At 62.5% G+C, this 56488-nt stretch carries 56 protein-coding genes and 2 tRNA genes (2 of these 58 running past the window's edge); 26 read left to right on the top strand and 32 right to left on the bottom strand.

Annotation, left to right across the window (positions count from 1 at the left end):
- Positions 1-1021 carry the 5' portion of a deoxyguanosinetriphosphate triphosphohydrolase gene (locus X735_RS146555; RefSeq protein ID WP_023812194.1) on the bottom strand. 194 nt of this gene lie to the left of the window's left edge, so the window shows 1021 of its 1215 coding nt (coding positions 1-1021); its start codon is at positions 1019-1021; its stop codon lies off the left edge, out of view.
- A gap of 90 nt (positions 1022-1111) precedes the next feature.
- Here X735_RS146555 and erpA point away from each other — a divergent pair, with 90 nt between their 5' ends.
- From erpA to X735_RS146535, 4 genes are all read left to right on the top strand, one after another.
- Positions 1112-1459 (top strand): iron-sulfur cluster insertion protein ErpA, encoded by a 348-nt coding sequence (gene erpA, locus X735_RS146550; protein ID WP_013531288.1) that lies wholly within the window; start codon positions 1112-1114, stop codon positions 1457-1459.
- A 1-nt stretch (position 1460) separates the two neighbouring features.
- The gene (locus X735_RS146545; RefSeq protein ID WP_023812196.1) at positions 1461-1856 is read left to right on the top strand and encodes a VOC family protein; all 396 of its coding nucleotides are present in this window, start codon (positions 1461-1463) and stop codon (positions 1854-1856) included.
- Between the two features lie 17 nt (positions 1857-1873).
- A complete protein-coding gene (gene xth, locus X735_RS146540; RefSeq protein ID WP_023812197.1) occupies positions 1874-2668 on the top strand; it encodes an exodeoxyribonuclease III in 795 nt (264 codons plus the stop codon).
- Positions 2669-2757: 89 nt separating this feature from the next.
- Positions 2758-3057 carry a hypothetical protein gene (locus tag X735_RS146535; protein ID WP_023812198.1) on the top strand — a complete coding sequence of 100 codons (300 nt, stop codon included), beginning with the start codon at positions 2758-2760 and terminating at the stop codon, positions 3055-3057.
- A gap of 49 nt (positions 3058-3106) precedes the next feature.
- On the opposite strand, the gene X735_RS146530 is transcribed toward X735_RS146535, so the two are convergent.
- The 8 genes from X735_RS146530 to X735_RS146495 form a co-directional block, all read right to left on the bottom strand.
- Complete coding sequence (locus X735_RS146530) at positions 3107-3967, bottom strand: tetratricopeptide repeat protein (RefSeq protein ID WP_031213511.1); 861 nt, start codon at positions 3965-3967, stop codon at positions 3107-3109.
- The gene (ilvD, locus tag X735_RS146525; protein WP_023812200.1) at positions 3954-5678 is read right to left on the bottom strand and encodes a dihydroxy-acid dehydratase; all 1725 of its coding nucleotides are present in this window, start codon (positions 5676-5678) and stop codon (positions 3954-3956) included. Before ilvD ends, X735_RS146530 begins: the two co-directional genes overlap by 14 nt.
- 306 nt (positions 5679-5984) lie before the next feature.
- Positions 5985-7247 (bottom strand): OmpP1/FadL family transporter, encoded by a 1263-nt coding sequence (locus tag X735_RS146520; protein WP_023812201.1) that lies wholly within the window; start codon positions 7245-7247, stop codon positions 5985-5987.
- A gap of 358 nt (positions 7248-7605) precedes the next feature.
- Positions 7606-10389, bottom strand: a complete 2784-nt coding sequence (locus X735_RS146515) for a valine--tRNA ligase (RefSeq protein WP_023812202.1) — start codon at positions 10387-10389, stop codon at positions 7606-7608.
- A 220-nt stretch (positions 10390-10609) separates the two neighbouring features.
- Positions 10610-11428 carry a PopZ family protein gene (locus X735_RS146510; protein WP_023812203.1) on the bottom strand — a complete coding sequence of 273 codons (819 nt, stop codon included), beginning with the start codon at positions 11426-11428 and terminating at the stop codon, positions 10610-10612.
- A 214-nt stretch (positions 11429-11642) separates the two neighbouring features.
- Positions 11643-13034 carry a TolC family outer membrane protein gene (locus tag X735_RS146505; RefSeq protein WP_023812204.1) on the bottom strand — a complete coding sequence of 464 codons (1392 nt, stop codon included), beginning with the start codon at positions 13032-13034 and terminating at the stop codon, positions 11643-11645.
- 181 nt (positions 13035-13215) lie between these two features.
- On the bottom strand, positions 13216-13884 hold the full coding sequence (locus X735_RS146500) for a protein-L-isoaspartate O-methyltransferase (protein WP_023812205.1): 669 nt from the start codon (positions 13882-13884) through the stop codon (positions 13216-13218).
- 90 nt (positions 13885-13974) lie between these two features.
- A tRNA-Cys gene (locus tag X735_RS146495) sits at positions 13975-14048 on the bottom strand.
- A 289-nt stretch (positions 14049-14337) separates the two neighbouring features.
- On the opposite strand from X735_RS146495, the gene X735_RS1000000170275 reads away from it, so the two are divergent.
- On the top strand, positions 14338-14472 hold the full coding sequence (locus X735_RS1000000170275) for a hypothetical protein (RefSeq protein WP_023812206.1): 135 nt from the start codon (positions 14338-14340) through the stop codon (positions 14470-14472).
- Between the two features lie 24 nt (positions 14473-14496).
- Here X735_RS1000000170275 and X735_RS146490 read toward each other — a convergent pair whose 3' ends face one another.
- Complete coding sequence (locus X735_RS146490) at positions 14497-14754, bottom strand: hypothetical protein (RefSeq protein WP_023812207.1); 258 nt, start codon at positions 14752-14754, stop codon at positions 14497-14499.
- A gap of 223 nt (positions 14755-14977) precedes the next feature.
- On the opposite strand from X735_RS146490, the gene X735_RS146485 reads away from it, so the two are divergent.
- Positions 14978-15052 (top strand) — tRNA-Asn (locus X735_RS146485).
- A gap of 443 nt (positions 15053-15495) precedes the next feature.
- The gene (locus X735_RS0134490; RefSeq protein ID WP_023812208.1) at positions 15496-15744 is read left to right on the top strand and encodes a hypothetical protein; all 249 of its coding nucleotides are present in this window, start codon (positions 15496-15498) and stop codon (positions 15742-15744) included.
- A 381-nt stretch (positions 15745-16125) separates the two neighbouring features.
- On the opposite strand, the gene X735_RS146480 is transcribed toward X735_RS0134490, so the two are convergent.
- From X735_RS146480 to X735_RS146465, 4 genes are all read right to left on the bottom strand, one after another.
- Positions 16126-16371, bottom strand: a complete 246-nt coding sequence (locus X735_RS146480; protein ID WP_023812209.1) for a hypothetical protein — start codon at positions 16369-16371, stop codon at positions 16126-16128.
- Between the two features lie 212 nt (positions 16372-16583).
- Positions 16584-16880, bottom strand: coding sequence for a DUF982 domain-containing protein (locus X735_RS146475; protein ID WP_023812210.1), 297 nt, complete (start codon positions 16878-16880; stop codon positions 16584-16586).
- A gap of 44 nt (positions 16881-16924) precedes the next feature.
- Positions 16925-17380, bottom strand: a complete 456-nt coding sequence (locus X735_RS146470; RefSeq protein WP_023812211.1) for a hypothetical protein — start codon at positions 17378-17380, stop codon at positions 16925-16927.
- A 69-nt stretch (positions 17381-17449) separates the two neighbouring features.
- Positions 17450-17938, bottom strand: a complete 489-nt coding sequence (locus tag X735_RS146465; protein ID WP_023812212.1) for an Hsp20 family protein — start codon at positions 17936-17938, stop codon at positions 17450-17452.
- A gap of 284 nt (positions 17939-18222) precedes the next feature.
- Here X735_RS146465 and X735_RS146460 point away from each other — a divergent pair, with 284 nt between their 5' ends.
- The 3 genes from X735_RS146460 to X735_RS146450 all read left to right on the top strand — a co-directional run bounded on the left by X735_RS146460 (position 18223) and on the right by X735_RS146450 (position 20005).
- The gene (locus tag X735_RS146460; protein WP_023812214.1) at positions 18223-18654 is read left to right on the top strand and encodes a cupin domain-containing protein; all 432 of its coding nucleotides are present in this window, start codon (positions 18223-18225) and stop codon (positions 18652-18654) included.
- A 98-nt stretch (positions 18655-18752) separates the two neighbouring features.
- Complete coding sequence (locus X735_RS146455; protein WP_023812215.1) at positions 18753-19511, top strand: copper homeostasis protein CutC; 759 nt, start codon at positions 18753-18755, stop codon at positions 19509-19511.
- Positions 19508-20005 (top strand): GNAT family N-acetyltransferase, encoded by a 498-nt coding sequence (locus X735_RS146450; protein WP_023812216.1) that lies wholly within the window; start codon positions 19508-19510, stop codon positions 20003-20005. Before X735_RS146455 ends, X735_RS146450 begins: the two co-directional genes overlap by 4 nt.
- Before the next feature lie 254 nt (positions 20006-20259).
- Here X735_RS146450 and X735_RS146445 read toward each other — a convergent pair whose 3' ends face one another.
- The 5 genes from X735_RS146445 to X735_RS146425 all read right to left on the bottom strand — a co-directional run bounded on the left by X735_RS146445 (position 20260) and on the right by X735_RS146425 (position 27042).
- Positions 20260-21639, bottom strand: a complete 1380-nt coding sequence (locus tag X735_RS146445; protein WP_023812218.1) for an OFA family MFS transporter — start codon at positions 21637-21639, stop codon at positions 20260-20262.
- Between the two features lie 247 nt (positions 21640-21886).
- Entirely contained in the window at positions 21887-22909 is a 1023-nt protein-coding gene (locus tag X735_RS146440; RefSeq protein ID WP_023812219.1) for an acyltransferase, read from the bottom strand.
- A 273-nt stretch (positions 22910-23182) separates the two neighbouring features.
- Positions 23183-23980 carry a xanthine dehydrogenase family protein subunit M gene (locus X735_RS146435; RefSeq protein ID WP_023812220.1) on the bottom strand — a complete coding sequence of 266 codons (798 nt, stop codon included), beginning with the start codon at positions 23978-23980 and terminating at the stop codon, positions 23183-23185.
- Between the two features lie 90 nt (positions 23981-24070).
- A complete protein-coding gene (locus tag X735_RS146430; protein WP_023812221.1) occupies positions 24071-26419 on the bottom strand; it encodes a xanthine dehydrogenase family protein molybdopterin-binding subunit in 2349 nt (782 codons plus the stop codon).
- 125 nt (positions 26420-26544) lie between these two features.
- Positions 26545-27042, bottom strand: a complete 498-nt coding sequence (locus X735_RS146425) for a (2Fe-2S)-binding protein (RefSeq protein WP_023812222.1) — start codon at positions 27040-27042, stop codon at positions 26545-26547.
- A gap of 264 nt (positions 27043-27306) precedes the next feature.
- On the opposite strand from X735_RS146425, the gene X735_RS146420 reads away from it, so the two are divergent.
- The 3 genes from X735_RS146420 to X735_RS146410 all read left to right on the top strand — a co-directional run bounded on the left by X735_RS146420 (position 27307) and on the right by X735_RS146410 (position 30834).
- Positions 27307-28491 (top strand): FIST signal transduction protein, encoded by a 1185-nt coding sequence (locus tag X735_RS146420; RefSeq protein WP_050592709.1) that lies wholly within the window; start codon positions 27307-27309, stop codon positions 28489-28491.
- A 14-nt stretch (positions 28492-28505) separates the two neighbouring features.
- A complete protein-coding gene (locus X735_RS146415; protein ID WP_023812224.1) occupies positions 28506-29846 on the top strand; it encodes a hybrid sensor histidine kinase/response regulator in 1341 nt (446 codons plus the stop codon).
- A gap of 433 nt (positions 29847-30279) precedes the next feature.
- Positions 30280-30834 (top strand): hypothetical protein, encoded by a 555-nt coding sequence (locus tag X735_RS146410; protein WP_031213515.1) that lies wholly within the window; start codon positions 30280-30282, stop codon positions 30832-30834.
- A 120-nt stretch (positions 30835-30954) separates the two neighbouring features.
- On the opposite strand, the gene X735_RS146405 is transcribed toward X735_RS146410, so the two are convergent.
- Positions 30955-31638, bottom strand: a complete 684-nt coding sequence (locus tag X735_RS146405; RefSeq protein ID WP_023812226.1) for a response regulator transcription factor — start codon at positions 31636-31638, stop codon at positions 30955-30957.
- 174 nt (positions 31639-31812) lie between these two features.
- Here X735_RS146405 and X735_RS146400 point away from each other — a divergent pair, with 174 nt between their 5' ends.
- The 3 genes from X735_RS146400 to X735_RS146390 are packed head-to-tail and all read left to right on the top strand — an operon-like array spanning position 31813 to position 33626.
- Positions 31813-32508 carry a fumarylacetoacetate hydrolase family protein gene (locus tag X735_RS146400; protein ID WP_023812228.1) on the top strand — a complete coding sequence of 232 codons (696 nt, stop codon included), beginning with the start codon at positions 31813-31815 and terminating at the stop codon, positions 32506-32508.
- 4 nt (positions 32509-32512) lie between these two features.
- On the top strand, positions 32513-33163 hold the full coding sequence (gene maiA / locus X735_RS146395; RefSeq protein ID WP_023812229.1) for a maleylacetoacetate isomerase: 651 nt from the start codon (positions 32513-32515) through the stop codon (positions 33161-33163).
- Positions 33153-33626 (top strand): DUF4262 domain-containing protein, encoded by a 474-nt coding sequence (locus X735_RS146390; protein ID WP_023812230.1) that lies wholly within the window; start codon positions 33153-33155, stop codon positions 33624-33626. Before maiA ends, X735_RS146390 begins: the two co-directional genes overlap by 11 nt.
- A 2-nt stretch (positions 33627-33628) precedes the next feature.
- Here X735_RS146390 and X735_RS146385 read toward each other — a convergent pair whose 3' ends face one another.
- Entirely contained in the window at positions 33629-34870 is a 1242-nt protein-coding gene (locus tag X735_RS146385; protein ID WP_023812231.1) for an MFS transporter, read from the bottom strand.
- A gap of 99 nt (positions 34871-34969) precedes the next feature.
- Between X735_RS146385 and X735_RS146380 the strand changes: the two genes are divergently transcribed.
- Together X735_RS146380 and X735_RS146375 are read left to right on the top strand one after the other, a co-directional pair.
- Positions 34970-35431 (top strand): helix-turn-helix domain-containing protein, encoded by a 462-nt coding sequence (locus tag X735_RS146380; RefSeq protein WP_023812232.1) that lies wholly within the window; start codon positions 34970-34972, stop codon positions 35429-35431.
- Between the two features lie 98 nt (positions 35432-35529).
- The gene (locus X735_RS146375; RefSeq protein WP_023812233.1) at positions 35530-36570 is read left to right on the top strand and encodes a zinc-dependent alcohol dehydrogenase family protein; all 1041 of its coding nucleotides are present in this window, start codon (positions 35530-35532) and stop codon (positions 36568-36570) included.
- An 18-nt stretch (positions 36571-36588) separates the two neighbouring features.
- On the opposite strand, the gene X735_RS146370 is transcribed toward X735_RS146375, so the two are convergent.
- Positions 36589-37479 carry a DMT family transporter gene (locus tag X735_RS146370; RefSeq protein WP_023812234.1) on the bottom strand — a complete coding sequence of 297 codons (891 nt, stop codon included), beginning with the start codon at positions 37477-37479 and terminating at the stop codon, positions 36589-36591.
- A 104-nt stretch (positions 37480-37583) separates the two neighbouring features.
- Here X735_RS146370 and X735_RS146365 point away from each other — a divergent pair, with 104 nt between their 5' ends.
- Together X735_RS146365 and cml are read left to right on the top strand one after the other, a co-directional pair.
- Positions 37584-38987, top strand: a complete 1404-nt coding sequence (locus X735_RS146365; protein ID WP_023812235.1) for a PLP-dependent aminotransferase family protein — start codon at positions 37584-37586, stop codon at positions 38985-38987.
- A 232-nt stretch (positions 38988-39219) separates the two neighbouring features.
- Complete coding sequence (gene cml / locus X735_RS146360) at positions 39220-40416, top strand: CmlA/FloR family chloramphenicol efflux MFS transporter (RefSeq protein ID WP_023812236.1); 1197 nt, start codon at positions 39220-39222, stop codon at positions 40414-40416.
- 49 nt (positions 40417-40465) lie between these two features.
- On the opposite strand, the gene X735_RS146355 is transcribed toward cml, so the two are convergent.
- On the bottom strand, positions 40466-41359 hold the full coding sequence (locus X735_RS146355; protein ID WP_023812237.1) for a LysR family transcriptional regulator: 894 nt from the start codon (positions 41357-41359) through the stop codon (positions 40466-40468).
- 178 nt (positions 41360-41537) lie between these two features.
- Here X735_RS146355 and X735_RS146350 point away from each other — a divergent pair, with 178 nt between their 5' ends.
- Positions 41538-42959, top strand: a complete 1422-nt coding sequence (locus X735_RS146350; protein ID WP_245273252.1) for an MFS transporter — start codon at positions 41538-41540, stop codon at positions 42957-42959.
- Between the two features lie 25 nt (positions 42960-42984).
- Here the strand turns inward: X735_RS146350 and X735_RS146345 are convergent, their stop codons facing one another.
- From X735_RS146345 to X735_RS146335, 3 genes are all read right to left on the bottom strand, one after another.
- Positions 42985-43482, bottom strand: coding sequence for a MaoC family dehydratase (locus X735_RS146345; protein WP_023812239.1), 498 nt, complete (start codon positions 43480-43482; stop codon positions 42985-42987).
- 192 nt (positions 43483-43674) lie between these two features.
- Entirely contained in the window at positions 43675-44103 is a 429-nt protein-coding gene (locus X735_RS146340; RefSeq protein ID WP_023812240.1) for a phasin family protein, read from the bottom strand.
- A 110-nt stretch (positions 44104-44213) separates the two neighbouring features.
- Positions 44214-45509, bottom strand: a complete 1296-nt coding sequence (locus X735_RS146335) for a DUF445 domain-containing protein (protein WP_023812241.1) — start codon at positions 45507-45509, stop codon at positions 44214-44216.
- Positions 45510-45785: 276 nt separating this feature from the next.
- Here X735_RS146335 and rirA point away from each other — a divergent pair, with 276 nt between their 5' ends.
- Entirely contained in the window at positions 45786-46247 is a 462-nt protein-coding gene (gene rirA, locus X735_RS146330) for an iron-responsive transcriptional regulator RirA (protein ID WP_023812242.1), read from the top strand.
- A gap of 34 nt (positions 46248-46281) precedes the next feature.
- On the opposite strand, the gene X735_RS146325 is transcribed toward rirA, so the two are convergent.
- The 5 genes from X735_RS146325 to hemP are packed head-to-tail and all read right to left on the bottom strand — an operon-like array spanning position 46282 to position 50396.
- Positions 46282-47070: a heme ABC transporter ATP-binding protein gene (locus X735_RS146325; protein WP_023812243.1), complete on the bottom strand. Its 789-nt coding sequence runs from the start codon at positions 47068-47070 to the stop codon at positions 46282-46284.
- Between the two features lie 6 nt (positions 47071-47076).
- Positions 47077-48174 carry an iron ABC transporter permease gene (locus tag X735_RS146320; RefSeq protein ID WP_023812244.1) on the bottom strand — a complete coding sequence of 366 codons (1098 nt, stop codon included), beginning with the start codon at positions 48172-48174 and terminating at the stop codon, positions 47077-47079.
- 11 nt (positions 48175-48185) lie between these two features.
- Positions 48186-49094 (bottom strand): hemin ABC transporter substrate-binding protein, encoded by a 909-nt coding sequence (locus X735_RS146315; protein WP_023812245.1) that lies wholly within the window; start codon positions 49092-49094, stop codon positions 48186-48188.
- Positions 49095-49104: 10 nt separating this feature from the next.
- On the bottom strand, positions 49105-50166 hold the full coding sequence (locus X735_RS146310; protein ID WP_023812246.1) for a hemin-degrading factor: 1062 nt from the start codon (positions 50164-50166) through the stop codon (positions 49105-49107).
- 23 nt (positions 50167-50189) lie between these two features.
- Positions 50190-50396: a hemin uptake protein HemP gene (hemP, locus tag X735_RS146305; protein ID WP_023757683.1), complete on the bottom strand. Its 207-nt coding sequence runs from the start codon at positions 50394-50396 to the stop codon at positions 50190-50192.
- 198 nt (positions 50397-50594) lie between these two features.
- Between hemP and X735_RS146300 the strand changes: the two genes are divergently transcribed.
- The 4 genes from X735_RS146300 to X735_RS146285 all read left to right on the top strand — a co-directional run bounded on the left by X735_RS146300 (position 50595) and on the right by X735_RS146285 (position 54737).
- Positions 50595-52808 carry a TonB-dependent hemoglobin/transferrin/lactoferrin family receptor gene (locus X735_RS146300; RefSeq protein ID WP_023812247.1) on the top strand — a complete coding sequence of 738 codons (2214 nt, stop codon included), beginning with the start codon at positions 50595-50597 and terminating at the stop codon, positions 52806-52808.
- A 5-nt stretch (positions 52809-52813) separates the two neighbouring features.
- Positions 52814-53257: a hypothetical protein gene (locus tag X735_RS146295; protein ID WP_023812248.1), complete on the top strand. Its 444-nt coding sequence runs from the start codon at positions 52814-52816 to the stop codon at positions 53255-53257.
- Positions 53258-53348: 91 nt separating this feature from the next.
- Complete coding sequence (locus tag X735_RS146290; RefSeq protein WP_348625595.1) at positions 53349-54362, top strand: TonB family protein; 1014 nt, start codon at positions 53349-53351, stop codon at positions 54360-54362.
- A gap of 60 nt (positions 54363-54422) precedes the next feature.
- The gene (locus X735_RS146285; protein WP_023812250.1) at positions 54423-54737 is read left to right on the top strand and encodes an antibiotic biosynthesis monooxygenase; all 315 of its coding nucleotides are present in this window, start codon (positions 54423-54425) and stop codon (positions 54735-54737) included.
- Between the two features lie 13 nt (positions 54738-54750).
- Here X735_RS146285 and putA read toward each other — a convergent pair whose 3' ends face one another.
- Positions 54751-56488: the 3' end of a bifunctional proline dehydrogenase/L-glutamate gamma-semialdehyde dehydrogenase PutA gene (gene putA, locus X735_RS146280; protein ID WP_023812251.1), read on the bottom strand. 1874 nt of this gene lie beyond the right edge of the window; the window shows 1738 of its 3612 coding nt (coding positions 1875-3612); the start codon falls outside the window, past its right edge; it ends in the stop codon at positions 54751-54753.

Below are 56488 nucleotides of genomic sequence, written 5' to 3' on the forward strand. Positions count from 1 at the left end.
GCTCGGCGTCCGCGCGCACCCGCATAACCTCCGCGTGCCGGTAGAGGTGCTTGTACAGGAAGGCCTTCAGTTCTTTCTCCAAGGCAGCCATTTCGGCCGAGAAAACTACCATCGTCTCGCCAGCTGCCCTCACTGCATCGGCGCTCCGCGGCTTGATGCGATCGAGATTGGCGGTCGTCGACTTGATCACGTCCTCGACCATGGCGGTTATCTGCCGCCGCATCAGCTCGTGGCCGGTGCGCACATCATCGAGGGAGGGATAGCGTGAGCGAACGCCTTTCAGGATCGTTCCCGGCAGCGAAACCGTCTCCAGCATGTCCAGCGTCAGTAGCCCTGCCCTCAAGCCGTCATCGATGTCATGCGTGTTGTAGGCTATATCGTCGGCGATCGCCGCGCATTGCGCCTCGATGCCGGCGAACCGGTCGAGTTCGAGATCGTGCAGTTCAGAGTAATCACGGATCGCCTGCGGCACCGGCCCTTTCAGACCCTTGCCGTTGGCGTCCGTCAGCGGTCCATTGTGCTTGACCAGGCCTTCCAGCGTTTCCCAGGTCAGGTTGAGCCCATCGAACTCGGCGTAGCGCGCCTCCAGCCTCGTCACGATGCGCAGCGATTGCGCGTTGTGGTCAAAGCCGCCCCAGGTGGCCATCTTTTCGTTCAGCGCGTCCTCGCCGGTGTGGCCGAAGGGCGTGTGGCCGAAATCATGCACCAGCGCCACCGCCTCAGCGAGATCCTCGTCGCCGCGCAGCGCCCGTGCCAGGGCGCGCGCGATCTGCGCCACTTCGATCGAATGGGTCAGCCGGGTGCGATAGTGGTCGCCTTCATGCGCGATGAAGACCTGCGTCTTGTGCTTCAGGCGCCGGAAGGCCGTCGAATGGATGATGCGGTCACGGTCACGCTGGAATGGCGTGCGGGTCGGGCTTTCCACCTCGTCGAACAGCCGTCCGCGCGACTTTGCCGGGTCGCAGGCATAGGCGGCGCGCGGCCGATAGCCGAATCCGATGTCGCCCAACTCATTGGTCATGGCTGATGCTGCCGCGTTTGACTTAGCCAGGTTGACTTGGCCCCTCGCGCTTCATACCTATCATGTGAAACCGAAAGCAAGGTGACGCCCATGGGCGCTGATGCCAAGACTGCCATGAAAGTCGATATGACCGAGGCCGCCGCCAAGCGGATCGCCAGGATTGTCTCGAACGAGGCCGGCAAGACGGCGCTGCGCGTGTCGGTCGAAGGCGGCGGCTGCTCGGGCTTCTCCTACAAGTTCGATCTGGTCGATACGCGCAATGACGACGACGTCGCCATCGAGAAGGACGGTGCCACCGTGCTGATCGACGATCTGTCGCTGGTCTATATGGGCGGCTCTGTGATCGATTTCGTCGACGATCTGATGGGCCAGTCGTTCCAGATCCGCAATCCGAATGCCGTCGCCTCCTGCGGCTGCGGCACGAGTTTCTCCATATAGAATGCCTGCTATCGGTGCGGTCCGTCAGATCGCGCTGTCGGCTGGCCGTGATCTCGACGCCACGCTGGCTTTCTGGCGCGACGTGCTCGGCATGGGGGTTCATGCGCGCTTCGACCCGCCGGGCATCGCCTTCATCATGGCCGGCGATATCAGGCTGCTGTTCACCGACGGCATACCGGCCGGAACCGTCTATCTCGACATATCGGGCCTCGATGACTTCCATGCCTCTGCGGTCGCGGCAGGCGTACCCTTCACCGCGCCGCCAACACTTGTCCATCGCGACACAGAGGGCCAGTTCGGTCCAGCGGGGGAAAGCGAATGGATGGCCTTCCTAAAGGACCCGGCTGGCAATACGATTGGCCTCGTCGAACGCCATCCGCCGCAAGAATCCAACTGAACAGCATCGAGACCGCCATGAAAATCGTCACCTGGAACATCAACGGTGTCCGCGCCCGCATTGGCAACCTCACCCATTGGCTGACCGAGAGCGCACCCGACATCGTCTGCCTGCAGGAGATCAAGTCGGTCGACGAGCAATTCCCGCGCGCCGAGATCGAGGCGCTTGGCTACAATGTCGAAACCCACGGCCAAAAGGGTTTCAACGGCGTCGCCCTGCTGTCGAAGCTGCGCTTCGACGAGGTGATCCGAGGCCTGCCCGGCGACGATGCCGATGAACAGGCTCGTTTCATCGAAGGGGTTTTCTCGACTGACAAGGGCGCGCTGCGCGTCGCCTCGCTCTATCTGCCGAACGGCAATCCGATCGATGACGAGAAGAAGTTTCCTTACAAGCTGTCCTGGATGGCGCGGCTGGAGCGCTGGGCCGAAGAACGGCTGAGACTGGAGGAGGCTCTGGTGCTCGCCGGCGACTACAACGTGATTCCCGAGCGGATCGACGCGCGGTTTCCGGAGAACTGGCTGGGCGACGCGCTGTTCCAGCCGCAGACGCGACAATCCTTCCGGCGGCTGCTCAACCTTGGTTTCACCGAGGCGGTGCGCGCGGTCACCGACGCACCCGACACCTACACATTCTGGGACTATCAAGCCGGCGCGTGGCAGAAGAACAACGGCATCCGCATCGACCACCTGCTCTTGTCGCCGGAAGCCGCCAACCGGTTTTCTTCCGCGTCGATCGAAAAGCACGTGCGCGCCTGGGAAAAACCGTCCGATCACGTGCCGGTGGCGATCGATCTCGCACTTCAGCCGGCCTGAGAGAACCCTCGCCGGGCACGTCTGCGCTGGACCTCATATCGCCACATTTCGCGCCGCTCATTGCGGGCCAGCATGGCGGCTGGGGTTCCATGAGCACACGATTTCATCTTTGTCCGATCGGCCTGGCATTTGCCATGGCCGCTCCCGGTGCGGCATTTGCCGACCAGGAATGCCTGGCCAATGGAAAATCCTACCAGCTTGGCCAGGTCGCCTGCCTGACGCTTGCCGACCGGAGCCATCTGGCTCGCTGCGACATGGTGCTCAACAACACATCGTGGACGAAGATCGGGGATAGCTGCCCGGAAAACACGCTGGCGCCACAACCCCATGTCACGCCGATCTCGACGCCGGCGCCCAGCATGGTGCCGACGGAGCCGATCGAGAACTGATCACGATCGAAAATCGAGTGCTGCTGGTGAAGCTGACGCGGCCGCGAGATTACTGATCCGCGTTGTTGCCCTTGGTGAGGATATCATCGGCCAGCGAGATGGCGGTGCGGCGGTCGGCCTCGCCGGCGGTGGCAAATGCCTCTTCCTGCATGCCGCGGATCCAGGGCTGGTCAGCCGGCGAAGCGCGTTCGAGCGCTGCCGTCATCATCGCCAGGCCACGAACGATCTTGCCGCTCTGGAACAACAAATGGCCCAGTGTCGCCTGTGCGCCGGCATGGCCTTTCTCGGCGGCGAGTTGGAACCAGCGCCCGGCCTGCTTGACGCTGGCCTTCACGCCGCCCTCGCCCTTCAGGAACATCTGCCCCATTTCGAACTGCGCGTTCGGATTGCGGTAGTTGGCGGCGGCGCGCATGTAATATTCCTGGGCCGCCACCTCGTTCTCGGCGACCGGGCTGCCGGGAATGCCCGTGCGCAAATAGTCGCCAAGCGCCACCAGCGCGTCGGAGACATAGCTTTCCTCAGGCGAGCCGGGCTCGACGTCCTGATCGACGATCTCGGAGAAGAACTTGAACGCCTCGTAGTCGTCACGCGCCACGCCGTCGCCCTCGGCATACATGCGGGCAAGCTTCCAGGTGGCGCCGATCTGGCCGTTTTCGGCGGCGTATTTGTAGGCCTCGGCAGCCTGTTCCTTGTGGCCGTTCTTGTAGGCGGAGAAGCCGAACTGGAAGACCGCCCATGGGCTGGATTGCGGCTTCACCCCGGTCTTGTCGTCGAACACCTTGTCGTCGAAGGCCATGGCCTGGCCCACGGCGCCAAAGGTCGCGCCAAAAGTGGCGATCACGACCAGTGCCGAAAAGACAGACGACCTCAACAACTCTGGTGTTGACTTCAACAACTCAGATGTCCGCATAACAGTGTGTTTCTTTCGCACCGCCTGGATGGGTCACCGCGCCATCGCGCGCCGGCCCTACCGTCTGTGCATATTTCCATATCGCGCCCGACTGATAATCGGTCGCGCGCGCCTTCCATGTCTTTGCCCTCGCCGCCAGTTCGCTATCGGACAACGCCACGTCGATCGTGCCGTTCACCGCGTCGATCGAGATCACGTCACCATCCCTGAGCAGTCCGATCGGGCCGCCTACGGCTGCTTCGGGGCCGACATGGCCGATGCAGAAACCGCGCGTCGCGCCCGAGAAGCGCCCGTCGGTGATCAGCGCCACCTTGCCGCCCATGCCCTGGCCGTAAAGTGCTGCCGTCGTCGACAGCATCTCGCGCATGCCGGGGCCGCCGCGCGGCCCCTCGTAGCGGATGACGAGAACTTCGCCTTCCCTGTAGTTGCGCTGCGTCACCGCCTCGAAACATTCCTCTTCCGAATCGAAGCAGCGTGCCGGGCCGGAGAACTTCAACTCCGCCATGCCCGCGACCTTCACGATCGCGCCTTCGGGGGCAAGGTTTCCCTTCAAGCCCACGACACCGCCGGTTTGGGTAATGGGTGTGTTGGCCGGGCGGACCACGTCCTGATGCTCATTCCAGACAACGTGCTGCATGTTTTCGGCCAAAGTGCGGCCAGTCACGGTCATGCAGTCGCCATGCAGATAGCCGTGGTCGAGCAGCGTCTTCATCAGCAGCGGAATGCCGCCGGCCTCGAACATGTCCTTGGCGACATATTTGCCGCCCGGCTTGAGGTCGGCGATGTAAGGCGTCTTCTCGAAGATCTTGGCCACGTCGAACAGGTCGAACTTGATGCCGGCCTCGTGGGCGATCGCCGGCAGATGCAGTGCCGCGTTGGTCGAACCGCCGGTGGCCGAGACCACGGTCGCCGCATTCTCCAGCGCCTTCAGCGTGACGATGTCGCGCGGCCGGATATTTCTGGCGATCAGCTCCATGATCTTTTCGCCGGAGGCGAAATTGAACCGGTCGCGCATTTCGTAAGGGGCAGGCGCGCCGCAGGAGTAGGGCAGCGCTAGGCCGATCGCCTCGGCGACGGTGGCCATGGTGTTGGCGGTGAACTGGGCGCCGCAGGAACCGGCCGAGGGACACGCGACCTGCTCGATCTCAAGCAGTTCGTCGTCGCTGATCGTGCCGACCGAGTGCTGGCCGACCGCCTCGAAAACATCCTGCACGGTGATCTGGCGGCCGCGATAGCTGCCGGGCAGGATCGAACCGCCATAGATGAAGATCGACGGCACGTTGAGCCGCACCATGGCCATCATCATGCCGGGCAGCGACTTGTCGCAGCCGGCCAGCCCGACCAGCGCGTCGTAGCAATGGCCGCGCATGGTGAGTTCGACCGAATCGGCGATGACCTCGCGCGACACCAGCGACGACTTCATGCCCTGGTGACCCATGGCGATGCCGTCGGTGACGGTGATGGTGCAGAATTCGCGCGGCGTGCCGCTGGCGGCAGCGACCCCCTTCTTGACCACCTGCGCCTGGCGCATCAGCGAGATGTTGCAGGGCGCCGCCTCGTTCCAGCAGGAGGCGACCCCGACCAGCGGCTGCGCGATCTCGGCCGCCGACAAACCCATCGCATAGAGATAGGAACGATGCGGCGCACGCGCCGGACCGACTGTCACATGGCGGCTGGGGAGCTTAGCCTTGGAGATGACTTTGGCGTCCATACTCTTCCTTGCCCCATCTTCCCTGCAAATGGGGCGGAGCGGCCTGCCCCCTCGCCGAGCCTTTTGGCGCGTGTCCCGAGACAAGATCGAGGTGCGCCGGGTTTATGGCGGGAAATGGGCAATTTCCTCAGCCCGGCTTCCAGTGCAGGGGTTGTTCAGAAAGTGTTGCCAAAACATCACAATCGCACGAGGCGAAAGCGGTGCGGCTAATGTGCAATGCAGCTTGGATGAGAGGATCGCAAGCAATGCGATCTCAAACGAAAAAGGCCGGGCATTGCCCGGCCTTTCATGTTCAACTTTAGTTAGTTACCACTTGACCTTGAATGAAGTCGAAAGTGCCGTCACAAGGTCGTTGCCGAAGTCAGCGGTATAGCCATTGTCATAGGTTTGGCCATCATCTGGGTTTACGGCCGTATGAATCGATCCGCTGGTCAGCACGCCCACGGCGCCGCCGAGCCGAACCTCGATGTTCTGGGTTGGCGTGTAGGCCACGCCACCGCTGAGGGTCCAGGTATCGGTCTGGGCACTCAGGCCGGTCGACGTTCCGCGATCCCATGTGATAACCGCCGCACCGCTCCACTGATCATTGAATTTGTGGCCGACGCCGCCGGAAACCGTCCAGCCATCGCGATAGAGTAGGTCGAGCGAGGTAAGCCGCAATGGGCTGGTCGTCGTGCAGGATGCCGTGCCGGTCGGGCAAAACGGAATGCTCTGCAACTCGCTCCAATTCATCCACTTTATGGATCCGAATGCCAGCCAGCCAGGAGCTATGCCCGACTGAAGCTTGAGCTCTACAGAATCCGGAACCTGCGAGGAACCGCTAACGTTCGTCACCTTGCCCAAAAACGGATTTAAGGGATTGAGAGCCGCAGGAACCTGAGTCAGATCCAGCGTTCCGTCCAAATTGTCGAGCTTGACCGCCGAATTATAGACCAAGCTGGCGCGCAGGGCGATATCCGGAATCTCATAGGCAACGCCGGCTCGCCATCCCCAGCCGTCACCTTCGAGGTCAAGCCGCCCTATGCCCGCACCGGGAATGGGAGCCACCAATTGTTCCTTGAAGCCAGAAACATTCTCGTGGAACACGCCGCCGATGAAACGAAACTGTCCTTTGCCGAGATCCATCTTGTAAGAGCAGGTTCCGCCCACGGCCTCGCTCTTCACCTGCGTTTCAACATTGCTGTTCGCGCCGGCCCAATTCCGACCCGGGTTGCTGGACGCACCAATCGGCTGGCCGTAGTCGACGAGGCAATCGACGGGGCCCATACCCGCCTTGATGCCGACGCTCGGCACCCAATAGCTTTCGGTATCGCGAGCACTGTTGGAGAAACCCATGAGGTTAAGCGGTCCGTCAGACGGGTCGGTGTCCTGCACGTTCTTGAGGTCGCGTTGCGGCATCACATAGGTGCCGGAGACCTCACCCGTGACTTGGGCAGGATCAAACAGCAGGTCGATATCATAGCCGCCGCGCTCCAGGCCGCCGGCATGTGCCGAGTTCATCGCCGTCCCGATCAACGCCAGCGAAAAGCAGCCCGCCCCCAGCAGCGCTTTCAGTCGCAGAATAGTCATGAAATGTCCTCCCCGAATTCGAGTGCATCAAGCTAGAACCAATTCAGGTTAACGGTGCAACAACGAATTCAAGGGCGTACATGTACACATTCGTCAGGCGCATTTTCGAGCAAATGCAACGGCATGCGGCAAGGCCGAAAAACGGTCCATGATGGCGGATCCGCTTCCAAAAAACAGAGGAAACCCATCAAAAAGGGTTCGAAAACAGCGTTTTTTGCGGTCCGGGAGCCCCATTGTTACATTATGGCAACAATGGGGCTAAAACTTCCGTTTACGTCAACATTAACGCAACGGAACGCTGATTTTCGAGGCGGAAAACCAGCAGTTTAGAGAGGGCTAAAGTCTCGCGAATCTATCCTTAGCCGGCGTCGCGAACCCTGGCCAACGCGACCGACAGCTTGCCCTGCGCATCGCGGTATTCGGCGAGCTTTTCACGCTCGGCATCGACGATCTCGGCCGGCGCGCTGGCGACGAACCTTTCGTTCGACAGTTTCTTGTGCAGGCGCGCGATCTCCTCGGTCACCTTGGCCAGTTCCTTCTGCAGCCGTGCCGCCTCGGCGGCGAGGTCGATCAGGCTGCCAAGCGGCAGGCAGACCGTCGCCTCATTGAGCACGATCTGCGCCGAGCCCTTGGGCGCGACATCGGCAAGCGAGATGTCGCCGACCCGCGCCAGCCGCTTGATCGCCGAATCCTCGCGAACGAGGCGCTCGCGTGTCAGATTATTGGCGCCGACCACGACGAGCGGTGCAATGGCTGCCGGCGGCACGTTCATCTCCGAACGCACGGAGCGAATGCCAGAGACGAGTTCGACCAGCCAATTGATGTCCGCTGCGGCCTCGGCGTCTTCGAAATCCGGTGACGGCCATGCCGCATGACACAGCAGCGAGAGGCGTTGCTTGCCTTCGCCAGCGGTCTGCGCCCACAGTTCCTCGGTCATGAACGGCATCATCGGGTGCAGCAGCTTGTAGATCTCGTCGAGTACGAAGGCGACGCAGGCGCGGCTTTCGGCCTTGGCCGCCTCGTCGGCGCCCATGAACACCGGCTTCAGCAATTCCAGATACCAGTCGCAGAACAGGTTCCAGACGAAGCGGTAGGCGGCACCCGCCGCCTCGTTGAAGCGGTATGAGGTGATGCCGTCCGTGATTTCGCGCGCCGCGCGCGTCAGTTCGGTCAGGATCCAGCGGTTGACCGCCAGCTTCGCGTCATTCAGCCAGAACTCGTCATTGCGCGCGACCTCGTTCATTTCGGCGAAGCGCGTGGCGTTCCACAGCTTGGTGCCGAAATTGCGATAGCCGGCGATGCGCGCCGGGTCGAGCTTCACGTCGCGGCCTTGCGCCGCCATCACCGTCAGGGTGAAGCGCAGCGCATCGGCCCCGTATTCGTCGATCAGGTCGAGGGGGTCGACGACGTTGCCTTTCGACTTCGACATCTTCTGCCCGTTCTTGTCGCGCACCAACGCGTGCATGTAGACGGTGTGGAACGGCTCCTCGTCCATGAAGTGCAGGCCCATCATCATCATACGGGCAACCCAGAAGAAGATGAGGTCGAAGCCGGTCACCAGCACGTCGGTCTGGTAGTAGGTCTTCAGCTCCGGCGTCTCATCAGGCCATCCCAATGTCGAGAACGGCCACAGCGCCGACGAAAACCAGGTGTCGAGTACATCCTCGTCGCGGGTCAGGATCTCGCCCGGCTGGAAATTCTCCAACTTGTCCTCGACCCAGCCCTTCCAGGGTCCTTCCAGAGCCAGGTAGTATTCGATCGCGGCGCCGAGCGCCTCTTCCTCGGTCTTCTCGACGAAGACGCGCCCATCCGGCCCGTACCATGCCGGGATCTGATGACCCCACCACAGTTGGCGTGAGATGCACCAGGGTTCGATATTTTCCATCCACTGGAAATAAGTCTTTTCCCAATTCCCGGGTATGATCTTGGTGCGCCCCTCGCGCACCGAAGCGATCGCTGGCTTGGCCAGTTCCGCCGCATTGGCATACCATTGCTCGGTCAGGAACGGCTCGATCGGCACGCCCCCGCGATCGCCATGCGGGACGGCGTGGCGATGCGGCTCGACCTTTTCGAGGAAGCCGCCCTCTTCCATCAGCTCGACGATCTTCTTGCGCGCGACGAAGCGGTCGAGGCCGTCGAGTTCGTCCCAGACAATTTGGCGCTCCGGCGTCACCTCGAGGCCGGCAAGGAAATCCTCATTATCCCTGAGACTTACCGCCGCCTCCGTGGTCAGGATGCTGATCGCCGGCAGCTTGTGGCGCTTGCCGACCTCGAAGTCATTGAAATCGTGCGCGGGCGTGATCTTGACCGCGCCCGAACCCTTTTCCGGATCGGAGTACTCGTCCGCCACCACAGGAATCCTGCGACCGACGATCGGCAGGACGATGTTCTTGCCGACCAGATGCCGGAAGCGCTCGTCGTCAGGGTGCACGGCGACGGCCGTATCGCCCAGCATCGTCTCCGGGCGCGTCGTCGCCACGGTGATGAAGGTTGTTGGGTTTTCCGCGTCGAAGACCTGGCCCTCTACGGGGTAGCGGAAGTGCCAGAGATTGCCGTTGACCTCCTGCTGCTCGACCTCGAGATCGGAGATCGCGGTGAGCAGCTTGGGATCCCAGTTCACAAGGCGCTTATCCTTGTAGATCAGCCCTTCCTTGTAGAGCGTGACGAACACTTCGAGCACGGCCTTGGACAGGCCTTCGTCCATGGTGAAGCGTTCGCGTGACCAATCGGCCGAGGCGCCGAGCCGCTTTAACTGGTTGAAGATCGCGCCGCCGGATTCGGCCTTCCACTCCCACACTTTCTCGATGAACTGCTCGCGGGTCAGGTCGCGGCGATGGATCTGCTTTTCCATCAGCTGCCGCTCGACCACCATCTGCGTGGCGATACCGGCATGGTCCATGCCCGGCTGCCACAGGACATTCTTGCCGCGCATGCGCTCGAAGCGCACCAGTATATCCTGCAGCGTGTTGTTGAGCGCGTGTCCCATATGCAGCGAGCCGGTGACGTTCGGCGGCGGGATGACGATGGTGAAGGCTTCCGCCCCCTCCTCGGCCCCGGCACCGGCGCGAAACGCGTCGGCCTCTTCCCAGACTTTGGCGATCTTCGGCTCGACGGTTTTGGCGTCGTAGGTCTTTTCAAGCATGGGAAAATGGTCCGCGCTGTCGGGAGTTTTGCTGGTCCGCTGTAAATCGGAAGGCTTTGACCAAGTCAACCGCAAGGGCTGTCTCGGACCCTCACAACCAGATAGGCGCGGCCTTGGTCATTTCAACGGAAAGCGATCCGTCGTCCTGCCAACAAGCTGACCTCACCAAAGGAAACGGCGCCACGAGGGCGCCGTTTCCTTTGGCGATCGGCATGGGGAACTACTGCGCCCCGCGCGCCACGCGCTCTATCTCCTCGCGCACCAGCCTTTCGACCAGTGTCGGCAGATTGTTGTCGAGCCAGTCCTGCAGCATCGGCCGCAGCATCTCTTCGGCCATTTCGTCGAATGTCTTCTTGCTGCGGCTGGCAAACGCGTCGGAAAGCTCGCCAAAGGCAGCCGCGACCTGCCGGCCGGTGTGCTCGGAAACGATCGCCGGACGCGGCGCGTCGCTGGCCGCCACCGGTCGCACCACGCTTGCATCCGGACGAGACGGCTCGACGGCTGCTTTCGCGGTCGGTTCGTCACTTGGAGTCTCCACGGACGGCTGGGCAGCGGTCTTGGGGGCTTCGCTCCGGTCCGACACCGCCCTCGCCTGCTCACCGACCGCGGCGATCTCGCGACGCCAATCGGCGATGGAAGCGTCGGCGACAGGACGCGATCCCGGCGCTTCAACCGTGATTGGCTCGGCGGCGACGCGGGCGCTGACCTCGGCAAGTGTCATCGATGGCTTTGCCGGGCCGGGATCGGGGCGCACCGGCGTTTCCATGCGTGCGGCCACCGGCTCGGCCGCCGGCAACTGTGTCTGGACTTCCGCCAGCGTGACCGGCTTCCTGCCGTCGGGGGCGGCATGCAGGTCGGCACGGAATGCTTCCACGTCGGGGGCTGCATAGGCGCTCGACGCGCGCTCCAGATCCTGGCTCAACTCATCGGCGTCGCCCGGCTGCTTGCGGCCGCCGTCGCTGTCCTCGATGATCCGCCTGATGGAAGCCAGTATCTCTTCCATGGAAGGTTCGCGCTGTGCGCTGCTTGCCGTTGCCATCGTCACATCCGCCGCCCTTGTGACCCCTGTTGGGTTTTCCGATCCGGCAGAGCCGGATCGAATCATGGCGACAGCGTAACCGACGGATCGCCGCACGAGAATCCCCAATCTGGGGACTTGTGGGATTTCAACAGATTAGCGCGATCTGAACCCGAGAGCGCAGTACGAAAGATCCTGCTCAAACGAGGAGCACGGCCAGTCCTGGCCGAACGCTTCAGCGGCCGTCCGGCGTGCGCAGGCCGTACCACTTGTCCTTGACCGCGTTGTAATGCTCTTCAGGCTTGTATTTCGCTACCTGCAAGCCAAGGCGGTCGACGGACAGACGGCCGGTCGCCTGCAGGATGGCGTAGCTCGCCACCACCACATCATGTTCGTAACCGGCCTGGTTGATCTGGGCGGTGATGACCGTCGCCTGCGCGTTGAGGACGTCGAGCGTGGTGCGCTGGCCGACATTGCGCTCTTCGATGACACCGTTCAGTGCCAGCTTCGCGGCCTCGATCACCTGCCTGTTGGCCGTCAGCTGCTGCTGCGCGGCGGTGTACTCGGTCCAGGCGGCGGTGACGGCCTGGCGCACCTGGTCGCGGCTGACGTCGACCTGGATGCGGGCCTGGCTGAGCGATTCCTTGTCCTGGCGCACGATCGCCGAGGTGCGGCCACCCGAATAGATCGGGATGGTCAGCGTTGCCCCGACACTGGCCGAATTGGTCGTGCCATCCTGCGAACCGACGCCCGGCAAAGGCGAGGTATTGCGATAGGCGCTCGAAACGCCGGCGGAAGCCGACAGCTGCGGCAACAGCGCGCCTTCGGCCGACTTCACCGAAAACGCGGCCGCGTCGACCAGATGCTGCGTGGCAAGGATGGCCGGATGCTCGTTCGAGGCCACCCCGACGGCGGCGGCGAGGCTCGACGGCAACAGCTTTGCCACCGGCGAAGCGCCCTTGAGCTTGCCCGGCTCGTCGCCGACGATCTGGCGGTAGATCGCCGCACTTGCCAGCGCCTGCGCCCGGGCGGCACTCAGCGATGCCACGGCGGCGGCCCGCGAAGCATCGGCCTGGGCGACATCGGTGCGCGTGCCTTCGCCAACTTCGAAACGCGAACGCGCCGCGCGCGCCGTTTCGGTCAGGAACTGAAGGTTCTGCTCAGTCAGCACGGCGACCTGCCGGTCGCGAATCACGTTCATATAGGCTTGGGCCGCGCTGAACAGGATACCCTCTTCGGTGTTGCGCAGGCTTTCGACGGAAGCGCGGACCTGCGCTTCGGCGGCAGCGACATTGTTCCTGGTCTGAAAGCCATCGAACAGCATCTGGTTTATCTGGACGCCAAAATTTCCGGTGGTCAGCCTCACGCTTGAATTGGTGCCATTGAGATGGCTGCTCGAATAATCAATATCCGCCGAGCCGGTGACAATCGGGCGGTAGCCCGACTTGGCGATGGCGACACCCTCGTCGGTGACACGAACGCCGGCGCGGGATGCATTCAGCGAAGAATTGTACTGATAGGCCTTTGCAAGCGCGCCGGAGATGCTTTCGGCTGAAGCCGCCAGTGGGGACAGCATGGTCGCCGAAACGAGGACGGCGGTGAAAAGTGACTTGCGTAAAGACGGCACGGTTAAACCCTCATTCGTTTTCCATGGGAACCGCGCCGCGCCTGCTTCTCTCATAGATCAGCCGGCGCCGCGTGTTCGATGTTCCCTGCTGCTCACCCCAAAGTGCCCCCAGTCTGGGATCCGCAGCGATCGTTCAAATGCAAGCGACCATGACACAGCCTCTCCTGCAAGGCCAAATCATTCAGAATTCGAAAGCACGAATGCGTTCAAACCCCGGTAGTGGCTTAATTGCCGCATTAAATGCACGTCTTCCGGTTACAACCCCCCCGGCCTTGAAAAAGAGACGGGCCACGCCGGAATTGCCCTGCCCTTCGACGGCGACAAGGCGGCCGCCTTCGGCGAGTTGGTCCAGCAGCGCCACCGGCACTTCCGCGACGCTGCCACCGACGAAGATGACGTTATAAGGCGCCTTAGCGGCATGCCCCTGCGGCAACGCGCCCTGGACGACGGTCACATTGCCGCAGCCCAGCGACGAAAGCGTCGATCTGGCGGTTTCCGCCAGCGCCGAATCACTTTCGAGCGCCACCACGGACCTGGCCAGTCGCGACAGGATGGCCGAGGCGTAGCCGGTTCCGCAACCGACATCGAGCGCCGAATCGGTCGGGTTGATCTCCGCCAGCTGGATAAGCTTGGCCAACGGCGATGCTTCCATCAGGTAGCGCGCGCCGTCCGCGCCGGCGGCAATGCGGATGTCCTCGTCGATATAGGCCAGATCGCGCTGGGCGGCGCCGACAAACATCTCTCTTGGGACGACAAGCATTGCATCGAGCAGCGGCGCGCTGGTCACATCGGTGGTGCGGACCTGGCCGTCGACCATCTTGACGCGTAGTTCGGAGAAATCAGCGCTCATGTCCCAACCAATCCGCTTGCCGCGCCAGAACCGCGGTCCATTGTGTCAGGAACTTCAGGCCCCTGCGCTGCCGCGCGGGGGCCCGGGCATTGGAGGCCTCGCCCGGAATCGAACCGGGGTGCAAGGATTTGCAGTCCTCTGCGTAACCACTCCGCCACGAGGCCTCATTGCTCCCGGCGTTCCACCCGGTTCCAATAGGTTGCGGCGAAAATGACGTCAAGCGGCCACCGTGCATTCCGAACGGTTTCCTCGCGTCAGTCCGGACGGCACCCGGCAAATCGTCGGATCGGGCCTGACCGCTCCATTAGCGGACAATTAAGCATAGCCTGCCCGGAGAAGAAACTCATCGGCGGCCGTGCGTTGGACATGGCAGGAGGAAGAGCCATGCACCGGACAGTGGCAGCAAATACAAGTGCCTCGTCCGGCCTGTCCCTGCCACAATGCGGAGAGCCTATGCATTACGCAATCGACCGTCTGTCCATCGAAGGTGCGGACAGCCTGTCGCCGCATGACAGGGCAAGGCTTGCCTCGGCCGCGGCGATTCTCAAGCAGATCCGTGAGGCGCTGGAAGAGCACGCCGCCCGCTGAACACCCGCCTTGCGCTATCGGCGGTCAATCGGGCCGGCGACGCCGTTCCCACCAGACGACAAAGCGACGCCGGTGACGGCGAACCATGGCGAATTCATAGGACAGCACCAGCAATCCGAGCGGAACCATCCAGAAGCCGAGGATCGGCAGGAAACCGAGGACGCCGCCAACGGTCAGCAGGATGCCGATCGTGATTCTGAGCCCGCGCGAGCGCGGCATTTTGAACTCGCGCCCGAAAACGGAGATTTTCCGCGCCGGCATCTGGTTGTCTTGTGCTGTCATCGTCTCGAAAGATTGACCCGTTTGATTGTTCGCAAGCATGCTTGAACCAAAGCAGCCGCCGCGCTTTCGGTTCCATATCCCCGCCAAGACGGCTAATATGAGGGCTTCCTTCGACGATTGCGAGAAACGCCTGCGCGAAAAAGCCTCGGAAAAATGTGAAAAGCTTCTTTGCAAAGCCGAAAAGGGCAGCTATAGGCTGCGCCACTCACATAAGAGCATCCGTTCCCCGGTAGCTCAGTGGTAGAGCAACCGGCTGTTAACCGGTTGGTCGCTGGTTCGAATCCGGCCCGGGGAGCCAATCTTTTCAAAGCCTTGAGACGGTCAGGTCGCCCATAGGGGCTGATCTATGGCATGTCTGCAAAATCGCGGTCAGCAGGTTGATTCTCAACTTGACCTGGCCCCGCTGTCCAGCGCCGTCGATGACGCCGCGGCATCGGGACGGTTCGCGGGAGCAGGCATAAGGCCTTGCTTCGATCTCGGCGATCTCATCTCTTGTCGCCGTTCGGGTTGGGTGCCGGTGCCTCTCGCACATCTCGCGGTGGCGGGTCGACATGCTTAAGCTCTGGCGGGACTTCTTTGTCCCGGCGTTGCACAGGTATCTTCTCCGGTGCGGGCTTCGATGGTGGCTCTTTGATCTTGCTCGGCATAATCGAGTTAACCGCCCTGCCGGTCTCTTGTTCCGTAGCGAGCAGAAAACCTGAATGCGTGGGGAACCGGGAACATCGAAGAGCGTTTTCTCGCATGCTGAAGAAGATCGCCCTCGCCGCCGTGCTGGTCCAGGTTGCCGCGTTTTCGGCTCTCATCACCCAGACGGTCCTCTTCGCGTCCACGGCCACACAGGCCGCCGACGCGAAGCCCGGCGACGCAGTCGCCGTCACCATTGAGAACGAACGGGACAAGGCGGCGCAACCTATTGTTGCCGGCCAATGTCCAACGCGGCTTGTGGCGAGCAAGGTCTTCACGAGGAACGTAATTACGGCGCAACAATAGCTCGCCATCGATGCCGGCCATCCGTCGATCCCCCCAATTTAAGTCAGGGCAATGTGCTTGAAAGCACAATGATTCCTGTTACTTGCGACGTAGGGCGAGTGCGTTTGGGTTGGGCAAGAATTAGTATGATTTCATCGAATATGGAATGCCCGCGCTGTCATGGCAGCGGCAGGGTTTTCGACTGCTCCAAGTGGTATGCGTCAAACGGGCACTGCTGCCCGCAGGGAACCCATCGGGGTGGCTGCCCTGGAAAGACGGGCGCCTGCGCGGAATGCGACGGCCTGGGGACGATGGCGGAGCCTCCGCTGAAAGCCGTGGCGTAATCTGCGAGAGCCGCGCATGCCGCTGATGACGGCGCGGAGGCGCCCGAACGAGCATATTTTACTCTGTTGGTGTTTCTACGGGTGGTGCGGCCAGAACCGTGATGTCCATCCTGGCGATCTTGGATGCCGCGCGGCCTTGCGCGCCAGCATCCATATCGCCGCCTGCGGCAACCATGATTTTGGCCAGATGTCCCACGGCGTCCGCGCTGCGGCCCGGCGAAAATCCTTCCCCGGTTTGCGGCTTCCCCACTGCCGTTTGTTTTTCCGGGACATGCGGATGTTGACTTACGATAGCGGAAACCATTGAACCTCCTGTGGCGACGCTTCGAACATTATATTAGCGTTGACTGTTGCGAGGCTGACCTAGCCAGTCGCCAAAAACCGCACCAGGGAGTTCGAACAAAAGATCGAGCCGCCCCGCTACAAGGTGAACTGGTAGGGCAGCTCACCTTGCAGCGATGTGAAAACGACGATGCAGGCCCAGCCGTCCTGGTAGCGCCGCCCCTTTTATCAAGGCTAAGCGGTAATCCCACCGCGACCTGACCTTGTGTCCATCCAAGGGAACTGAGCAAGCGGGTCCTGCAGGATCTTGACGGATCTTGCGAAGCCGGCGACGGCATCGCGCGCCACCGTCAGCGGAACCTGGCCGTCGTAAGCACGCTGGCAGGCTCGAAAGGCCGTTTCGAAAATCGGACCCCGCCTTTCCCTTGGCCACTCGTCAAAGAAGTCAAAGGCGTCGTCGAGGCACCCTATTTCTTGAATGAACTCGCCATTCTTGACCAGGACCGGTTGGTCGAACGTCCTGTCACTCATGTAATCCTCCATTCGGCACGGTGGGTTGTTGCTGGTTCGGGTCATCATGCGATTGCATGCTCCGGCTCGGCCAACATGCCGCCACCTCCACGCCCAGGCGGTACCGTTGCAATGGCCGGGATTGGCGGCGGATCATCGTCGTCATCTCGCCAGGGGTGCCGCATCCAACCGAGGCGGCTCTTCCTGCGGCGCCGGTCGAAAGACGGGCTGACGGTGCCCGGCATCTTTGAAATACGCGGTTCCCGCCCGGATTCGTCCAGGAGGTGGAGGGCGCGAAGTATGTCGCTGACTTCCACGATGGCGCCGTTGTCCAATTGCCGCAACGCGGGATTGTCAGGAACCGCATGAACGTCGGAAGCCCAGAAAGCGAGCAAAGCCCGCTTTGCGCCGATTGTCATCGTCTCCTCGTTCAGGACGTCATCTGGCGTCCGCAACTCAGCGGATTCCGCGGCAAGATTTTTCGGTTCGGGTTGGTAAAAACTGTAAGCTTCGGTTCTCATCTCCATTCTCCGCGAGCTGTGCCTCCCGGCCGAACCGGGAGGCGGACCGTAGATCTAGGTTCCAGGGAATCAGGCGACCTCGCGCTGAGGCTCCGCATCGGAATCGATCAACTGCTTCTTGCCGGGTTGCTCGAGCGAAACCGCCTTGGCTTCGGACCCTATCTCAATGCGCCGAGGCTTGAGTTCCTTGGGCACTTCGCGGATCAGGTCCACCGACAGCAAGCCATTCTCGAGGTTGGCCGCCTTGACCTTTACGTGATCGGCAAGTTTGAACACCTGCTTGAAGTTGCTCGTCGCCAAGCCGCGATGAAGGACCTCCCGATTTTCCTGGTCGGGTTTCCTTTGGCCGATGACAGACAATTCGGGGCCGTTCTGTATGAGTTCGACTTCATCGAGAGCGAAGCCGGCGATAGCCATCGTAATGCGATAGTCGTTCTCGCCAATCTTCTCGATATTGTAGGGAGGCCAGTCGGAGCGCCCGCTTTTCTCGAGCATATCGAAGAGACGGTCGAAGCCGACCGTTGTGCGGTAAAGAGGGGTATAATCAAAGCTTCTCATAGCCATATCCTCCGTGAAGCAACATGGGTTACGAGGCTGTCGCAGCGCCGCTGCGACGCCAATATGTCGAGCCGAAGCCTCGACGGAAAACGATCTGGTAATCGTGTTTTTTTCCGTCAAGAGGGGCGTAAAAAATTTTCTGGCCGGCAGGCAGATCCAGCGAGCCATGCTCTTCGGCGGGGAATTCCGCCACACCGTACGAGGTCCGCTGAAGCGGGTGCCCAAGGCGCTGCCTTGCGTGCTGGCGGTCACTGCGCGATGTTGGCGGCGGGGTGGAGCGAATCATGCGAAAAATTTTGATGTCCGGACTGCTGCTCGCGGTGGCCTTTTCCGCGAACCCGGCCCACGCGCTGGACAGCAGCGGCACGCCTGTCGTCGTGACCCCTCTTGCGTCGCGCACGACGACCGCGTCCGGCCAGCCGATCACGCTGCCGCAGAAGAACGTGCAGGTGCTGGTCTCGAGCTACGACATCGCGTCGGGCGCGACCTTGCCGGTCCACAGGCACCCCTTTCCGCGCTACGCCTATGTCCAGGCCGGCACGCTGAAGGTCACCAATGTCGAGACCGGCATCAGCAACACCTACAAGGCTGGCGATTTCATCATCGAAATGATCGGCCAGTGGCATCAGGCCACCAATATCGGTGATGTCGAGGTGAAGCTTCTGGTGATCGATCAGGTCGAGCAAGGCGCCAAGAATACGGAATTGCGCCAATAACCGCGAAGTCTGTGCCCGAAGGCGGAAGGCTGTTCGCGCTTTCGCAGCAGCCGGCCCGGTGCTAGGGCTGGCCGGGAAATCATGGACTGGATCGCCCCTTGACCAAAGCTCTCCGCCTGCCGCTGATCGAAATCTGTGTCGAAGGCATTGACGGCCTGCTCGCGGCGCAAGCCGCTGGCGCCGACCGGGTCGAATTATGCGCCAGCCTCATCGAAGGCGGCATCACGCCGAGCCTCGGCACGGTCCGCGCCGCCATCGAGCAGGCAAGCGTGCCGTTTCACGTCATGGTGCGGCCGCGCGGCGGCGATTTTCTCTACAGTGAGACCGAATACGCCTCGATGCTGGCCGATGTCTCGGCACTGCGCGAACTCGGCGTGCCCGGCGTGGTGTTTGGCTGCCTGAACGCCGATGGCACCATGGATGAGGCGCGCATGAGCGAACTGACACAAGCCGCTGGCCCCTTGAACGTCACCTGCCATCGCGCCTTCGACATGACGCGCGATCCGGCCGAGGCGCTCGAATCGCTGATCCGCAGCAAGGTCGGCCGCGTGCTGACCAGCGGCCAGCGTGACACTGCCGTCGAAGGCTTGCCGCTGTTGGCGGATCTGGTGCGGCAGGCCGGCGACCGCATCGTCATCCTCGGCTGCGGCGGCCTGGATTTGCACAACATTGCCGAAGTGCGCAGCAAAACCGGCCTGTCCGAAATGCATTTTGCCGCCCTCAAGGATGTGCCGAGTGCCATGGACTACCGCAATCCCCATGTCGGCATGGGTGGTTCCGATCTCGATCGCGAGTATCGCAACACGCTGACCGACACACCGCTGGTGGCGGCAACGATTGCGGCAGCCAAGGCATGACCTCTACCCCTGCCCCGATAGCCCGTGTATCGGCCGCAGACGAAGCGGCGATCCTGGCGCTCAACAACGAGCATGCCGCCGAACTGTCGTGGCTGGAGGCTGAGCGGCTGTCTTTCCTGCTTGGCGAAGCGTTTTACACCAGGCGCATCGGCGATCTCGAAGCCTTCATCATGACCTTCGACCAGGACGCCCGCTACGACAGCCCGAATTTCCTGTGGTTCCGCGAGCGCTATAAGCGCTTCGTCTATGTCGACCGCGTCGTCGTGGCGGCGCATGCGCGCGGCCGCGGCCATGCCCGCCGGCTCTATCAGGATCTGTTCGGCCATGTTGAGCGCGCCGGCTACAATCTGGTCACCTGCGAAGTCAACACCGCCCCGCCGAACCCTGCCTCGGATGCCTTTCACGCCGCCCTTGGCTTCACTGAGGCCGGCGACGCCGTCATCCATGGCGGCAAGAAAGCGGTCCGCTATTACATCAGACGAACCTCCGTCTGAGGCCAGGCGGATCGAACTGAAGACAGGGCTACTGGAACAAGGCTGTCGCACTCACCAGCGTCATCCAGAACCCCCAGACCAACGGGATGCCGACCAGCAGCCAGGACAGCGTCAGTTTGATCGAATTGCCGTTGTCTTGCGCCATGGTCGGTCTCCTCAGAGCATGATCCCGAAATTGGGCTCCGGTTTCGGAAAAGATCATGCTCAAACAATACGATAGAGCCCATCCCGATTCTATCGGGATGGAACTGGCTCTAAGCCACCGCTGGTTCGGTCTTCATGTGGAAGCGCGCATTGACCGGCCGCATCATCAGGTTGAGCAGGAGGCCGATGACCAGCAGGCCGGCCATGATGTACATGGTGACCGTGTAGGCGTCGGCCTTCGCCACGCCGCTGTCGATCTGGTACTGCCTGATATAATTCACCAGCACCGGGCCAAGCACGCCCGCCACCGACCACGCGGTCAGCAATCGGCCGTGGATGGCGCCGACGTAACGCACGCCGAAGACGTCGCGCAGGTAGGCGGGAATGGTGGCGAAGCCGCCGCCATACATGCTGAGGATGATCCCGTAGAACAGCACGAACAGGAAGACGCTGCCGGTCTGGCCGGTCCAAGGCACCGCCGCATAGAGGACGACGCCCAGCGCGAAGAAGATGGCATAGGTTGTCTTGCGGCCGATATAATCGCTGGTCGAGGCCCAGAAGAAGCGGCCGAGCATGTTGAAGATCGACAACAGGCCGACGAAACCGGCAGCAGCGGCCGGCGAGATGCGTCCCGGGAACATCTCCTGGCTCATGGCCGAGGCTTGCCCGAGCACGCCAATGCCTGCCGTGACGTTAAGGCACAGCACACCCCAAAGCAGCCAGAACTGCGGCGTCTTCAACGCATCGTCGAGATGGACATTGGACGTCGTCACCATCGCATCCTGTGCCGCCGGCGGCGTCCATCCGGCGGGCCGCCAGCCCTCCGGCGGCACCCTGACGATAACAGCCCCAATCAGCATGAAGACGAAATAGACGATGCCCAGCACGAGGAAGGTTTCAGCGACGCCGATATGCTCAGGCGTCGAAAACAGCTTCATCAGATAAACCGACAGCGGCGAGGCGATGAAGGCGCCGCCGCCGAAGCCCATGATCGCCATGCCGGTTGCCATGCCCGGCCGGTCCGGAAACCAGGTGATCAGCGTCTTGACCGGCGAGATGTAGCCGAGGCCGAGACCGATGCCGCCCAGCACGCCGTAGCCGAGATAGATGATCCACAACTGGTGCAGATAGACGCCGAGCGCCGAGACAATGAAGCCGCCACCGAAACAGCAGGCAGAAGCGACCATGGCTTTGCGCGGCCCGACACGATCCAGCCAGCCGCCGCCGAACGCCGCCGCAATGCCCAGGAACAGGATCGCGATCGAGAAAATCCAGCCAAGGCCGGTCAGCTTCCAGTCGTCGGGCGCCGAGTCGGTGATGCCGACCAACTTCGACATCGGCAGGTTGAAAACGCTGAACGCATAGGCCTGGCCGATGCAAAGGTGTATGCAGAGCGCCGCTGGCGGCACCATCCACCTGCTGAAGCCAGGTTCGGCGACGGTGCGTGAGCGGTCGAGCCAGCCGCCCGCCCTCTCCCCGGTCGTGTCCATTCCATCCTCCCAGATGCGTCTTCGAACCATCTTCTCAGATGTGTCCTGCGAACAAACTAGGAGGGTGAGCCGGTGAGGCAATAAGGAATGCCCGTCATAAGACCAATGTCTAATGAGACTGGCCTATATCGAAAGCAGGTCATTACTTTCCAAAAAATTATATTAGAGATAATTAATTGATTGTCTGCTTATGAAGCGCGATCCACTCCACCTGCACTCGCGATCATCTGGCCGGGCACGACGGCATTCACCAGTTGCGGTTGAGCCATTCGCGCGCCGGGCGCTCGATGAGGTAGTAGCTGCAGAGCGCGCAGGCAAAAACGCCGGCCAGCATCGGGATCGGCGCGCTGCCTTGTTCATAGACGAATTTGTAGAACGGCTGCTGCCACAGATAGAGCGAGTACGACCACAGGCCCAGCGTCGCCATCGGCCAGGAGGACAGCAATCCGGAAAAATACCGTGGGCTGAAATCGAGTGCGTTGACGGCCAGCGCCAGCAGCGGCACCGCGAAGAGATAGTGGATCGGCGTCGGCACCTGATCCAGGAACAGGACAACGGCACAGAACGTTGCCACCAGGGCCACATGCTTGCCTCTCAAAAACGCAGGCAGCCTGCCATCGGCCTTGAGCAGGCAGATCGAAGCCGACAGCAGGATCGACGCGATGTGCACGTCGGTGCGCCAATAAGTGGTTTCGTAGTCCATCCCGAAGACCCAGTACGAAACCGCGCCATTGGCCATGGCCAGCAAGGCCAGCGCCAGGAGCAGCACGACCACGCGAGAGCGACTTGAGACGATGACGCTGATCAGCGCCAGGATGATGTAGGCGTGCTCCTCGATGCAGAGCGACCAGATATGGTCGAGCGCCCCTGCCCGCGTCAGGAGAATGCCGGCATAGTTGTAGGTGAATGTCAGCGCCGTCAGCGCCGCCTTCCATTTGAAGGCGATGAACGTGCCGGCCAGCGCGATCATCGCGACGACTACGAAGACCAGAAGAGCTGGATAGATGCGGGAGAAGCGGCGTTTGAAGAATTTTTTCAGCGGGTAGCGTTCGATGAACAGGATCTCGCCCATCAGCCGGCCGCTGAGCACGAAGAAGAATTCGACGCCCAGCACGCCAAGATTGATTCCCGGAACCGGAAAGAAATGGCCGATCAGCACCAGCGCGATCGAAAGGCCGCGCCAGCCGTCGAGATAGGCCAGTCTTGTTCTGGTTGATCTGTCGGCGGCGGATCGGGACGGAACGACATGCGTCGCGGAAATGTCGGTCATGCCGATCCTCTCGCAATAGGTATGCGAAGGGTACGACGGTACATTTCGAACCCAGCTCGCATTCCCGCCCAAATCCATATTGCAGTGCAATATGGATTTGTGCAAGTGCGAGATTGCCGCCGGTGCAGTTCCAGGTGAAGTGTCGGCGGAAGAAATTGCTCAGGCAAACGATTGGTGCGGGGGGCGATTCCATCAAAATTGGACAACTACAGGTCGTCCCAAAAAGGAAAAGGGGCCGCATGACCCCTTCTCCCGTGTTCACAACTGACCGTATCAGGCGTTGGCGGCAGCCACCGCGCGCTTGGCCATCACCGCGATCAGATTGGCGCGATAGTCGGCCGAGGCATGGATGTCGGTCATCAAATTCTTCGCCGGCACTTTTACCCCTTCGAGTGCCGAGGCCGCGAAGTTCCCGGCTAATGCTGCCTCGATCTCCTTCGAACGAAAAACGCCGTCGTCGCCGGCACCGGTGACGGCGACGCTGACGCCATCCTTGCCCTTGGCCACGAACACGCCGACGATGGCGTAGCGCGATGCCGGATTGCGGAATTTTTCATAGGCCGCCTTGGCCGGCGCGGTGAAGGTGACGGCGGTGACGATTTCGCCATCCTTCAACGACGTTTCGAACAGGCCTTTGAAGAATTTGTCGGCTGATATCTGGCGCTTGTTGGTGATGATGGTGGCGCCCAGCGCCAGCAGCGCCGCCGGATAATCGGCCGCCGGATCGTTGTTGGCGATCGAGCCGCCGATCGTCCCCTTGTGGCGCACCGCCGGATCACCGATCAGCGATGCCAGATGAGAAAGCGCCGGACAGACCTTCTTCAGCTTCTCGTCATTGGCAACAGCGTGATGCGTGGTGGCGGCGCCGATGGCGACGGTCTTGCCCGACACCGTGACGCCCTGCAGCTCCGTGATCCGCGACAGGTCGACAAGGTCGGACGGCGCGGCAAGCCGCGTCTTCATCGCCGGGATCAGCGTCATGCCGCCCGAAAGCAGCTTGGCGTCGCCGGTCTTGATCAGCTTGGCGGCATCGGCGACCGAGGCGGCGCGGTGATAGTTGACTGCGTACATTTGTCTTTCTCCCCTGGGTGAAAGAGCGAACAGGAAGTAGCGAACATCGCGTTCTCCCCCTATTCGCTACTCCCTATTCGCCATTCGCGTTCAATGTTTCGTCGCGCGGATCGCGGCCCACACGGTGGACGGCGAAGCCGGCATGGCAAGATCGTTGCTGCCGATGGCATCGGTGATGGCGTTGATCACCGCCGGCGGTGAGCCGATGGCGCCGGCCTCGCCGCAGCCCTTGATCCCCAACGGATTGCCCGGGCAAGGCGTGTTCGAGGTCGAGACCTTGAACGACGGCAGATCGCCGGCGCGCGGCATGGTGTAATCCATGTAGCTCGCGGTCAGCAATTGTCCGCTGTTGTCGTAATAGGCGCCTTCGAGCAGTGCCTGGCCAATGCCTTGCGCCAGCCCGCCATGCACCTGGCCCTCGACGATCATCGGGTTGATGATGTTGCCGAAATCGTCAGCGGCGACGAACTGGACGATCTCGGTGACGCCGGTTTCCGGGTCGACCTCGACCTCGCAGATATAGCAGCCCGCCGGGAAGGTGAAATTCGACGGATCGTAGAACGCCGTCTCCTTGAGCCCGGGCTCCATGCCGCCCGGCAGGTTGTGGGCAGTGTAGGCGGCCAGCGCCATCTGGAACCACGGCACGTTCTTGTCGGTGCCGGCCACCTTCAGCGCGCCGTTCTCGATGATGATGTCGCCTTCGTCGGCCTCGAGCAGGTGCGCCGCGATCTTCTTGGCCTTGGCCTCGACCTTGTCGAGCGCCTTGACGATGGCCGACATGCCGACCGCACCCGAGCGCGAGCCATAGGTGCCCATGCCCATCTGCACCTTGTCGGTGTCGCCATGGACGATCGAGACCGAATCGAGCGGCACGCCGAAGCGCTCATTGACCAGTTGCGCGAAGGTCGTCTCATGGCCCTGGCCGTGGCTGTGAGAGCCGGTCAGCACCTCGATCGTACCGACCGCGTTGACGCGCACTTCCGCCGATTCCCAAAGGCCGACACCGGCGCCGAGCGAGCCGACGGCCGCAGACGGCGCGATGCCGCAGGCCTCGATGTAGCAGCTCATGCCGATGCCGCGCAGCAACCCCTTGTTGGCGGCGGCGGCCTTGCGCTTGGCGAAGCCGGCATAATCCGACGCCTGCATTGCCGCATCGAGCGAAGCGGCATAGTCGCCGGCGTCATAGCACATGATGACCGGCGTCTGATGCGGAAACGCTGTGACGAAGTTCTTGCGCCGCAGCTCAGCCGGCGAAACGCCGAACTGGCGGGCCGCCGTCTCCATCATGCGCTCCATGACGAAGGTCGCTTCCGGCCGCCCCGCCCCGCGATAGGCATCGACGGGCGCGGTGTTGGTGTAGATCGCCTTCACATTGGCGTGGATGGCCGGGATGTTGTACTGGCCCGACAGCAGCGTCGCATAGAGATAGGTCGGCGTCGCCGATGAAAACAGCGACATATAGGCGCCAAGATTGGCTTGGGTTTCCACCTTCAGGCCGAGGATCCTGTGGTCCTTGTCGAAGGCCATTTCAGCATGGGTGTGATGGTCGCGGCCATGCGCGTCGGTCAGAAAACTTTCGGTCCGGTCGGCCACCCATTTGACCGGCACGCCGGTCTTCTTTGACGCCCACAGGCAGACGATCTCTTCGGGATAGATGTAGATCTTCGAGCCGAAGCCGCCGCCGACATCGGGCGCGATCACGCGCAGCTTGTTTTCCGGCGCGACATTGTAGAAGGCGCTCATCACCAGCCGCGCCACATGCGGATTCTGCGAGGTCGTCCAGCAGGTATAGTGATCCTCGGCCTTGTCGTAATGGCCAAGTGCGGCGCGCGGCTCCATGGCGTTGGGCACCAGCCGGTTGTTGATGATGTCCATCTTGACGACATGGGCCGCCTTCCCGAAGGCCGCCGCGGTGTCGTCGGCATTGCCGATGTCCCAGTCGAAGATCAGATTGTTGTCGGCTTCGGGGTGGATCTGCGGCGCACCCTTGTCCATCGCCTTGGAGGCATCGACGACGGCCTTCAACTCCTTGTAGGTGATCTCGACCGCCTCGGCGGCATCACGCGCCTGCCCCTTGGTCTCGGCGACGACGATGACGACGGCGTCGCCGACATAACGGACCCGGTCGAACGCCAGTGGCGACCATGCCCCCATCTTCATCGGCGAGCCGTCCTTGGAGTGGATCATCCAGCCACAGATGAGATTGCCGATGCCGTCGGCCTTGAGTTCCTTGCCGGTCAGCACGCCGATGACCCCGGGCATGCCCTGGGCCTTCTTCACATCGATCTTCTTGATCTGCGCATGCGCGTGCGGACTGCGCACGAACGCGGCGTGCTTCATGCCGGGAACCACCATGTCGTCGACATAGCGGCCGGCGCCCGTGATGAACCGTTTGTCTTCCTTGCGCGCGACCCGAGCGCCAACACCTTCAATGCCCATCAGAAATTCCTCCGGAATTTATGGGAGTAGGGCAGTAGGGGAGTAAGGGAGTAGGGAAAAAGAGGCCTCGTTGCGTTGGCCTTTTTGCCCTACTCCCCTACTGCCCTACTCCCTTATTCCCTTGCCTAAGCAGCTTGTTTCGCCTTACCCTTCGACCCCTTCATCGTCGTCGATGCGGCGAGGATCGCCTTGACGATGTTGTGGTAGCCGGTACAGCGGCAGATGTTGCCGTCGAGCTCGGCGCGCACCGTCGCCTCGTCGAGCCCTTCGGGGTGGCGGCTGATCATGTCGGTCGCCGTCATGATCATGCCCGGCGTGCAGAAGCCGCACTGCAGCCCGTGATGTTCCTTGAAGGCGGCCTGCACCGGATGCAGGTCGGCGCCATTGGCCAGGCCCTCGATCGTCAACACGGTGGAGCCGGAGGCCTGCACCGCAAGCATCGTACAGGATTTGACCGCCTTGCCATCAACGTGGACGACGCAGGCACCGCATTGCGAGGTGTCGCAACCGACATGCGTGCCGGTAAGACCGAGATTTTCCCGTAGGAAGTGAACCAGAAGTGTTCGGTCCTCGGCAGCACCGCTGACCCGCTTTCCGTTCACCATCAACGAAACGTCCGACATGGTCCCTCCCTGGGTATCAACCTTGGTATCCACGCTGCCGACGCGGTATTCGCGCTTCGGTGGTGCATTATTCGTACACCGCACATCGGACAAAAAACAGCACGTCGCAAACGCGGAACATTGTACTTTCGGTCATGGCCGCGCCCAAACATGCGGTGCCGGTGGCCCCATTGCCAAACCGCCGATTGAAGGCAACAATGTCGGTCGACGCCCGCGCGCCAGAAGCATTTAAAAACAGCCGCGCACAAAAAAGCGTCGGAGGAAATGCGGAGAACATCGCTGGCCAATTCACAGACGCGCTATGCATGCGGCCTGTCGGCGCTCACCACGGACGAGCCCGACATGGAGGCGTTCGCCAAGGCGATCGCACTGGAAGCAGCCGCCATCGACGCAGGCTTTGCCCTGCTGTTCTTTTCCCAGAGCCTAGTCGAAGCCAGCGCCCTTTCCCAGGCGCTCATGACCCACGCACCGGCGCTCCACCACGCCGGCTGTTCGACTGCCGGCGAGATCACGCCGCAAGGTCTCGAGGATGGTCATGTGCTGGCCATGCTGCTTCCGTCCACCGCGTTCACCGCCGTTAGCGTGATGGTCGAAAATCTGTCCTCGTCGGGTATGGACAGGATCACCGGCGAGGTGGAGACCCTGCGGCGATCGCTGCGCGCGCGCCTCGGTTGCGATCGGACCAAAGGCACTTTCGCGCTCTGCTTCATCGACGGGCTCTCTTATGCCGAAGAAGCGGTGAGTTCAGCCATCCACTGGGGCCTCGATGACATACCGCTGCTTGGCGGCTCCGCCGGCGACGATCTGAAATTCGAGACGACGCGCCTGATCTCGAACGGCAAGGTCACCTCCGACAGCGCCATCATCGTGCTGATATCGACCGAAATTCCCTTCCATGTCTTCAAGACCGACAACTTCGTTCCCACCGATGAAAAACTGGTGGTGACGGCTTCCGATCCCGATCACCGCATCGTGCGCGAATTCAACGCCACCAATGCAGCGCAGGAATATGCCGCGTCCGTCGGCATCGTCGCGCAGATGCTGACGCCACTGAGCTTCGCCTCGCATCCCGTGGTGGTGAAGGTGGGCGGCCAATATTATTGCCGATCGATCCAGAAGATGCATGCCGACGGCTCGCTGTCGTTCTTCTGCGCCATAGACGATGGCGTCGTGCTGTCGATCGCCCAACCAAAGGACATGGTCGAATCGACGCGCGCCGCCCTGCGCGATGTCGAGGAGAGGCTTGGCGGCATCGACATGATCCTCGGCTTCGACTGCGTGCTGCGCCGGCTCGACGCGCGCAATCGGCAGGTGTTTCGCGAGATTTCGGAACTCTACCGGGTCAACAATGTCATCGGCTTCGGCACCTATGGCGAACAGTACCGGTCGATGCATCTGAATCAGACTTTTACCGGCATCGCCTTCGGCGAGCGCCAGGCGGCGGAATAGGACGGCGCAACAAGATGCCGCTGAGGGACATAAACGATCTTGAAAAGCTGAAGAAGATCAACGCGGCACTGGTCAGCCGCGTCGAGCGCTCTATGGACCAGCAAGGCAACGCCTTTTCGCTGTTCCAGACCGCGATTTCGCTGGAAAACCGGGTGCGCACCCGCACCGAGGAACTGCACTCGACCTTGCGCCGGCTGGAGCAGTCGAACATCGACCTCAGCGCCGCCAAGGAAAACGCCGAACTGGCGAACCTGTCGAAAACCCGTTTCCTCGCCGCTGCCAGCCACGACGTGCTGCAGCCGCTGAACGCGGCCCATCTCTCGGTTTCGGCGCTCGCCGAAGTTCAGACCAGTGACGAGGGCAAGAAACTGGTGCGGCAGGTCGAGCGCTCGCTGGAAACGATGGAGGACCTGCTGCGAACCCTGCTCGACATCTCCAAGCTCGATGCCGGCGTGGTGCAGCCCGACATAAGCGATGTCAGCCTGGAGGCGCTGTTCTCGTCGCTTCGCTCGGATTTCCTGCCGGTGGCGGAGATGAAAGGCCTGTCGCTGAAATTCCGGCCGGTCCATGCGGTGGTCCGCTCCGACCGCACGCTGCTGCGCCGCATCCTGCAGAACATTCTTTCCAACGCGCTGGGCTATACACGCTCGGGCGGCGTGCTTGTCGGCACCAGACATCGCGGCGACACCATCCGCATCGACGTCGCCGATACGGGCTGCGGCATTCCCGACGACCAGCGCGAGGCGGTATTCGAGGAGTTCCATCGCGGCACCTCGCCGGCCAATGCCGAACTGGACGGTGGCGGTCTCGGGCTCGGGCTTGCCATCGTGCGCCGCATGGCCAGCGCGCTCGGCCATCCCGTGACATTCTCGTCGAAGGTCGGACGCGGCACGATCTTCCACATCGATGTTCCCGTCGGCATCGGTGCGCCAGCCGATGCCATCGCTAGCGTTGCCGATATGGAACGGCCGCGCGGCTATGGCCTGTTCGGCACCAAGGTGCTGCTGGTCGAGAACGATATCGAAGTGCTGCAGGCCATGACCTTCCTGCTCGAACGCTGGCAATGCCTGGTGCGGGCCGCGACCTCGACCGACGATGCGCTCGACATGCTTGGCGACACCGACTGGGTGCCCGACATCGTCATTGCCGACCAGCATCTCGACGGCGGCGATCTCGGCACCACGACCATCGCCGAAGTCCGCGATTATCTCGGCCGCGCCGTGCCGGCGCTGATCGTCACCGCCGACAGTTCGGAAGCGGTCGCCAAAGCCGCCCGCTCCGGCGGCATCGAACTGATGCGCAAGCCGCTGAAGCCGGCACAGCTAAGGGCGCTGCTGGCACATTTGCTGGCTTAGACAATAACCAATTCGATGCTTAACTACTTGGAAAGACGGAGGCGTCACTTTTGAGATCGCCACCGTTTAAATATTGGAAATTCCGAAAAAAAGTTGACGATGATCTTCCGGAAGTCCGCATACATTACGTATCCGCACGCAGTAGTTTGACAATTTGGATCGAGACCTCTTGGACATTCCTTTTCATCCAGTCGCAAGGACGTGCTTGATAATTTTGGCGTCCCCATAAAAAGCGGCACGGCAGATGGGATAAGGAAGGTAACGCTCATGCGCGCTGACGCGGTGCCGTGATTATGAGGGGCATCGTCCAGGCGCGACTGTGAGATCCGGCAATTACGGTGACAGTGCACTCTTAATATGTCCTCCCGGCCCATAGTGCATACTGTCAACGCATTTGATAGCGCAAAGGTGATGATTGAAAGAGGAGCTACCTATGTCCGATGACGACACGCATTTAGTTCAAGCCAAGGAAGCCCTCCACAAGGGTGAAGTGGAGAAAGCAATATCAATTCTCTTAGACGCAATGAACTATGAGAGCAAGAAAGCGGCGGCGGCGTATTCTCTGGGGATAGTTTATGACAGTAATACCGATTGTCACGATGATGATCTGGCGGTAAGTTACTATTCGATTGCAGAAAGTGGCGGAATCGAAATGGCAACTTATAGAATTGCTGGGTTGAAACAAAGAATTGGCGACAATATTGAATCTTTAGAGCTGTTTAAAAAAATCTCCACCCGGAACCCGTCCGCCGCCTACTGGTGCTATCGCTTGATACAGAAAAATGAACCGACTGATCCGGATGCTGAAATATTTCTAAAAAGCGCTGCATCTCAAGGCCACATTCTTGCGAAGAGGGATATATTAATGGAGAAACTGAAAGGAAGGCGAGGCGCTGCTCAAATGGTTATCGGCGCGTTTGGTATGATAAGACTATTTAGAGAAACGATGGCTGCATATGCGGCGAGGGATGAGCTACTGTACCAATAGATGTAGAGGCCGAAATTGTTGCGATTTTCGAATTACGGTGACAGTGCACTTTTACCACGTTCGCCCAGCCAGTGTTGAGCGTGGTGGTGACAACCCTACTTGGATGAGGGACGGCGAGCCTCAAAACCCAGCCTGATCCCGAAACAGCTCCGCATTGTCCAGCTTCGAAACCTCGATCACCGCCTGCGTGCGGCTGTAGACATTGAGCTTGCGCAATATCTCCGAGACATGCGCTTTCACGGTGGTCTCTCCCACCTGCAGCTCGTAGGCGATCTGCTTGTTGAGCAGGCCCTGGCGCAGCATCTGCAGCACGCGCAGTTGCTGGGGCGTCAGCGTCGACAGGCGCTGCACCATGTCGGCGCGGTCGACGCTTTCAGCGTCGGGTGTGCGGCCTTCATAAGTTTCCGGCACATAGATCGCGCCTTCCATCACCGAGCGTATGGCGGCGGCGAGGTCGCTCTTGCGCGCCGATTTCGGGATAAAGCCGGCGACACCATAGGACAGCGCCTCGGAAATGATCTTCGGCTCCTCATAGCCCGAGACGATGACCACCGGCAGGCGCGGATAGCGGGTCCGGAGCTGCAGCAGGCCTTCAAAGCCATGCACGTCGGGCATGTTGAGGTCGAGCAGCGCGAGATCGAACGGCTTGGCGCCGGCCAGAAGGTCCAGCGCCTCGGTGATCGAGCGCGCCTCCACGGTGTCGACTTCCGGGTAGGCCATCTGCACGGCGCTGTGCAGCGCCTCGCGAAACAGCGGGTGATCGTCGATGATCAGGAACCGGGCGCGATCGTGGGTTGCGGTCATAGGGGTTCATTTCAGTTCGTGGGCGATTAGAATAGCCTCGTCAGCATGGCCAGATTATTGCCAAATAGTATATCGCCATCTCCGGCGGAAAGTGCCGCCGGCACTTTCTCGACCAATCGCCTTGTCCAGGCCCCCAAATCGGTCGAATGTTCCGGCAACCAAGCAGAGACCCACATGACAGAATTCGTCCTTCCCTTGCCCGCAACCGCATCGGTGGCCATTGCGGGCTCGTCCGATCGTTTCGCGGTGCGCCGTATCTACTGCGTCGGCCGCAACTACGCGGCGCATGCCCGCGAATTCGGCAATGACGAGCGTGATCCGCCCTTCTTCTTTACCAAGCCGGCCGACGCGGTGGTCGATTCCGGCACCGCTATCCCCTACCCGCCGCTGACGGCCGATCTACACCACGAGATCGAATTGGTGGCTGCGATCGGCAAAGCCGGCTTCCGCATTGCCCGCGACAAGGCGCTGGACCACGTCTGGGGCTACGGCGTCGGCATCGACCTCACTCGCCGCGATCTGCAGGACGAGGCCAAGAAGGCCGCCCGTCCGTGGGACTGGTCGAAGGCCTTCGACCGCTCCGCGCCTTGCGGCCCGCTGATCCCCGCGGCGAAATCCGGCCACCCACAGAAGGGCCGCATCTGGCTCGCCGTCAACGGCAAGGTCAGGCAGGATGCCGACCTCGCTGAACTGATCTGGCCAATATCGGATATCGTGTCGATCTGCAGCGAGGCGATGGAGCTCGAGCCCGGCGACCTGATCTTCACCGGTACGCCGGCAGGCGTCGGCGCGGTTGGCCCCGGCGACACGATGACCGGCGGCGTCGACGGCATCGGCACCATCGAAGTGACCATCGGCCAGCCGAAGTGAGCGCATGAGCGGCCTCGTCCTGCATAATTACTACCGTTCCTCCACCTCCTACCGGGTGCGGATCGCGCTGGAGATGAAGGGGCTGAGCTACGACTATGTCCCGCATCATCTGCGCCATGGCGAACATCTGGAACCAGCCTATCTCGCGGTCAATCCGCAAGGCCTGGTGCCGGCGCTGGTGCTCGGCGACGGCACGCTGCTGACGCAATCGCTGGCGATCATCGAGTTCCTCGACGAGACCAAACCGGAACCACCGCTGCTGCCGAAGGACCCGGCCGGCCGGGCACGCGTGAGAATGCTGGCGCAGATGATCGCCTGCGACATCCACCCGGTGAACAATCTGCGCGTGCTGACCTCGCTGCGCACGCTGTTCGGCGCCGGCGACGAAGACATCGCCAACTGGTTCCGCCATTGGGTGAACGAGGGCTTTCAGCCGCTTGAAAAGATCATGGCGTCGGCGGCGGAGAGGGGTACATTCTGCCATGGCGACGCGCCGGGCCTGGCCGACATCTGCCTCGCCGCGCAGATTGCCAGCAACGCCCGCTTCGGCGTCGACTTGACCCCCTACCCGACGATCGCGCGCATCAATGCCGCCTGCATGGCGCTGCCGGCCTTCCAGAAAGCCGCGCCCCGGAACCAGATCGATGCCGAGTAGAAAAGCCACCGACCCAGGTGAAGCCAAGGCGCTGGCCGATATAGAGGCTTATGGCTGCCACATCTTGCATGTGCTGGAGGAAGGCGACGATCCGCCTTTCACCTATTCGGTTGGAATAGAGCACAACTTCAAGGCGCCGGAACTCATCGTCATCGGCCTGAAGCCGGAAATCTCCCAGTTCATCATCAACGAGTATTGCAGCCGCGTCCGCTCCGGCGAGGTTTTCCAACCAGGGCAGCGATCGTCCGGTTTTATCGAAGGTTTCGACTGTCAATTCGGCGCCGTTCATATCGAACACTATCGCGAGCATTTCGGCTGGGACCTCTGGTTCTACGACGGCCTGGATTTCGGTGTTCTCCAGCTGATCTATCCCACTGTGGACGGCATCTGGCCGTGGCAGGCCGAGGCGAGCGACTGGTTCCGAGCCTGGCAGCCGCTTCTCGACACCGCGCCGTGGCCATAGGCTTATCTGCCGACGCGCAGCGTCAACGCCCAGAACAGCAGCGCCAACAGGCCGATGCCGGCGCCAAGCACACAGACGCCATTCCAGCCCATTGCACCATAAGCCATGGTCGAGGCGATGGAGCCCAGGGCGCTGCCGACCGAGTAGAAGATCATGTAGCCGCCAACCAGTCGGCTGCGCGCATCCGGCCGCCGGGCGAAGATCAGGCTCTGGTTGGTGACGTGGACGGCCTGGATCGCCAGATCCAGCATGACTATGCCGGCGACGAGCAACCACAGAGACATGCCCATGAAGGCGATCGGCAGCCAAGCCGCCATCATCAGCAGCAGGCTGAGGCCGGTGACCAACTGGCCGCATCCACGATCGACGAGGCCGCCGGTCCAGCGCGCACCGAGCGCGCCGGCGACGCCCGCAAGGCCGAAAAGCCCGATCTCGGTATGCGAAAGTGAAAATGGCGCGACGCTGAACGGCAGTACCAGCGGCGCCCACAGCACGTTGAAGCTGGCGAAGATCAGCATGGCCAGCACCGCCCGCACGCGCAGCAGCGGCTCCTGCGCGAACAGCAGCAGCACCGAAGCGAGCAGGCGTGGATAGGATGTGCGTGGCCGCTCCGCCTCGTGGCGCGGCAGGATCAGGTAGAGAACCATCGCCATGACGAGCGTCAACATGGCCGAGACAAGATAAACCCAGCGCCAGCCGGCGAAATCGGCGACGACCCCCGAAGCGAAGCGGGCAAGCAGGATGCCCAGGATGACGCCGCTGGTGACGGTGCCGACCGCCCGCCCCCGCTCCGATGCTACAGCGAGGTCGGCAGCGAAGGCGACCAGCACCTGCACCACCACCGCCAGCAGCCCGACGACCGCGAGGCTCGCCAGCAGCATCGCCGCGTTGGGCGCGATCCCGACCGCCACCAGCGCCACGGCAGACAGAATCGCCTGCCCGGCAATCAGCTTGCGGCGATCGAACAGGTCGCCCAGCGGCACGATGAAGAACAGGCCGAGCCCATAGCCGATCTGCGTGACCGTCACCACGATGCCGACCGAGGCCGGCGCGATAGCAAAATCATGCGCTATGGCGTCGAGCAGCGGATGAGCGAAATAGATATTGGCGACGCTCAGGCCGCAGGCGATGGCGAAGATCAGCGCGGTCAATCGTGACAATCCCGTAGGCGGCGGCGCCACCCGATGCGGCCCATCGGATTGCTCGAGGCTTGTTGCACCGCTGTTCGCCACCTGCATGTTCATGTCTCTCTCCACAAAAGGTTTCAACTTGAAACCTCTTGCTGGATAGGCGGAACAGTTTTATGTTGCAACCGAAATTAGAGCATTGGACCGACGACTGCCATGGTGAAACGAACGAGCCACCACGAAGCGGATTGCTTCATAGCGCGACCACTGGACGCGATTGGCGACTGGTGGTCGCTGCTCATCGTGCGTGACGCCTTCGACGGCTTGCGGCGCTTCGGCGAATTCCAGAAGAGCCTCGGCGTCGCCAAGAACATCCTGTCGTCGCGGCTGCGCAATCTTGTCGCGCATGGCATCCTCGAAACGGTCCCGGCGCCCGACGGCAGCGCGCATCATGAATATGTGCTGACGCAAAAGGGACGCGGCCTGTTCTATGTCCTGGTTGCCCTGCGGCAATGGGGCGAAACCTACTTCGCCGGACCGGGCGAACCCTATACCTTCATGGTCGACAATCTCACCAGCCGGCCGATCAAGCGACTGGAAGTACATGCCGAGGACGGGCGGCAGCTTGCCCCCGGCGAAACCCGGCTTGCCGACTTTCGCAACCGCGGAACCGGTTAAGAGCTGCTGCCTGCCAACAGGCCTGGCGGAATCGATTTCTGCTCGACCAGACAGGGAATCGGCTATCGTTTCCTGCAGCACAGAGGGTGGAGTGACCGATGAAAGCCGTCGTCTTCGAGAAATTCGGCGAAGCGCCGAGGATCCAGACCGTTCCTGATCCGAAGCCGGCCGCTGATGGCGTCGTCATCAAGGTCGAGGCGACCGGTCTGTGCCGCAGCGACTGGCATGGCTGGATGGGTCATGACGACGGCATCACGCTGCCGCATGTGCCGGGCCACGAGCTGGCCGGCGTCGTTGTTGCCGCCGGCAAGCAGGTCACCCGCTGGAAAGCCGGCGAGCGCGTCACCGTGCCGTTCGCCGTCGGCTGCGGCCGCTGCTTCGAGTGCAATTCGGGCAATCACCAGGTCTGCGAACACCAGACACAGCCTGGCTTCACCGGCTGGGGCTCGTTCGCCGAATATGTCGCCATCGAACACGCCGATACCAATCTCGTGCGCTTGCCCGACGAGATGGAATTCGCCACCGCCGCCAGCCTCGGCTGCCGCTTCGTCACCTCGTTTCGAGCCATCGTCGACCAGGGCCGGGTGAAGCCGGGCGAATGGGTCGCGGTGCATGGCTGCGGCGGCGTCGGCCTGTCGGCGATCATGATCGCCAGCTCAATGGGCGCCAATGTCATCGCCATCGATCTCACCGACGAGAAACTGGATTTCGCCAAAAAGATCGGCGCCGTCGCCACCATCAATGCATCCACGACACCGAACGTGGTCAAGGCGGTCAAGCAGATCACCAATGGCGGCGCGCACATGTCGATGGACGCGCTCGGCCACCCCACCACCTCGTTCAATTCGATATCCAATCTGCGCCGGCGCGGCCGCCATGTGCAGGTCGGCCTGATGCTGGGCGAGCATGCCCGGCCGCAGGTGCCGATGGACAAGGTGATCGCCTTTGAACTCGAAATCCTCGGCAGCCACGGCATGCAGGCCTACCGCTACCAGGCGATGATGGACATGATCCGCAACGGCAAGCTGAAGCCCGAACTGCTGGTCGGCAAGAGGATCAGCCTCGACGAGGCGCCCGCGGCCCTGATGGCGATGGGCGGCTTCGAGGGCATTGGTATTGGGGTGGTCACGAAGTTTTAGGCGAGGACGGTACCGTCGTCAGGCGATCGCGCGTCGTGGCAATTCCTGCTTCGCGAATCGCTTGGCGCCGACGACGCAAAGCACGACGCCAAGCGTGACGACCACCATCAGCGGGCTGACCTGCTCGTGCAGCAGCGTCGCTGCCAGTGCCAGTCCGAAAAATGGCTGCAGCAGCTGCAACTGCCCGACCGCGGCGATGCCGCCTTGCGCCAGCCCGCGATACCAGAACACGAAGCCGATCAGCATGCTGAACAGCGAGACATAGGCAAGCCCTATCCACGCACTGACGCCGACGCCGTCGAACGACGGCGGCATGGTCATCAGCGTCAGCACCAGCATGATCGGCAGCGACAGCACCAGCGCCCAGCAGATCACTTGCCAGCCGCCAAGCTTGCGTGACAGCGCGGCACCCTCGGCATAGCCCAGACCGCAGGCGATGATGGCGGCCAGCATCAAACCATCACCCACCGGCGAGGCCGTCACGCCCTGCGTCAGGGCAAAACCCGCGACCAGCGCGCTGCCGATGCATGAAAACAGCCAGAACGCCGGGCGCGGCCGATCGCCGCCGCGCAGCACGCCGAAAATCGCAGTGGCCAGCGGCAGCAGGCCGACGAAGATGATGGAATGGGCCGTGGTGACGTGCTTGAGCGCCAGTGCGGTCAGCAAGGGAAAGCCGACCACCACGCCAAGCGCGACGATCACCAGCGACAGCAGGTCGCCGCGCTCCGGACGCTTTTGCCGAAACAGGAGCAGCAGTGCCAGGCCAAGCAGTCCGGCAATCGCCGCTCGGGCCGAAGTCAGGAATGTCGGATCGAAATCCCTGACCGCCACGCGCGTTGCCGGCAGCGAGCCGCTGAAGATCAACACGCCGATGAATCCATTCATCCAGCCGCTCGCGGTCTTGTCCATCGTATGCTCCGTTTGTCGGCTCCGTATCGCGCGGAGCCGGTAGTATCGCCAGAGACAATGCGGTACAATTACACACAACTGTCATGCTTAGAAGAGCAGTACGGATGGACAAACAGACAACAGGAAGCGAGAGCAGCGGAACGCTGGTCGAAGGCGTCATGGCGACGATCCGCCAGCGGATCGCGGCGCGCAGCCTGACGCCGGGAGCGCAATTGCCGTCGATCCGCACCTTTGCCAAATCCATGCGAGTGTCCAAATCCACCGTGGTCGAAGCCTATGAGCGGCTCGCCGCCGAAGGTGCGATCCGCTCGCGGCCGGGCTCCGGATTCTATGCCGCCGGATCGCTGGCGCCGCTGTCGCTGGCCGAGATTGGTCCTCGCCTCGACCGCGCGGTCGACCCCCTCTGGATCTCACGCCAGTCCCTGGAGGCCGGCGACGACATGCTGAAACCCGGCTGCGGCTGGCTGCCGGCCTCGTGGATGCCGCAGGCAGGTCTGCGCCGGGCACTGCGCACGGTAGCGCGTGCCGACGATATCGCACTGGTCGATTACGGCACGCCGCTCGGCCTGCCACCGCTGCGGCAATTGCTGGCGCGGCGTATGGCCGGGCACGGCATCGAGGCCTCTCCCGGGCAGATCATGCTGACGGAATCAGGCACGCAGGCCATCGACCTGTTGTGCCGGTTCCTGATCGAGCCGGGCGACACCGTGCTGGTCGACGACCCCTGCTACTTCAACTTCCACGCTCTGTTGCGCGCCCACCGGGCCAAGGTCGTCAGTGTCCCCTACACGCCGTCGGGGCCGGATATCGATCTATTCGCGCAAGCGTTGGCCGAGCACCGGCCGCGCCTCTACATCACCAATTCCGCCATCCACAACCCGACCGGCGCGGTGCTGTCGCCAGTCACCGCCCATCGGCTGCTCAAGCTCGCCGACCAATCGGATCTGACCATCGTCGAAGACGACATCTTCGCCGATTTCGAACATGCGCCCGCCCCGAGGCTGGCGGCGTTCGATGGTCTCAACCGCGTTGTCCACATCGGCAGCTTCTCCAAAACGCTTTCGGCGTCGGTTCGCTGCGGCTTCATCGCTGCACCGCGCGACTGGATCGAGCCCCTGACCGACCTCAAGATCGCCACTACCTTCGGCGGCGGCCGGCTCGCGGCCGAACTGGTGCTGACGCTGCTCAAGGACGGCAGCTACCGCAAGCATATGGATTTGCTGCGCGCGAAGCTTGCCCGCGCCATGGGCGAGACCAGCGTTCGTCTGAAGGCGATCGGTATCTCACCCTGGATCGACCAGCCGGCCGGCCTGTTCCTGTGGTGCAGCCTGCCGGATGGCGTCGATGCGGCTGAAGTGGCCCGCCGCGCTTTGGCCGACAACATCGTGCTGGCGCCCGGCAACGCGTTCAGCCTGTCTGGAACGGCCAGCCGCTTCCTGCGCTTCAACGTCGCCCAATGCACGGACGAGCGGATTTTCACGGTGATCGAAGCTGCGATGGCGCGTTGATGCCCATCAAGCTGATCCTGTTGCCTGGGCAACCTTCGGCTGCTAGGGAACCGCGAGCGCACTCGAGAGAATGTCCGCGCAATCATTCCGGGATAGTGGTTATGGGAACCAGCAAGTCAGCAGACAAGTAGGCCGCAACAGCAGTTCGTTGTTGCGGCGGCCCGTCATTTCCCATTTTCAGTGAGAACGGCAGATCGCCGCCAAATGTAGCCATTTGAGCGGATGTTCAATCATGCCTTGTCCAAAAAACCCGACATGGACCACTTCCCTGCCAGCAGCCATGGTGCTGATGGCGCCCTTCGACATCCTGGCCTCGCTGGCCATGGATATCTACCTCCCGATCGTCCCGGCGATGCCGGGAATCCTCAAGACATCGCCTGATGTCATCCAGCTGACGCTGAGCCTCTACATGATCTGTCTTGGGCTCGGCCAAATCGTCTTCGGCCCGATTTCCGACAGGATCGGCAGGCGTCCGGTGCTGATCGGCGGCGCGCTTTTATTTGCAGGCGCTTCCGGCCTGCTCGCCTGCACCTCGCTGGCCATGGTGTTCGTCGCCTTGCGGGTCGTGCAGGCCATCGGTGCATCCGCCATTCTCGTTGCGACCTTTGCAACGGTTCGCGACGTTTATGCGCAGAGGCCTGAAAGTGCCGTCATCTACGGCCTGTTCAGTTCGATGCTGGCCTTCGTGCCGGCGTTGGGGCCGGTTGCCGGTGCATTGATCGCCGACAATCTCGGCTGGCGCGCGATCTTCCTGACGCTCGGCGGTCTGGCGGTAGCCGCCACCCTCAACGCATGGCCGAGATGGCATGAAACACGGCCCACCAATGGCAACGACAGGCGAATGGCGTTTCGTCCCATTCTCTCCAGCTTAGCCTTCTGGACCTATACGCTCGGCTTCAGCGCCGCCATGGGCGCCTTCTTCGTGTTCTTTTCGACAGCGCCACGGGTGCTCATGGATCGCGCCGGCTTTTCACAACTCGGTTTCAGCCTTGCCTTTGCCACCGCGGCACTGGTCATGATCGTGACCACCCGCTTCGCCAAAAGGTTCATTGCACACTGGGACATCGCGGGCAGCGTCGCGCGCGGCATGGCGATGTTGCTGCTCGGCGCGGCACTGCTGGCATTCGGACAGGTATTCGCGGCACCGTCCTTCGTCACATTCGTCGGCCCGATGTGGGTCATCGCCGTGGGCATCGTCTTCACTGTTTCGGTCACCGCGAACGGCGCACTCGAGGCCTTCGGCGATGTCGCGGGAACCGCCGTCGCGCTCTACTTCTGCATCCAGAGCCTTGTCGTCGGCATCCTCGGCACGCTGTTCATCATCCTGCTTGATGGAGACACGGCGTGGCCGCTGGTGGGCTACTGTTCGGTCATGGCGACGCTCACACTAAGCGCGCTGAGATATTTGCGGAAACGCCAAACCGAATAAACGGGACAGATGAGAAGCCTGGGCGATTGGCGCAGGCTTCTCATCGTTGTCAGCGAGACGCCGCGCAGATCTCCCGCACGCAGTCGCGCAGCCAGCGTTGCGCCGGATCGGCATCCAGGCGCGGGTGCCACAGCATGGAGATGGTGACCCCAGCCGTGGCAACAGGCAGGGCAAAACTGTGCATGCCGACGCGTGCGCCCTCGGTGTGCCGCTCCGGAACGCTGGCGATCAGGTCTGATGTGCGGGCCATGGCAAGGGCTGCCGAGAACCCGGACACCATGCACACGATTGTCCGCTGCAGCCCGAGCCGGTTCAAAGCCTCGTCGATCGGCCCTTTCTCGCGGCCACGCCGTGAAACGCTGATGTGCCGGCCTGCGGCATAGCGCTCTGGCGTCACCGTGCCCTCGCTCAACGGATGGCCCATTCGCACGGCGCCGATGAAGCGGTCGCGAAGCAATGCCTGGATGCGCACCTCCGGTCCGGTCTCGCCAGCGACGCCTATGTCCAGGTCGATCGCCACATCGCGCAGCGACATGACGTCTCCATCGGACTTCGGTGCAAAGCGGAGCCGCACGCCGGGCGCATCGGCCTGGATACGGGCAACGAGACGAGGGGCGAACTCTTCGACGAAGCTCTCATTGGTGCGCAGCGTGAAGACCCTGTCCAGGCTCGGGAGATCGAGCAAGGTGGCAGGACGCAGCAGCGCCTCCGCATCCTGGACGACACGACCAGCCTGTTGTCGCAGTTCTTCCGCACGCGGCGTCGCCACCAAGCCGCGACCGGAGCGAACCAGCAGCGGATCGCCCGTCGCCTGGCGCAGCCGCGCCAGCGTCCGACTCATCGCCGAGGGGCTGAGGCGCAGGCGGTTGGCGGCGCGCGCCACGCTGCCTTCGGTCAGCAGGACGTCGAGAGCGAACAGCAGATTGAGATCGGGCGATGTCATCGGCGGATCATGGCATGATATGGCGCCAAACGCACGAGTAAGATGCAAACGCTGCGCCTTCCGCCACATCTGCCAAGGGACTAGATCTCCAGCAGTTCCGGTTATGGACTGATGGAAGGGGATCGCCGTGGCAATTGCCGAGCAAAATCTGGACGGGCGCGCATCGGCGCCGCCACGGATGCAATCCGCCCGCTGGGCGCTGGCAAGCCTGTCGCTCGCCACGCTGCTGTCGTCGTTGGGAACCAGCATTGCCAGCGTCGGGCTACCGTCGCTGATGCAGGATTTCGACGCGACGTTCCAGTCCGTGCAATGGGTGGTTCTGGCCTATCTGCTCGCCATCACCACACTGATCGTCAGCGCCGGACGGCTGGCCGACATGTTCGGGCGCAGGCCGTTGCTGCTTGGCGGCATCGCGCTGTTCACATCGGCATCGGTGCTCTGCGGCCTGGCGCCGACACTCTGGCTGCTGATTGCCGCACGCGCCGTGCAGGGACTTGGCGCGGCGCTGATGATGGCGCTGACGCTGGCCTTTGTCGCCGAAACCGTGACCAAAGACAGAATTGGCAGCGCCATGGGCCTGCTCGGCGCCATGTCCGCGATCGGCACGACACTTGGCCCTTCGCTCGGCGGCCTTTTGATCGCCGGCTTCGGCTGGCGAGCGATCTTCCTCGTCAATGTCCCGCTGGGTGTGCTCACCTTCGCTCTCGCCTGGCGTGCCCTGCCGGCACACAGCAAGACAGCGCAGCAGGTCGACCGAGGCACGTTCGATGTCGTGGGCACCGCCTTGCTGGCCTTGACGCTGGCCGCCTATGCACTGGCCATGACGTTTGGCCGAGGCAATTTCGGCGCACTCAACATCAGCCTGCTGATAGCTGCCGGCATCGGCGTGTTTCTCTTCGCCGCCGCGCAGGCGAGAGTGAAAAACCCCTTGATCCAGCTTGCCAGCTTCCGCGACCTCCAACTGAGCGCCAGTCTCGCCATGAGCCTCGTCGTCGCCACGGTGATGATGGCGACCCTGGTGGTGGCCCCGTTCTACCTGTCGCGAGGACTTGGGCTCGATGCCGCAATGGTCGGCCTCGCGCTGTCGACCGGGCCGCTCGTCTCGACCTTGTCGGCGCTGGTGGCCGGACGCCTGGCCGACCGCTTCGGCGCCCACAGGATGATGGTCGCAGGCCTGCTCAGCCTCGCGACAGGCACGTTCCTGCTGTCGCTCGCCGTGACCAGACTCGGCATTGCCGGCTATGTCGTTGCGATCACCGTCACCTGCATCGGCTATGCCCTGTTCCAGACATCCAACAATGCAGCCGTCATGACCGGTGTCGGCGCCGGCCAGCGCGGCGTCGTTTCCGGCCTGCTCAACCTTTCGCGCAATCTCGGGCTGATCACCGGCGCATCGGTGATGGGCGCCATATTCGCCGTCGCATCGGCCAAAGGGCAGGAAGGCATTGGACTTCTGAGTTCCGAGGCCGCAGCACGGGGAATGCAGGTCACATTTCAGACGGCCACGGTGCTGGCGCTGGCTGCACTGTTCCTCGCACTGCTCTCGGCCCGCGCCGAGTTCAAGCGGCAGAGGCTGGTGGAAGTATCACAAGACCTCTGATTTTGCGCTCCAGGTGAACAGCCTCTCACGCCCCTGCCCGCTTGCGGCGTTCATAAAGCATGACCAGCGTTTCGGCCATCAAAGCAGGCTTTTCCTCGCCTTCGATCTCGACCGTGTTGGCGGCCTTCATCAGATACTGGCCGGGGCCCCTGTCCTCCATGGACAGCAGCGTGATGCGCAGTCTGATGCGGGCACCGACCTTGACCGGTGCCAGGAAGCGTACCTTGTCGAAGCCATAATTGAAGGCGGCCTGCGTATTCTCGGGCACGATGCCCATGCCGAGCGCCAGTGCGCCGATGATCGACAGCGTCAGATAGCCATGCGCGATCGTCGTGCGGAACGGGCTTTGCCGCCGCGCCCTTTCAGGGTCGACATGAATCCATTGATGGTCGCCGGTGCATTCAGCGAACTGGTCGATGCGGTTCTGGTCGACCGTCGTCCACTCCGACACGCCGAGTTCCAGCCCGGCCATCGTCCTCAACTGCTCGTAGGTAGGCGGCGTTTTAGGCCGTATTTCGTTCATTCCTGGTTTCCCGATCGCTTCCAGAGCCTCCGGACCACGAACTGACGGCCTCTGTCAATTCGCTCTGCGCGAATCCGTTCCGTCGATTTCGGCCGCAATCGTGCCACGCCGCCGGCGCAGTCGCAGGTCAAATCGGGCTTTCCGGGCTTCAGGGCGCTGTCGGCAGCAATGAGCCGGCCCCGGCCACATCCGCTACCTCTTCTCGTAGCCGGCGCGGATTTCCTCCATCGCCTCCTTGATGCGGGTGCGCAGGATGTCGACCGATTCGGCACCGGATTTCTTGACCAGTTCAGCCACTTCGCCCGCATTCTTCAACGCGGCCTCGAAGGACTTCCTGGCAAACTCCCTCCGTTTGGCCATCAGTTCCTGCGGATTGCCCGGCGCCCTGTAGCTTTGCGCGATATCGGTGACCTCGCGCAGCGTATCCTGCAGCATCTCGCGCTGCCGGGACAACAGCGAGGTGGCGCCGGCGGCACCGGCTCGTGCCGATTTCTCCAGCGCTTCGATGTTCTTGCGATGATGGGCGAGGATCGCCTCGACATCGACATTGGGCACCTTCAGGTCGCGGCCGAACCTGCCGAACATGTCCATGAAAGAATCGGATTCCGGTTGTTTTGCCATGCTCGTTTGCTCCCCTTTGCCGCATGATGCGGGCACCCTCGGCGGGAGAATAGCACTCGCATGCCGCGAGTCCATGAACGCGGAGGAATGAGCGCCAATCGGGCCGCGCATCAATTCACGAGGAACAGCCGCTCGGCCACATAGAGCACGACACCGGCGAGGCCGCCGATGATCATGCCGTTGAAGCGGATGTATTGCAGGTCCTTGCCGATGTTCATCTCGATCAGCCGCGTCAGCTGGGCAAGGTCCCAGCGCTTGACCTGGTCGGCGATGAATGTCGACACGCCGGCCTTCTGGCTCTCCACGAACGACGCCAGCGCCACCACGAACCCCTGGTTCATGTCGGCCCGGATCTGCGCATCGCCGGTAAGATGGCGGCCGACCTCGACGAACATGTTGGCAAGATGCGCGCGGACAACCGAATTCGGCGCCTTGGCGTCCTGCTCGATGAACTGGCTGAGGCTTGCCCACATGTCGCCGGCCAATCCCCTGACTTCCGGCCGGGCCAGGAAATCGCGCTTCAGCTTCTCGGCACGTTTGGCGTATTGCTTCGATGTCCTCAGCTTTTCGATGAAGCCTTGAGCGAAATGGTCGAATTCGGCGCGCATCGGGTGATCGGGATCGGCCCTCACCTCGTCGAGCAGCGAACCGGCCGAGGCGACGATCTTCTTCAGGAGATAGGCGTCGGCGCGGAACAGGTTGAACAGCGACGGCAGTTCCTCGCGGATCTTCTCGCGCATCGTCGCCAGCGCCTGTTCGTCATTGAGGAACCTGCCGATCACCTTGGTGAACTCGTCGAACAGTTTCTGGTGGCGGCGGTCGTCGGTAAGCGCTGACAACAGCTCGGCGGCCAGCGGCGCCAGCGGCACCTTTTCAATCTGTTCGAGCATGCGGCTGGTGACGAAGCCGCGCAGGCCGGATTGCTCTATCGCCGCCAGCGTCTGCGGCACCAGCCGCACGACGAAGCGCGACAGGCCGGCGGCGCGCTCCGCATCGGCCAGCCAGTCGGCGACGAGTGCCGAGAAATCGACCTCGGCGAGCTTTTCACGCACCGGTTCAGGCGCCAGGAAGTTGACCTCGATGAAGCGGCCGAGATTGTCGGCGATGCGGTTCTGGTTCTCGGGTATGATGGCGGTGTGCGGGATCGGCAGCCCCAGAGGTCGCCTGAACAGCGCCACCACCGCGTACCAGTCGGCCAGCCCGCCGATGGTCGCCGCCTCGGCAAAGGCAGCGACGAAGCCGAGCCACGGGTGGATGTGCTCGAACGATTTGGCGAGCGCAAACACCGCCACGCAAAGCGCCAGCGCGGCGGCCGCGAGGAATTTCGTCCGCCGCAACGCGGAAAGCTTGGCATCCGCTTCGGCATCGAAACGGACCGGCGCCAGGGGCGAAGCCGATTGTGACATGGGTGAGCCGCTCCTCGTCGATCTCAGCCTATTTAGTGTTCCGAGCGCCGAAATACCCGCGACAGCGGGTTTCGTCCGGCATCTTCTCCGGCTGCGCACACAAAGTTGAGGAGAAAATTCATCTATCGCACGAAGCTAGTCTGGAATTATTCCAAGGTATAGGCCATATTCCGCCCGAGCCAATGTGGCGAATCCGGAAATTCGGGTCAAAGCCGCATCAGCAAGAATTTCCAGATCTGGCGTGGTTGCACCGCACCAGTGCCTTGTGAGGACAAAATGCGGCTTACGCGCCAGACCAATTATGCCATGCGCATCTTGATGTATTGCGCGGCCAATGATGACCGATTGAGCCGCATCCCGGAGATCGCGGCCGCGTATTCGGTGTCGGAGCTTTTCCTGTTCAAGATCCTGCAGCCCCTGGTCGAGCACGGCCTTGTCCAGACCGTGCGGGGCAGGAATGGCGGCGTCAAGCTTGGCCGTGCCGCCGAAGCCATCAGCCTGTTCGATGTCGTGCGCGTGACAGAAGAGAGCTTCGCCATGGCCGAATGCTTCGAGAACGATGCCGCCGAATGCCCGCTGGTCGACAGCTGCGCGCTGAACTCGGCGCTGCGCGAGGCGCTGAACGCGTTCTTCGCCGTGCTCGCCCGCTACACGATCGCCGATCTGGTAGCGGCGCGGCCGAATGTGCGCAACCTGCTCGGCATCGACATGTTGGAGCGCCGCGCCCCGGCTGCCTAGCCCAGCCAGGGGCGCGGGCTAGGTTTGCAATAAATTAAGCTGCTGACTGAGGCAGCACGAACGGCATATTGCCGGCCGGCAGCACGCCGACCCTGAGCCGGCAGTCGAACACTTTTTCGATCAGGTCATCGCTCAGCACATCCCGCGGCGACCCGGTGGCGGCGAGCCGGCCGCGATGCATGACGAAGATCCGGTCGGCATACATGGCCGTCAGATTGAGGTCGTGCAGGATGGCGACCACGCCGCCGCCCCTTCTGGCGAAGTCGCGGGCAATGTTCATGATGATCAGCTGGTGCTTGATGTCGAGACTGGAAACCGGCTCGTCGAGGAACAGAAAGCGCGGCTTGCCGTCGAGCACCGGCGCCCAGACCTGGCACAGCACGCGTGCGAGCTGAACGCGCTGTTGCTCGCCGCCCGAAAGCTCCTGGTAGAAACGGCCGGCAAAGCCGTCGAGATCGACACGCGCCAGCGCCCGTTCCGGCAGCCGCGCATCCTCGCCCGGCAGGACGCCTGAGCGGCCGCCGACAAGGCCAAGCTTGACCACTTCCCGCACGGTGAACGGGAACGACAGCGTCGTCGCCTGCGGCAGCACAGCGCGATGGACGGCCACCTCGACCGGCTTCATCGTCGAGAGATCTCGGCCGTTGAGGGCAACGCGCCCGGTATAGGCGAGTTCGCCGGAGAGTGCTTTGAGGAAGGTCGTCTTGCCCGAACCATTGGGGCCGACGATGGCGGCGATCTCGCCGGGCCGCGCGTGGAAATCGACACCACTGACGATAGGCTTGCCGGCGATATCAACCGAAACATCCTTGGCCTCGATCATCAAGCCTCACAAATCAACCACGCCGCGCTTGCGCAGCAGGATCCAAAGGAAAAACGGCGCGCCCGCTATCGCGGTGACGATGCCTATCGGCAGTTCGGCCGGCGCAACGATGGTGCGTGCGACCGCATCGGCCAGAAGCAGCAGCGAGGCGCCGAGCAGCGCCGACGCCGGCAGCAGATAGCGATTGTCCGGACCAATCAGCAGGCGCAGCAGATGCGGCACCACGATGCCGACGAAGCCGATGCCGCCGCTGACGGCGACGGATGCGCCGACCGCGGCAGAGACGCCGACGATAGCCGTGTATTTCAACCGCTGCACCGGAATGCCGAGATGACCGGCGGTCGCCTCGCCAAGCGCCAGCGCGTTGAGGCCGCGTGCCAGGAACGGCATCGCCGCCAGCGCCAGCACGATGATCGGCCCTACCGACGCGATCTTCGCCCAGGTCGCGCCACCGAGCGATCCGAGTTGCCAGAAGGTCAGGTCGCGCAACTGGCGATCGTCGGCCATGAAGATGAGGATGCCGGTCAGCGCCATGGCGAGCGCCGCCAGCGCGATGCCGGCAAGCAGCATTGTGGCAACCGAGGTTTGCCCCCGCCGCGTCGCGACCTGATAAAGCACCAGCGTGGTGGCGAGCCCGCCACAGAAGGCCGCCAGCGGCAATGCGAGCGTGCCGAGCAAGACGGTCACCGGAGCCAATATCGTGGCGCCGAGCACGATGACGGCAACCGCGCCGAGGCTGGAGCCGCCCGAGACGCCGATCAGGCCGGGGTCGGCCAGCGGATTGCGGAACAGTCCCTGCATGACCGCGCCGGAGACCGCGAGCGCCGCGCCGACCAGCATGCCGAGAATGATGCGCGGCAGGCGGATGTCGTAGACAATCAGGCTGTCGCGGGCGCTCACCGCGGCGTCATCAGGCACTGTGCCGAACAGCCAGTCGCCAATGACGTTGACGGCCGAAGCGTCCGAAGCCCCCGATGTCAGCGACAGAAAAATGGCAGCCGCGAGCCCCAGGCACAGCAGAAGGATGACGATGCGGGCGCGGCCCGACCGGTCGCCTTCGGATACGCTTGCCATCACCGGGCCGGCGATCGATTGATCGACCATGATCCGCCCGTTCAGTCCGTGACCTGCCCGCCATAAAGCGAGACAGCGAGGTCGTGGATGGCATCGGCCGTGCGTGGCCCGAAGCCGAGCAGATAGGCACCGTCGATGCGGATCAGCTTGCGCGCCGTTCCGGCCGGCGTCGAGGCGATCGACGGATTGCCGAACAGTTCGTCGTCCGACACCGGAGGCCCGGCATTGCTCATCATCAGGATCACGTCCGGTCTGGCGGTTATGATCGCCTCGTCGGACATTTGCTTGTAGCCGGAAAAGCCCTCGACCGCGTTGACGCCGCCAGCCAGCTTGACCATACCGTCGGCCGCGGTCTCGCTGCCGGCCGCCAGGATCTTGCCGCCCTGTATCGACAGCACGAACAGGATGCGCTTGCGCTCCTTGATCGACGCCGTCTGCTTCTCAGCTGCCGTGAGCTTGGCATCGAGCTCCCCGGCGAGCACCTCGGCCTTGGCATCGACGCCGAGCGCCTTGCCGACGATACGGACCTTTTCGAGGATGCCTTCGTGGCTATAGTGCTCGGGCACTTCGATGAACGGGACGCTCGTCTTCTTCAAGACATCGACGGCTTGCTTGGGACCGCTGCCATGCAGCGCCAGGATGCCGGTCGGGTTAACCGACAGCACCCCCTCCGGCGACAGCCCGCGCATGTAGCCGACATCGGGCAGCTCAAGCGCCGCCTTTGGGTACCGGCTGGTGGAATCGCGAGCCACCAGATGCTTTTCCTCGCCGAGCGCATAGACGATCTCGGTGATCGAGCCGCCAACGGCCACGATTTTCGAAGGATCGGCAAACACGGCCGTGCCTTCCATGGCGCTGGCGGATTGCAGTGCGATAACAGCCATGGAGAGACCGATCACCGGCCCGAAAATAGATCCGCGCACGGTCGACAATCTTGGGAAAAAACGCATCGCATTTTCCTCAGGCTGCGGTCGGGCTTGGGATGCGCGGCAGGTTTTCCGCCAGGAAGCGCCAGTCGTCCCGCTCGCTTTCGCCTTCATGACGCTTGCCGAAGAACTGGATGAACATCTTGCCGTCGGCGTCATAGACCTCAAGCGAGGTGACATGACCGTCCTTGGTCGGCTTGCGCACCGCCCAGACCTCCTGGATGTGGTCGGTCCGCAAATGCAGGTGGAAGGTTTCGTCCAGCACGTTGATCCATGGCCCCATCGGCTTGATCGACTTGATCGGACCGGAATGGATCTGGATGCATCCGCGGTTTCCCACAAAGCACATGATCGGCATCTCGCCCTCCGCGGCGTGATGGAACATGGCACGGACGCCATCATTGTCGAGTTGCCAGGCATAGTCTTGCCCGACCAGGCGGACCGCCTGCCGGCGGCTCAGCTTCAGCGTCTTCAGCATGCCGAAGAACTGGTGCACGTCGGTCAGCCGGCTCCAGCGGTCGCGCAGATCGTCGAGATTGGCGCTCGCTTCGTCGCCATGGATCTCGTCATCGGGGAGTGGTCCTGAAATGTCGACCGTCGGCTCCTGATTGGACGATTCGAGCGCGGCAACCAGTTTCTGATAGGCATAGAGGCTGGAGGCCGGACGCAAATGCACCTTGTGCACGGCCTCGCCCGCCGCATCGAAAAACTGCAGGCTGCGGCGGATTTCGTCGCCGTCTCGCTTCTCGACGGCAAAGCCGTGTGCCCAGACCTTCGGGAAGATGCGCAGGTCGATGTTTTCGCCAAGCACCATGGCATTGTGGTTGCCGGTGACGACTTTGTCATAGACGCCGATCTTCTCGTGCACCGCGCTTTCATTGCGGGTCAGCGCCATGACCTCGCCGACGGCTTCGAGACCGGTCAAAAGATCGTTGACGCGTGGCTCGACACGGACGACGCCGTCGCCGCAGTGGGCTGCGACCAGCTCGGCCTCCGAAATGCCGAGCTGGGCGGCGAGATCACGCTCGCGCGTCTTCGGATTGTCTGTCCGTGCCCGCCGGATTTCATGCGGGGCGGGTTTTACGCGCTGGTCCATGTCTTGGTCCCTGTGGCCTTGCCTTACTTGTTGAGAATGAGCTTGCCCTGGCGGGTGATCTTCAGCCGATAGAGCGCGCCATGATGCTCGATGCCGATCTCGTGCTCGCCCTGGAACAGGGTGTTGCTGGACAGGGTTCGCACCGCCAGCGGAACCCGGTCGAAACGGGCGGAGGCATCGTCGGAACGGCGGACGCGATAGCGAAAATCGTTGGGATTGTGGGTGTTCATCTGGATGGATCCCTTTCCTGTGCCGGGCGTCTGGCTAGGCGTTGCGTAATCCGATTCATTTCTTGACTTGAATAATCATGTTTACTAGTCAGTGCAATACCGGATTAAATGAGTCAACATTTAAGACCCCGGACATGATCAAAAATGCCAGCCAGCCCCGGGCCAGCCAGCATGAAACCTGGACTTTGGAGTTGGGGCATGGGGTTTGTGACTTGGGAATGGCGCGGCCGGTCGGCGGCGAACGGCGCAGCGGCTTTGCTGGCAAGCGTGGCGGCGGCGATCGCCTTGTCGGCGCAGCTGGCCAACGCTCAGCAGGCGGCGCAGCCGGCGGACCAGCAGACAGATCAAACGAAGAAGGCCGACGAAGAAAAGGCGGCACAAGCGGGCGCAACGCTGCTCGACAAGATCCTCGTCATCAGCCGCACCGGCGAAACGGCGATCGAATCGCTGGCATCGACCAGCCATGTCGGCCAGGAACAGCTCGACCGCCGCATGGCGACGACGCCGAACGAGATGCTGCTCGGCGTGCCCGGTGTCGCCGCGCAGGCCGACGCCAGGCGTGTCAGCACCAGCATCAACATCCGCGGCTTGCAGGATTTCGGCCGCGTCGCGGTCATTGTCGACGGCGCGCGCCAGAATTTCCAGCGCTCAGACCACGGCACGCAGTCGACCTTCTACATCGACCCCGAACTCGTCAAATCCGTCGACGTGATCCGCGGTCCTGTCGCCAACACCTACGGCTCGGGCGCCATCGGCGGCGTTGTCTTCTTCGATACCAAGGACGCCGGGGATTTCCTCAAGCCGGAAGAAACATGGGCCGGCTCCGTCACGGGACGCTATGAGAGCAACGGCAAGGGCTGGACAACAAGCGCATCCGGTGCCTACCGCCTCAACGAGAACTGGGATGTGCTCGGCAACATCGTCTACCGCAACTATGACGACTACAAGGATGGCGGTGGCGACACGGTCAAGGGCACCGGCTTCGATGTGCTGAGCGGTCTGCTCAAGACCACCATCCGCCCGACCGACAACAGCGAACTGAAGCTCGGTTGGGTCGGCTCGAGCGACGGCTGGAACGAGATCAGCGGCGGCGTGCCGGTCAATGACGTCGACCTGAAGTCGAACACCTTCACCGCCCGCTACAACATTACGGATGAGGACAAGAGCTGGCTCGATCTCCATATCAACACCTCCTACAACAAGACCAATCTCGATCTGACCAGCCTCGTGCCTCTCAACCGGTTTGATCCGAGCACCGGCCTTCCAGTTGTTTTGCCGGCTGGCTCGACATCGACATTCGACATCGGCACGACCAGCATCGACATTTGGAACACGTCCAGATTCGAGACCGCGGGAATCGCGCACGAACTGACCTATGGCGGCGACTGGGCCGGCGATAACGTCGAGACCGGCGGCACGGCCGGTGGCGACAGCTTCTATACGCCTTCCGGTAAGCGGAACGTCTCCGGCGCCTATGTCCAGGACAAGCTCACCTGGGAGTGGCTCGAAGTCATCGCCGGGCTGCGTTACGACAATTACAGCCTCAAGGATGACACACACGAAACGTCGGGGGACCGGTTGTCGCCGCGCATCACCGTCGGCGTCTCGCCTTTCGACAGCGCCAGCCTTGCCGGCCTGCAATTCTACGGCACCTATGCGGAAGGATACCGGTCACCCTCCCTGTCGGAAACACTGATCAGCGGTCGCCATCCGGCGGGTGTCACCTTCCCGTTCCTGCCCAATCCCAATCTGCGGCCGGAAACCGGAAAGACCGTCGAATTCGGCGTCAACTACAAGCAGAATGATATCCTCGAAGCCGACGATGCGCTGCGCATCAAGGCAGCCTATTTCAACAACGATGTCGAAGACTACATCGATGGCGTTACCCTGTCGCGGTTTGACCCGACAGCCGGCTGCCCGAGCGGACCCGGTATCCCGATATGCTTCCAGTACCAGAATTTTGCCAAGGCGAAGATCGACGGCTTCGAACTTGAGGGCGTCTATGATGCCGGATGGGGCTATGCCGGGCTTTCGGCCTCAATCACCAATGGTCATACCATTTCCTACAGGGACGTTCGGGCCGATCTGCTGACCATCCCCTCATCCCAGGTCACCGCGCAGCTCGGCTTGCGCTTCCTCGAGGACAAGCTAACCGTGGGCGGCGAAGTGCAATACAATGGCAAGCCCAAGGGCAACCCGATCGCCGAGGACTACACGCTGGTCAATGCTTTTGCCAGCTACCAGGCGACGGACAATTTGAAGATTGATTTCCGCGCCGACAATCTGTTCGATGTCAAATACGCCAACCCGCTCAACCTGACCACGGCCGGCCAGCCGCCGCAGCCGGTCTTCGCGGCCTACGAGCCCGGCGTCACCCTGAAGCTGGCGGCGACGATGCGATTTGGAGGCTGATGACCATGACGAGCTTGATGACATCCCTTCGTCTGCTGACCTCGATGCTGGCGATGTCGCTTGCGATGGTTCCGGCGTGGGCACAAGAGTCCGCGCCGGTCCCCGCACTCACCCTAGAACTCAATGGTGCGCAACCTTCCGACAAGGGTTGCCGCCTGACGTTCGTGGTCAACAACAATCTCGGCGCCGACCTGTCCAAGGCTGCGTTCGAGATCGCCTTGTTCAACGAGGCAGGCGTCGTCGACCGGCTGACCGTGCTCGATTTCAAGGAATTGCCGGCGGGCAAGACCAAGGTGACGCGTTTCGATCTGGCCGGCACCGAGTGCTCGAAAGTCAGCCGCGTGCTGATCAACAGCGCGACCGAATGCACCGGTACCGGCGTCGAACCGAACGCCTGCATGCGCAAGCTGAAGACGGACACCAAGACCGGGATCGCTTTCGGAGTCTAAGGTGGGACTGCATCCCGCATTCCTGCAAAACAATGCGGCGTGGCCAGTTGCCGGCCACTGCCGACTGCCGCTGCGAGCGAACGATCTTGATTTGACAATTCTGCTCTTGTCGCTGCAGGTCTCGCGGCGAGACATGCAGGATATCAGTCCCCTCCCCGAAGCCAGCGCCGAGCTGGCGATAGAGCCAACCGAGCCGCTCGCGCTACCGCGGCCATCGGCCTGGAACCGCAAGTGGACGGCGGCGATCGTCGTCTCCTGCCTGCTCCATGCCGCGGTGGCAGCGGCCTTTCTGATCTCCCCTACGGGGACTTCCAGTTTCCAAGATGCCGAGCAGCCGGAAGGCAGTGAACAGTCGGGCACCAACGTGGTCGGCAGCGCGCTGGACAAGGACCCGACGGCAATAAACGTTGCACTGGTGCCGAACCCGCAACCCGCCAAACCACAGCCGGCAACGCCGCCCAAGCCAACGCCGCCAACAGAGCCTTCGCAACCCGCGAAGGACGCAGCAAAGCCGCTCAAGCCTTTGCCGGAACCTGCCAAACAGCAGACGGTGACGCCCGACATATTGGTGGCCGGCGCCCCTCGCCCCGATGACCAGAGCGTGGCTCCCAAGGCCGAAACGCCGGCGCAGCCGATCGTGCAGGCCGAGAGCGCCGAAGTGCCTGTCGCCGTTCCAGAGCAGCCACCGATCCCCAGCGCCAGGCCAACGTCGGCAGCTGCCCCTTCAAAGACGGCGGATGAGAAGCGCGGCACGGCGAATGGCGAGGACCGGTCGGCGCAAGCAGCCAGCAAGGGCAAAAGGCAAAAAGAGGCAGGCACGGCCGCGGAAGACAATTACCGCGGCGATGTTTTTAGAAAACTCGGCAGCGTCAATCGCACCCTCCCGCCTTCCCTACAGCTGGCGGCACGCAACAATGCGGTTGTCACATTCGTCATAGGCAGGAAGGGCAACATAAACGAGTTGCGCATCCTGGAGACCTCAGGGTCGGCGGCTTTCGATCAGGCGGCGCTTGGCATTGTCCGCAAGGCAGCCCCCTTCCCTCCAATTCCACCACAGGCAGCAAGCGCAAATTTGGAGTTCGAGACCGAAATCGGCCCATTTTGAATGTGCGCAGAACAAACGCTGCAGCCGCCAATCATCAACATCCGCACGAAAGGAACCGCCATGTACATCGCCATGAACCGCTTCAAGGTGCAGACCGGCTCGGAGAACGATTTCGAAGCCGTGTGGAAGAACCGCGATTCCAGCCTCGCTGAGATGAAGGGTTTTCGGGAATTCCACCTGCTGCGTGGCCCGGTCAACGAGACCGAAGGCTACACGCTGTTTGCGTCGCACACGGTGTGGGCGAGCCACGAGGATTTCATCGCCTGGACCAAGTCGGAGAATTTCCGCGCCGCCCATCGAAATGTCGGCACGACGAAGGTCCACTATCTCGGTCACCCCCAGTTCGAAGGTTTTTCGGTCGTCGAAGGCGCTTAAATACTGGCCGGGCTCAAGCTCCGGCCAGCAGGCTCGCATTGCCGCCGGCGGCGGTGGTGTCGACGCAGACAGCCCGTTCATGTGCATAGGCCGCCGGGTTCAGTACCTCGCTGACCAGCGGCACGATCGGGCCGGAGCGGTCGGCGATGACCTTGCGCACGATGCGTGCAGCCTCCGGCGTGCCCGAAAAGGCGACGACATCGACGCGCAGTGAGCGTGCTTCGACCGGATCCGGCCGACCATCGATGGCGGCCAGCGGCAAGCCCTTGCCGGTCAATGGGGAAAGGGCAGCCGGTGCGCCGGGCGCCACGGCCAGCACCGCATTGCCGGCGGCGAGCGCCTGGATCGTCTGCGCCAGCAGCGTATCGCCATCGGGACCGAGGCACAGCACCCGTCCGCGTGGCGAGAGCGAGAGCGTGTTGGCCTCGCCGGTCGGCCCGGGCAGGTCGATCTGGCCGAAATCGATGCCGGCGGCCGCACCTATGGCCGCAGCACCCTTGCCGCGCAGATGCTTCCTCAGAATGGCGATCCGGTCCGGACGCGTCGACCAGCCGCCAAGTGTGGGATCAGGCAGATTGTCGGCAAGCTCGGTCGCCGTGACCTTATGGCCATCCTGCAAATGGGTGCCAGCCTCCGGCCCTTTGCGGAACCGGCGGAGGTAGTGCGGGCCGCCGGCCTTCGGCCCGGTGCCTGAAAGCCCCTCGCCACCAAACGGCTGCGAGCCGACCACGGCGCCGATCTGGTTGCGGTTGACGTAGATGTTGCCGGCATGGATGCCGTCGACGAAATGCTGCACGCGGCCCTCGATACGGGTGTGCAGGCCGAAGGTCAGGCCATAGCCCTTGCGGTTGATGGCGGCGATGACCGCGTCGATTTCGTCGGCGTCGAACGTAGCGACATGCAGCACCGGCCCGAACACCTCGCGCTCCATGTCCTCGATGCCCTTGACGCGGAAAACATGCGGCGCAACGAAGCGACCTTCCTTCGGCGCTTCGAGCTTGGCAATCAGCCGGCCCTGCAAGCCCATTTTCGTGCAGTACTCGCGGATAGAGCTTTGCGCCTCGTCGTCGATGACAGGGCCGACATCGGTCGAAATCCGCCAGGGATCGCCGATGCTGAGCGCCTCCATGGCGCCCTTCAGCATCTCCAGCATTTTCTTCTCCACGTCCTTCTGCACATAGAGCACGCGCAGTGCCGAGCAACGCTGGCCGGCACTCTGGAATGCCGAGGCGAGGATGTCGCGCACCGCCTGTTCGGGCAGCGCGGTGGAATCAACGATCATGGCGTTGAGGCCGCCCGTCTCGGCGATCAGCATGGCGTTGGGCGCGGCCGTCTTGGCCAGTTGCTTCTCGATCAGCTTGGCGACCTCGGTCGAGCCGGTAAAGCAGACGCCGGCGATGCGCGGATCTGATGTAAGCGGCCCGCCGACCGACGGGCCGTCGCCAGGGAGCAACTGGATGACGTCTTCCGGCACACCGGCCTCGCGCAGCAGCTCGACAGCCCGGAAGGCGATCAGCGGCGTCTGCTCGGCCGGCTTGGCGATGACCGAATTGCCGGTGACAAGTGCGGCCGCGATCTGGCCGGTGAAGATGGCGAGCGGGAAATTCCACGGCGAAATGCACACGATGGCGCCGCGCGCTTGCGTGCCCGCCTCCGCATTGGCCGCCTCGGTGGCGTAGTAGCGCAGGAAGTCGACCGCCTCGCGCACTTCGGCGACGCCGTCGGCCAGCGATTTGCCGGCCTCGCGGGTG

The organism is Mesorhizobium sp. L2C084A000, assembly GCF_000502875.1.
Lineage (GTDB): Bacteria > Pseudomonadota > Alphaproteobacteria > Rhizobiales > Rhizobiaceae > Mesorhizobium.

Bases quoted from the DNA above. Each gene is read 5' to 3' on its own strand.
- erpA (WP_013531288.1), top strand. From the start codon at position 1,112: ATGGGCGCTGATGCCAAGACTGCCATGAAAGTCGATATGACCGAGGCC.
- X735_RS146545 (WP_023812196.1), top strand. From the start codon at position 1,461: ATGCCTGCTATCGGTGCGGTCCGTCAGATCGCGCTGTCGGCTGGCCGT.
- xth (WP_023812197.1), top strand. From the start codon at position 1,874: ATGAAAATCGTCACCTGGAACATCAACGGTGTCCGCGCCCGCATTGGC.
- X735_RS146535 (WP_023812198.1), top strand. From the start codon at position 2,758: ATGAGCACACGATTTCATCTTTGTCCGATCGGCCTGGCATTTGCCATG.
- X735_RS146530 (WP_031213511.1), bottom strand. From the start codon at position 3,967: ATGCGGACATCTGAGTTGTTGAAGTCAACACCAGAGTTGTTGAGGTCG.
- ilvD (WP_023812200.1), bottom strand. From the start codon at position 5,678: ATGGACGCCAAAGTCATCTCCAAGGCTAAGCTCCCCAGCCGCCATGTG.
- X735_RS146520 (WP_023812201.1), bottom strand. From the start codon at position 7,247: ATGACTATTCTGCGACTGAAAGCGCTGCTGGGGGCGGGCTGCTTTTCG.
- X735_RS146515 (WP_023812202.1), bottom strand. From the start codon at position 10,389: ATGCTTGAAAAGACCTACGACGCCAAAACCGTCGAGCCGAAGATCGCC.
- X735_RS146510 (WP_023812203.1), bottom strand. From the start codon at position 11,428: ATGGCAACGGCAAGCAGCGCACAGCGCGAACCTTCCATGGAAGAGATA.
- X735_RS146500 (WP_023812205.1), bottom strand. From the start codon at position 13,884: ATGAGCGCTGATTTCTCCGAACTACGCGTCAAGATGGTCGACGGCCAG.
- X735_RS1000000170275 (WP_023812206.1), top strand. From the start codon at position 14,338: ATGCATTACGCAATCGACCGTCTGTCCATCGAAGGTGCGGACAGCCTG.
- X735_RS146490 (WP_023812207.1), bottom strand. From the start codon at position 14,754: ATGACAGCACAAGACAACCAGATGCCGGCGCGGAAAATCTCCGTTTTC.
- X735_RS0134490 (WP_023812208.1), top strand. From the start codon at position 15,496: ATGCTGAAGAAGATCGCCCTCGCCGCCGTGCTGGTCCAGGTTGCCGCG.
- X735_RS146480 (WP_023812209.1), bottom strand. From the start codon at position 16,371: ATGGTTTCCGCTATCGTAAGTCAACATCCGCATGTCCCGGAAAAACAA.
- X735_RS146475 (WP_023812210.1), bottom strand. From the start codon at position 16,880: ATGAGTGACAGGACGTTCGACCAACCGGTCCTGGTCAAGAATGGCGAG.
- X735_RS146470 (WP_023812211.1), bottom strand. From the start codon at position 17,380: ATGAGAACCGAAGCTTACAGTTTTTACCAACCCGAACCGAAAAATCTT.
- X735_RS146465 (WP_023812212.1), bottom strand. From the start codon at position 17,938: ATGAGAAGCTTTGATTATACCCCTCTTTACCGCACAACGGTCGGCTTC.
- X735_RS146460 (WP_023812214.1), top strand. From the start codon at position 18,223: ATGCGAAAAATTTTGATGTCCGGACTGCTGCTCGCGGTGGCCTTTTCC.
- X735_RS146450 (WP_023812216.1), top strand. From the start codon at position 19,508: ATGACCTCTACCCCTGCCCCGATAGCCCGTGTATCGGCCGCAGACGAA.
- X735_RS146445 (WP_023812218.1), bottom strand. From the start codon at position 21,639: ATGGACACGACCGGGGAGAGGGCGGGCGGCTGGCTCGACCGCTCACGC.
- X735_RS146440 (WP_023812219.1), bottom strand. From the start codon at position 22,909: ATGACCGACATTTCCGCGACGCATGTCGTTCCGTCCCGATCCGCCGCC.
- X735_RS146435 (WP_023812220.1), bottom strand. From the start codon at position 23,980: ATGTACGCAGTCAACTATCACCGCGCCGCCTCGGTCGCCGATGCCGCC.
- X735_RS146430 (WP_023812221.1), bottom strand. From the start codon at position 26,419: ATGGGCATTGAAGGTGTTGGCGCTCGGGTCGCGCGCAAGGAAGACAAA.
- X735_RS146425 (WP_023812222.1), bottom strand. From the start codon at position 27,042: ATGTCGGACGTTTCGTTGATGGTGAACGGAAAGCGGGTCAGCGGTGCT.
- X735_RS146420 (WP_050592709.1), top strand. From the start codon at position 27,307: ATGCGGAGAACATCGCTGGCCAATTCACAGACGCGCTATGCATGCGGC.
- X735_RS146415 (WP_023812224.1), top strand. From the start codon at position 28,506: ATGCCGCTGAGGGACATAAACGATCTTGAAAAGCTGAAGAAGATCAAC.
- X735_RS146410 (WP_031213515.1), top strand. From the start codon at position 30,280: ATGTCCGATGACGACACGCATTTAGTTCAAGCCAAGGAAGCCCTCCAC.
- X735_RS146405 (WP_023812226.1), bottom strand. From the start codon at position 31,638: ATGACCGCAACCCACGATCGCGCCCGGTTCCTGATCATCGACGATCAC.
- X735_RS146400 (WP_023812228.1), top strand. From the start codon at position 31,813: ATGACAGAATTCGTCCTTCCCTTGCCCGCAACCGCATCGGTGGCCATT.
- maiA (WP_023812229.1), top strand. From the start codon at position 32,513: ATGAGCGGCCTCGTCCTGCATAATTACTACCGTTCCTCCACCTCCTAC.
- X735_RS146390 (WP_023812230.1), top strand. From the start codon at position 33,153: ATGCCGAGTAGAAAAGCCACCGACCCAGGTGAAGCCAAGGCGCTGGCC.
- X735_RS146385 (WP_023812231.1), bottom strand. From the start codon at position 34,870: ATGAACATGCAGGTGGCGAACAGCGGTGCAACAAGCCTCGAGCAATCC.
- X735_RS146380 (WP_023812232.1), top strand. From the start codon at position 34,970: ATGGTGAAACGAACGAGCCACCACGAAGCGGATTGCTTCATAGCGCGA.
- X735_RS146375 (WP_023812233.1), top strand. From the start codon at position 35,530: ATGAAAGCCGTCGTCTTCGAGAAATTCGGCGAAGCGCCGAGGATCCAG.
- X735_RS146370 (WP_023812234.1), bottom strand. From the start codon at position 37,479: ATGGACAAGACCGCGAGCGGCTGGATGAATGGATTCATCGGCGTGTTG.
- X735_RS146365 (WP_023812235.1), top strand. From the start codon at position 37,584: ATGGACAAACAGACAACAGGAAGCGAGAGCAGCGGAACGCTGGTCGAA.
- cml (WP_023812236.1), top strand. From the start codon at position 39,220: ATGCCTTGTCCAAAAAACCCGACATGGACCACTTCCCTGCCAGCAGCC.
- X735_RS146355 (WP_023812237.1), bottom strand. From the start codon at position 41,359: ATGACATCGCCCGATCTCAATCTGCTGTTCGCTCTCGACGTCCTGCTG.
- X735_RS146350 (WP_245273252.1), top strand. From the start codon at position 41,538: ATGCAATCCGCCCGCTGGGCGCTGGCAAGCCTGTCGCTCGCCACGCTG.
- X735_RS146345 (WP_023812239.1), bottom strand. From the start codon at position 43,482: ATGAACGAAATACGGCCTAAAACGCCGCCTACCTACGAGCAGTTGAGG.
- X735_RS146340 (WP_023812240.1), bottom strand. From the start codon at position 44,103: ATGGCAAAACAACCGGAATCCGATTCTTTCATGGACATGTTCGGCAGG.
- X735_RS146335 (WP_023812241.1), bottom strand. From the start codon at position 45,509: ATGTCACAATCGGCTTCGCCCCTGGCGCCGGTCCGTTTCGATGCCGAA.
- rirA (WP_023812242.1), top strand. From the start codon at position 45,786: ATGCGGCTTACGCGCCAGACCAATTATGCCATGCGCATCTTGATGTAT.
- X735_RS146325 (WP_023812243.1), bottom strand. From the start codon at position 47,070: ATGATCGAGGCCAAGGATGTTTCGGTTGATATCGCCGGCAAGCCTATC.
- X735_RS146320 (WP_023812244.1), bottom strand. From the start codon at position 48,174: ATGGTCGATCAATCGATCGCCGGCCCGGTGATGGCAAGCGTATCCGAA.
- X735_RS146315 (WP_023812245.1), bottom strand. From the start codon at position 49,094: ATGCGTTTTTTCCCAAGATTGTCGACCGTGCGCGGATCTATTTTCGGG.
- X735_RS146310 (WP_023812246.1), bottom strand. From the start codon at position 50,166: ATGGACCAGCGCGTAAAACCCGCCCCGCATGAAATCCGGCGGGCACGG.
- hemP (WP_023757683.1), bottom strand. From the start codon at position 50,396: ATGAACACCCACAATCCCAACGATTTTCGCTATCGCGTCCGCCGTTCC.
- X735_RS146300 (WP_023812247.1), top strand. From the start codon at position 50,595: ATGGGGTTTGTGACTTGGGAATGGCGCGGCCGGTCGGCGGCGAACGGC.
- X735_RS146295 (WP_023812248.1), top strand. From the start codon at position 52,814: ATGACGAGCTTGATGACATCCCTTCGTCTGCTGACCTCGATGCTGGCG.
- X735_RS146285 (WP_023812250.1), top strand. From the start codon at position 54,423: ATGTACATCGCCATGAACCGCTTCAAGGTGCAGACCGGCTCGGAGAAC.